A 56,079-nucleotide genomic window follows, 5' to 3' on the forward strand; every position below is an offset into this window, starting at 1 on the left:
GGGAAGGGGGTGACACTGGTGACCGGAATTCCGTTGGATGATGCGCCGCTGAAGGCCTTCGCCAAGGTGCTCAAGGCGCGCTGTGGCACCGGAGGTACCGTCAAAGAGGGTGTGGTGGAGATCCAGGGGGACCAGCGCGACATTCTGGTCCCGCTATTGCAGGCAGAAGGCTGGGTGGTCAAAAAGGCTGGAGGCTAGGCTCGGGCTGGCCGAAGGTCGTCGATCATTCAGTACCATGGACCGCTATGATGGTGGTTTCGACAGGTAGAAGTTGCAGCGGAGGATAGTGAATGCACGTTCTGGTAATGGGAGCCGGAGTGGTCGGTATTACATCGGCCTGGTATCTGCGCAAGGCGGGTTATGACGTCACCGTTGTGGACCGTCAGAGCAAGGCCGGACTGGAGACAAGCTTCGCCAATGGCGGCCAGATTTCCGTATCCCATGCTGAACCCTGGGCGAACCCTTCCGCGCCGCTGAAGGTGTTGAAATGGCTGAGCCAGCCAGAGGCCCCGCTGTTGTTCAAACCTCGTCTGGACCCGGCCCAATGGCGCTGGGCGATCAGTTTTCTGAGTCAATGTACGGCGTCGAAAGCCGCTTACAACATTCGCCAGATGGTTAATCTGGGCACCTACAGTCGTTCCTGTCTGCAGGCGCTGCGGGATGAAACCGGTATTCAGTACGATCAGCTTAGCAAAGGCATTCTGCACTTCTATACCAGCCATTCGGAATTCGAGGCTGCACTGGAGCCGTCGCGGCTGATGAGGGAGCTGGGCTGCGATCGCCAGGTGGTGGATGCAAACCAGGCCGTAGAACTGGAACCTGCGCTGGCTCCGTTCAAACACCGTATTGCCGGAGCCACTTACACGTCTGAGGATGAATCCGGCGATGCCCGTAAATTCACTCAGGCCCTGGCGGCTCAGGCTGAGGCCGCCGGTGTCGAGTTCCGCTACAGCACCGACATCCTCGGTTTTGACCACACCCGGGACCGAATTCTGGGGGTTCATACCCTGAAAGACGGGCTCCACGAGACCCTGCGGGCGGACAGCTATGTCCTCAGCCTGGGAAGCTTCAGTGCCATTCTGGCACGGCAGTTGGGTCTGACCCTCAATATTTACCCGGCCAAAGGGTATTCGATTACGGTGCCCGTGAAGAATGAAGACGCCGCCTACGAGGTCAGCCTCACTGACGATGAGTACAAACTGGTGTATTCGAGGCTGGGGGACCGGTTACGGATAGCCGGTACGGCGGAGCTGAATGGATACAGCCGGGACCTGAATCCGGCCCGTTGTCGCGCCATTGTCCGCCGCTGCGCCGAACTGATGCCGGATGCCGGCTATTGGGACGACGCCAGCTATTGGACCGGTTTACGCCCGGCTACGCCATCCAATGTGCCGTACATCGGGCGCAGCCATTACGGTAATCTGTTCCTCAATACCGGTCACGGCACTCTGGGGTGGACCCATTCCTGCGGCTCCGGTTCGGCCCTGGCCGAGATTGTTCAGGGGCGTCGCCCGGAGGTCGATTTCGCGTTCACTGGGCTGGCTTGAGAAACCGTGTTACCGTAACCGGATGCCCGTGACGTCCGGTTACTGCTTCTTCTTCCGCACGTACAGTACCTTGCGTACTTTAGCGACCAGTTCACCCTGTTCGTCAGTGATGTTTACGTCCCACTCCGGCAAGTGCTTACTGCCATCGGCTGTGGCCTGAATGATGTCCTCCAGGCGTTCGTCGGTGACTTCAAAGTAGGCCGAAACAGTTCCACGTCCCGGGCGTACGAATTCGATGCTGGCGGATTTGTCCCAGACTACGTAGTCCTTGCCCAGCCGGTTCATCAGCAACAGCATGTACATCGGATCGACCATGCTGTAGAGCGACCCACCGAAGTGGGTGCCCACATAGTTGGTGTTGTACCAGTTCAGCTTCATCTCGACCGCAGCGGAGCGGTAGTCGTCGTCGATGTGGGTGACGCGCACGCCCGCGCCCAGGTATGGGCCGTAAACGTTGATGATCTTGCGAATGCCGCTGGGGCTGCTGATCCAGTGCCGAAGCTTTGACATCATGGCGAAGGTCCCTCGACGTCAGGTTGGAGGATGTCTGAAGCCGGACGCTTCAGGCGAAGGCATCGGATTATAGCGGGACTGGAAGGCAGATGCCCGCAGGTCAGCGCCTGCGGGCATAGATTGATTACTGTCCGAGCTGATCGCGGATCAGCTTCTTGTTGATCTTGCCGACACTGGTTTTGGGAATGTCCTCAACAAAGTCGATCTGTTCCGGTATGGCCCATTTGTTGATGTCACCGGAGGCAACGTATTGCTTCAGGTGCTCCTGAATATCTTCTGCAGACGCCGTCGCACCCGCGGCCTTCACCACAAGGGCATGGGGGCGCTCGCCCCATTTCTCGTCAGGCACACCAACAACCGCCGTCGCGGCGACCGCCGGGTGCTGACTGATCAGGTTCTCGAGGTCGAGGGATGAGAGCCACTCACCCCCGGTCTTGATGACATCCTTGATACGGTCACGGATCACCAGGGTGTGGTCCGGGTCCATGCTGGCGACGTCACCGGTATGCAGCCAGCCGCCTTGCCACAGCTCGTTTCCTTTCTCCGGTTCCTTGAAGTAGCTCTGGGTCAGCCATGGCGCTCGTGCCACCACTTCGCCTTTTGTTTCGCCATCGTGGGGCAGCGGATTGCCATCCGGGTCGATAATACGGATGTCCACCAGGGGAACCGCTACCCCGGTCTTTACCCGTTTGGCGGTCTGTTGCTCCAGCGGCAGTTCCAGGTCTTGTGGGGACAGGTGAGTCAGGCTCAGCAGCGGGCAGGTTTCCGACATTCCGTAGCCGGTAAAGAGCTTAATGCCCAGCCTGGCGGCGGCATTGCACAGCCCCTGGGTCAGCGCACTGCCTCCAATCAACACATGCCAGTTGCTCAGATCCGCGGTTTTGATCGACTCCGTGGCCATCATCATCTGCATGATGGTTGGTACACAATGGGAAAAGGTCACCTCGTGTTCCTTGATCAGGTCGACCAGCAGCTCCGGCTCATAACGTCCGGGGTAGACCTGCTTGAGTCCGAGCAGAGTCGCCGCGTAGGGCACACCCCAGGCGTGGACGTGGAACATCGGCGTGATGGGCATGTACACGGATGATGACCGTAGCATGGGCATTTCATCGTAGGCGGCCAGGCTACCGCTCGTATTCAGGGTATGCAGTACCAGCTGGCGGTGGCTGAAGAATACGCCCTTGGGGTTGCCGGTGGTGCCTGTGGTGTAAAACGTAGTCGCTACGCTGTTCTCGTCGAAGTCGGGGAAATCGAACTCGTCGTCCGCCTGGGCCAGCAGTTGCTCGTATTCACCGTGGGTGTTGAGGCCAGTGGTCTGAGCACTGTCATTATCGGTGAGCTGGATGTAGCCGGTGACGGTCTCGAGTTCAGCGCTGACGCCTTCGAGCACTGGCAGGAAATCGTCGTGCACCAGTACCAGCTTATCTTCGGCATGGTTCATGGTGTAGACGATCTGCTCAGGAGACAACCGTACGTTGACGGTGTGCAGTATCGCCCCGATCATCGGGATGGCGAAGAAGCACTCCAGATAGCGGGGGGTATCCCAGTCCAGGACCGCGACGGTGTCGCCAGCCTGGACGCCCGCATTGGTGAGGGCGTGAGCCAGGCGGTGAATGCGCTTGACCAGATCGCGATAGGTGTAGCGGCTGCGGCTGCCGTAAATTATTTCCTGGTCCGGCGCGTAACGTGGGCCGGAGAGCAGTAGCTGTTTGATCAGCAGCGGGTATTGGTGGGCGTTGTCCGCAGATGGAAGGATCTTGGTCTGCACCATGGTGGAGGAGTCTCCTTGTTGTTCATTATTGGATTTGTCCCGGAATAGTGGCACAAATCCAGTGTAGAACACTGTAAGGTCGACGACGTTGTGGTGCTGAGTTTTTCTTGCCGTTGGCGGGCACATGGGGAAATGGACAGCAAAAAAAAGGAGCCCGCGAGCGGACTCCTTTTACACCGGCCTGAGTGAAGGGCCGGTCCGTTGACTGGCTTACTCGTAGGTGCACAGGTAAGCCGTGTCGATGTCTGCCTTGGCCTTGAAGCTTGCCTGGGCGGCGACCTCAAAGGCTTCGCCGGCACCGTAGGTCATCCATTCGCTCATGCCAGGCAGCAGCACCGTGAGGGCACCGCTGATCACGGTCATGGTTTCTTTCTGGCTGGTGCCAAACTCGTACTCACCCGGTGCGATCACGCCAACGGTGGCAGGCAGGGTGGCAGACTGGAAAGCAATGGATTTGACCTGACCGTCAAAATACTCGTTAACCTTCAGCATAATTGCGCTCCTTGAGAGATTTGGGCGCCTACTATACGGCAAAATCAGACACTGGGAATGACAAAATTTATGGAATCGATGGAAACTTCAGCAACCCCCTCCGCAGCAGCGGAACGAGAACGCTATGAGCAGTCACTGCGGCGACTGGACACCTTTGCCCGGCGGCTGGACAGCCAGTTCCGGATTCCCGGTACCAACATCCGCTTTGGGCTGGATCCGATCCTGGGGCTGGTGCCCGGGCTAGGGGATCTGATCGGACTGGTGCTGTCTCTGTACGTGGTGATTGAGGCGATTCGTCTGGGGGCGGGTGCCGGTCTGGTGACGCGAATGCTGGGCAACCTGTTGCTGGAATTCGTGATCGGACTGGTGCCGGTACTGGGGGACGCCTTCGATCTGATGTGGAAAGCGAATGATCGTAATGCCCGATTGTTACGGAACCACATTTCCCGCAAGCTGGAACCGGGCAAGCGCCGACGCTCCTGGTTATCCTATCTGCTGGTCGGCGGGTTCTGCCTGCTGGCGCTGTGGCTGTTGGTATTGCTCGGACAGCAATGGGTGCCGCAGGGCACGCTGTGATGCCCGGACGGGTGCTCACTGATCCCAGGGCTTGCCTCGGGTTTCCGGCATGCGCTTCACGTCCAGGTGCATGGCGGACTTCGCCATGATGTTGGCGCTCACCGGGGCTGTCATAAACAGGAACACGGTGATCAGCACTTCCGCGGTATCAATACCGGCACCCTGGCTGGAAGCGTAGGCCACTGATGCAATGATAATGGCGCCGACGCCCACCGTGGTCGCCTTGGTGGGAGCGTGTAGCCGGGTATAGAAATCCGGCATTCGTGCCAGGCCGATGGCGCCAATCAGGGTAAAGGCGCCGCCGGTGAGCAGCAGGCCGGCAATAAGGTATTCGACGACGGGATTCATAGATTTTGCTCCTGGTCCGACTCAGATCTGTCGGTGCGCTTATTCAATGACGCTGCCACGTTTCAGGTACTTGGCCATGGCCACCGTACCGACAAACCCCATCACGGCAATCAACAGCGCTGACTCCATATAGAGCCGGGTGCCCAGGGTAATGCCGAGCAGGATGATCAGTGCGATGGCGTTCACATACAAGGTATCCAGGGCCAGCACCCGGTCAGGCGCGTCCGGTCCCTTGATCAGCCGGAATACATTGAGTACGGCGGCCAGGGTCACCATGGCAATGGTGATGTGCAGAGCGGTGGTGATCATTGGAAGATCTCCTGCAACGGTTTTTCATAACGCCGGCGAATGGTGTCGATGATGTCCTGCTCGTCGTCCACGTCGAGGGCGTGGATCAGCAAGATGCGCTGATCGTCACTGACATCGGTGCTGACGGTACCCGGTGTCAGCGATATCGTGCTGGCGAGCATGGTAATGGCCAGCGGGTGTTCAAGGCTGATCGGGTAGGAAATAAACGCCGGGCGGGGTTTACGGGTGCTCAGCACCAGGCGCGCGACCGACAGACTGGCCACCACGATGTCCAGCAAGACCCGCAGTATGTAGAGTGGAACCAGCCAACCCTTGACGATGGCCGGGCGTTCCGGCCAGAAGCCCCGGGTGACTTGGGGCAGCACCCAGGCAAGGATCAACCCCATCACTATACTGCCGCCGCTGATGCCGTCACTGAGCAGTTGCCAGACGATGAACAGAACCAGGCTCAGGAAGGGTTGGGGCAGACCGATTCGTGCCAGCATCACAGGCCCTCCGCTATGACAGGTAAATTAAGCACATTAAGGTATTCGCTGGTATTGAACAGCTGGGCCGCAGTGGCGTCCACATAGGCGCTGATCGGACCGGCCAGTAACACGATGACGATGGCCATGCTGACCAGGCCACCAGCCGCTACGGTGACCGGCAGTGAGAGCCGGTCGGTGCTGCTGACATGACCATCCACGGTTCGCCAGAACACGATGGAACCGGCTCGGCTGTACGCGATCAGGGTAAAGAAACTTCCGCCAATCAATACGCTCCACAACCAGGCCATTTCAGCTCCCGGGGTAGTCGACTGGAGAATCAGCAGCTTGGCAAAAAATCCGCTCAGCGGTGGCAGGCCGATGGCCGCGACGGCACCGATCAGGAACAGTACGCTGAGCAGGGTGCGATTATGCATTCGGGGTGCGGTCACAATACGGTCGACTGCAGAGCCCCGCTGAGCCGCGATCAGGTCAACCACCAGGAACAGTCCGCCGACAATCCAGGTGGTATTGAGCATGTAGAACAACGCCGCGGACGTCCCTTCTTCTGTCCCCAGGCCAACGGCGGCGAGCAGGGTGCCTACCGAAATGATGACCTGCCAGGCAATCAGCGTCCGCAGGTTGCGAGCTCCCAGGGCGCCGATGACGCCCATGGTCAGGGTCGCCAGGGCGAACGCGAACAGCCAGTCGAGTCCCAGATTCGCCAGCGCGCCTGCACCAGAGCCGAATATGAGTGTGAAGACTCGGACAATGGCGTAAAAACCGACTTTGGTCATGACTGCGAACAGGGCTGCCACCGGCGCAGTGGCATTGCCATAAGCCCGTGGCAGCCAGAAACACAGCGGCAGGATGGCGGCTTTGAGGCCGAACACCACCAGTAGCATCAGCCCGCCGGCTTGCAACAGCGGCAGGTTCTCTGCGCTGACCTGGGGCACCTTGGCAGCCAGGTCGGCCATGTTCAGGGTGCCGGTCACACTGTAGATCATGCCAACACTGATCAGGAACAGGGCGGAGCCGGTCAGGTTGAGCACCACATAGTGCAGGCTAGGCACCGTGCGCTTGGTGCCGGGGCCCTGCATGAGCAGGCCATAGGACGCGATCAGCAGTACTTCAAAGGCGACGAACAGGTTAAACAGGTCGCCAGTCAGGAACGCGATGTTAAGGCCCATCAGCTGGAACAGGAACAGGGCGTGGAACTGCCGGCTGCTCTCGTCAGTCCGATGGATGGCGTACAGGTGACTGAAGAAGGCGAGGATGGCCGTCATCACCAGCATCAGTGCCGCTAGCCGGTCAAGAACCAGCACGATACCGAAGGGGGGCGCCCAGTTGCCGAAGGCATAGACTCGGTAGCTGCCGTCATTGGCCAGCACCAATAGCGCAAAGGTGGATGCCAACAGCAACACGGTCGTTGCCAGCGCCAGGGTCCGGCGCAGTGAAATCGGCGCGTAGCCGATAAAGACCTGGATGATTCCGCCGAGCAGGGGGATCAGGATAGGCGCGATCAGCAAGTGGTTCATCGGCTGGCTCCCTCCTCTTCCTCAGCGCGGGGCTCAGGGGCTGGCCGGTGGCCATCCACGTGGTCATCTTCATTGTCGGCCTGATTGCGCAGGGCCAGTACCACAGCGAACGCCGTCATCGCGAAGCCAATAACAATGGCGGTCAGTACCAGGGCCTGAGGCAGTGGGTCGGCATACTCGCCAGTGCTGCCAATGATGGGCTGACCGCCGGTGACCAGGCGGCCGGTAGCAAACAGGAACAGGTTGACGCCGTAGGATAGCAGGGTCAGGCCAACCACCACCGGAAAGGTCCGGGCCCGCAGGATCAGGTAAACGCCGGAGGCTGTCAGGGTGCCGATGATCAGGGCATAGGCGAGTTCCATCACATACCTCCCTTGGAGCTCTTGATGGCTGAGTGGGGTGAAAGCTTGCCAAGGCTCACCAGGGCCAGCAGGGTAGCGCCGACCACCGTAAAGTAAACGCCAAGGTCGAACACCATGGCCGATGCAATTTCAAACTTGCCCACCACCGGCCAGGTGATGTAACCGAAGGCCGACGTCAGGAACGGGTATCCGAATGCCAGACTGCCGGCGCCAGCAATAACGGCAAACAGCAGACCAAGGCCAATCACGTTGTGGTAGCGGAAGGGGATTCGGTCCTCGGTCCAGCCCACGCCGCTGGCAATGTATTGCAATACCAGAGCAACAGCGGTGATCAGGCCGGCAATAAATCCGCCTCCGGGCATGTTGTGCCCCCGCAGGAAAATGTACAGGGAAATCATGAGCGCCAGAGGCAGCATGGGCCGGGCGATCTGTTTCAGCATCATCGGATGGGCATCGCGGGTCCACGGGTGTCCCAGGCCGTCGCCGGGTGGGGGGGTGAGCGCGGTATTCTTGAGCATGGCGTAGATGCCCAGAGCGGCAATTGCCAGTACCGTGATTTCGCCAAGGGTATCGAATCCACGGAAGTCCACCAGAATCACGTTGACCACATTGGTGCCGCCGCCACCGGGCTTGCTGTTGGCGATAAAGAAGCTGGAAATGGACTCGAATGGCTGGGTCAGCATGGCCAGGGTAATCAGCGTCATACCCGCGCCGGCAACAAGGGCGATGGTCAGATCCCGCAGGCGGCGTGGCCAGGACGTTTCAATCGGTGTCCAGGACGGCATGTAATACAGCGCCAGCATCAGCAGCACGATGGTTACGACTTCCACCGAAAGCTGGGTCATGGCCAGGTCAGGGGCGGAGAAGCGGGCGAAGGTCAGGGCGACCACCAGACCTACGACACTGAGCAGTACCAGAGCGAAGAAGCGGTCCCGGTGGTAAGCGGCTGTGCCGAGGGCGCTGATGATCAGAAGGACCGCCGCCGTGAGCGATGGCCAGTCGATGGGACTGAGTCCATGGCTGCCGATAAACAGGCCCATGTCCCCAATCGGAGCCAGAGCCACCACAACTGCGCTCGCAATCAGCAGCATGGCGTAACGCTGCAGGGAGCCATTCTCGATACGGTTGGTGAAGGCCGCAGCCCGGTCCTCAAGCCACATCGCCACTTTCTCAAAGACGGCTTTTTCATCAATCTCCCGGAAACGTGCGTGGAAATCGAAGAATCGCTGGCGTTGGCTGTACATCAGCAGGCCGCCAAAGAAGGCGAGAAAACTCATGAGCAGGGGCAGGTTGAAGCCGTGCAGGATCGCCAGGTGGTATTCCGGAACCTGGCCATCGAGGGTGGCGAATGCTGCGGCATGAAGCAGTGGGCCAATGGAGACCGCCGGGAACATGCCCACCATGACACAGGCAAAGACCAGAATCTCCACCGGGATCTTCATGTAACGGGGTGGTTCGTGGGGTGGGTAGATCGGCAGATCCACCGGCTTGCCGTTGAAGAACACGTCATGGATGAAGCGGGCCGAGTAGGCCACTGCGAATATGCCGGCCAGGGTGGCAACCAATGGTGGGAGGTAGGCCCAGATGCCGGGCAGATTCAGCGACAGTGATTCGGCAAAGAACATTTCCTTGCTGAGGAAGCCGTTGAGCAGAGGTACCCCCGCCATGGATGAGGCGGCCACCATGGCCAGGGTGGCGGTATGGGGCATGAAGCGCCAGAGACCGTTGATCTGCCGCATGTCACGGGTACCGGTTTCATGATCGATGATGCCGGCCGCCATAAACAGCGACGCCTTGAACGTGGCGTGGTTGATGACGTGAAACAGGGCGGCCACGGCAGCCAACTGGGTGTTCATACCAAACAGCAGGGTGATCAGGCCCAGGTGGCTGACGGTTGAGTGGGCCAGCAGTCCCTTAAGGTCATGTTTAAACAGGGCGACATAGGCGCCGATCAGCAGGGTCACCATGCCGGTAAAGCTGACCATATAGAACCACTGATCGGTGCCTGCCAGTACCGGGTACAGGCGCGCCATCAGGAATATGCCGGCTTTGACCATGGTGGCTGAGTGCAGGTAGGCGGACACGGGTGTCGGTGCCTGCATGGCATGGGGCAGCCAGAAATGGAACGGGAACTGGGCCGACTTGGTAAAGGCGCCCAGCAACACCAGCGTCAGTGCAAACGGATACAGGGCATGGGACTTGATCAGGTCAGCGGCAGCGAGCACGTCGTCAAGCTCATAGCTGCCTACAATGCGGCCAATGATCAGAATGCCGGCCAACAGGGCCAGTCCACCACCACCGGTGACCGCCAGCGCCATTCGTGCGCCGCGGCGGGCGTCCTGTTTGTGATTCCAGAAGCTGATCAGCAGGAAGGACACCACGCTGGTGAGCTCCCAGAACACCAGCATCAGCAGGAGATTGCTGGAGAGAACAATGCCCAGCATAGCGCCCTTGAAGCACAGCAGCAGGGCGTAGAACTTGCCGACATTCTCATAGGGTTTCAGGTAATAGCGGGCATAGAGAATGATCAGCAGGCCGATGATAAGAATCAGCAGGGCAAACAGCAGCGACAGGCCGTCAAGCCGGAAGCTGAGGGACAGTCCCACGGCCGGGAGCCAGCTGTGAGTCTCCAGCAGAACCCCGCCTTCGGCCAGGGTTGCCCAGTGGGGGAACAGCATCGCCAGCGCAATCAGCGCCGGCACTGACGACGCGATGGCGATGGCGGTACGGCCCGCCTGGGCGAACAAGGGAGCGGCAATGGCTCCCAGAAAAGGCAGTAAAACGACCAGCGACAGGGTCATCGCAACCTCATTGTTGAATCAGTGTCATGCTATGGATGAGTAAGGCTTTTTGCTGACAGAGTTTAGCCGCCGCCCGTTATAGCTGCATCTTTGCAGTAGCGATGGCCAGATTACTCAACGCAGGGAGGGTGGATCAGGAAAATACGGGAGGCGTCCCCAAAGTACGGCTGTGTACACCGGGAATCGGAGAAAAACCGGGCCTAGGGTCAGCTTGGGCCTGTCAGCCATGTGTGCTCCGCAAACATTATACGCGAACGCAGATAATACGTGGCCGGACTCTCAGGTCAAGTGAATCTGACCCCGTGCGGCTGGCTGGCAACAGCCGTTCAGCACTGAAATTGAGCAAGAATTAAACAATATTCACTGGATAAACCGGCGATCAGGGTCCTTAATGGGATAACCGGGTAGGGCTTCGCAGGCTGTGGCCAGCGAAGTGCAACCGTGAGTGCCTGGCCGTCGTTTCTCCAAAGACGCGCTCAGATCCGTTGCTGGAGAACTGACGTTATGACCGGCGATTCCGGAACGGGTCCGGACGCCATGGTGTGGTCGATCATTGATGAAAGCATGGCTTTGTAAAGGAGATTGCTATGAAGATCAGGACCATAACCTGTGCCACTGTCATATCGGTTTCATTGATGGCACCGTTTGCCTTTGCCGGCAGCGATTCGGCAGACAGCAGTGCCGATTCCATGGCTGGGGATATGGAAAGTTCCAGACCCAAGGCTCCAGTGTTTGAAGTTCTGGATGCAAACGCCGATGGCGTAATCAGTGCCGAAGAACTGAATGTCTATGGTGCAACCGCAGCAGGGCAGCCCGAGGCGGGAGATCCTGCAGAACTGGAAATGCGTGACATGAACGGTGATGGCAACATCACTCGCGAAGAGTTCGACGAAGGCGCTATGTCCTGGGATTGAACGCGTAGCTTTCTGGATCGCATTATTTGGATGAAAAGCCCCAGACACCCTGTGTCCGGGGCTTTTTGGTTAGCGCGAAGCTCAGAAGTCCCGTCTTTCCTGGTATTCCTGCTCCGGCTTGCCGGTGTTGCGGGCAATGGCTGTGCGCTGATTGGCGCGTCCGATCACCTTCTTCTGCAAGCGGGTCTCCCAGTCCAGGGCGGTCTTGTCCGGGGCGCTCCAGGTGCGGTTAAACAGCAGTTTGCTGGCGGCGACAGCGTCGGGTGACCGCTGGGCGAGTTCTTCTGCAAACGCCTGAGCCTGGGCCAGGGGATCGTCACAGACGCGGCTGACCAGCCCCATGGCTTTGGCCTCTTCGCCATTAAAGCGGCGTGCGGTCATGGTCAGTTCCTTGGCCAGATCAATACTGATCAGTTCGCGGAGGGTCACGGCCAGGCTCATGTCCGGAATCAGGCCCCACTTGCTCTCCATGATGGAAAACTCACAATCGCGGGTTGAGAAGCGGAAATCCGCACCCAGAGCAATCTGGAATCCGCCGCCGAAACAGTAGCCATGGGTAACCGCGATGACCGGGGCCGGTACCTGCCGCCATAGGTAACCCATATCCTGTGCGAGGTTACTGATCTTGCGGCCGGGCTTGATGAGCAGCTTGACGAAGTTGACCGGGTTTTTCATCACCTTGCCGACATCCAGGCCGGAACAGAACGCTTCGCCTGCGCCTTTGAGAATGACAACGCGAACGCTACGGTCTTTTTTCAGTTTTTTTGCCACCTGGGCGATGGCGTCAAACATCGCCATGTCCAGTCCGTTGTATTTGTCCGGGCGGTTCAGGGTAACCGTGGCAATTCCCTGCTGGATGTCCAACAGAACCCGCTGATTATCAGTGCTCATTCAACGCCTCATATCGTGCCTGTCAAAGGCCGATATGCTAACACGCGGGGGAAAGAAAGGTAGGGTGATAACAATTCTATGCCCGAGTGCGACGGGAGACCGCAGCACCCGGGTGTTTGCTCCTCCGTGGAAACCCCGCGGAAGCTACTGGCGGTTTTTGGTAATGGCGTCGCAGATGGCCTGAGCCTCGGCTGCCAGCACCTGGCACAACAGCCTGTCGCCACGCTGGCTGGCTGCAAGGAGCTGCTTCTGCTTGTGATCGTATAAACGACCCAGGAGTTCTGTCTGGTCCATCTTGTCCGGTGCGTTCATGGCTACTACCTCCCACGTCTGACACCCTGAAGTAACATCCGTTTAACTGCGTTCCCGACAGCATTGTCGGAGATCTTTACATTCCTATCGGCATTGCCCGATATACCTTTAACGCAGCATATCGCGTGCCACTCAACCAAACAGGCCGGGAATTCGCAGCCCTGCAGCGTGACCCGGAAAGTTCGCCAGACCGACCTGTCAGTTTCCTGTCGCTCTGCGACGCCGGCGGTCAATCGGTGTCCATCCCGGACCTTACTACTTTGGTAGTGGCGAAACCCGCGATCCTGAACCAGACTGGGTGACAACAATAAAAACATTGCCGGTGCTGCCATGACTAACCATTACCAGCCCGTGGGCTGTGCGGTACAGCGTACGTTGAGAAACTACCAGCAGTCAGGTCAGCTTGTTGAGCTGGTTTACAGGGATGAAGCCGGGCAGGTGCAAACGATTCACGAAGTTGTACGGGATCTGTTTTCCCGTGCCGGTGAGGATTTCATGCTGACCGGCCGCGGCAAGCTGGTCAGGCTTGATCACCTGATTCTGGTCAATGGCGAGACGCTGGCAGGGACCTGAGCCGTCGTGTCAGGCGGCTGGGGGTGTCATGGATTGCTGGTCTGAAAGCCGGGAAGGTTAAAGGTCTGAACACGAGAGTGTTTCAGTGTGTGTCATTGATGGTTCATGGTGCTGACGCGTAAGTGTCACGGCACGGTCAATTTCGGGGTTGAGACTGAACACTCCTCGTGTTCATCCCTGAGAGAGAAGACCTGAAATGGCCAAAAAAGATCTCGACCCCAATTACAACGATCCCAACTACGAGCCGGTAGTCAATGAGTCCGGCAACCTGCCGTTTGCTTCAGTTCTTGCCAACCGGATGGAACGCCGTGCCCTGATGAAGGGCAGCGTCGGTGCTGTACTGCTGGGTGTGATGGGCGGCGCCGGACTGAGCGTTGCCGGTGAAGGTCATCGTGGTAACGGGCATCCGAGCAACCACTCCCGCGCCCATCTCAACTCCAGACTTGGCTTTGCTGCTGTGGGAGTATCCACGCTGAATCAGGTGGTGGTGCCTGAGGGTTACAGTGCCAGGGCTTTTGTGCCCTGGGGTACGCCCCTCACCGGAACGCTTCCTGAGTTCTTTGACGATGGCAGCAACAGCGGTGCGGACCAGGAGCAGCAGGTGGGCATGCACCATGACGGGGTGCACTTTTTCCCCATTGACCTTAAGAATGGCGGTAACAGCTCGTCTGAAGGTTTGCTGGTGATGAACCACGAATACATCAACCAGAACGCCCTGCACCCGGCAGGTGCCACCACTTTTGCGGATGGATCCCGTCCCGATGACGAAGTACGCAAGGAAGTGGCCGCCCACGGCGTGTCTGTGATCCATATTCGTCAGGATGCGGTGGGCAACTGGTCTGTGGTTCATGGCAGTGCCTACAATCGCCGGGTCACCGGTGGCACCGAGATGGATATCCGCGGCCCGGCCCGTGGTTTCGGGAAACTGGTCACGCGCTTCAGCCCGGATGCGACCACCACCCGTGGCACCCTGAACAACTGTGCGATGGGACCAACCCCATGGGGGACCTATCTGGCGGCCGAGGAAAACTGGCATGGCTACTTCGCCAATGGTGATCCTGTCCGTCCCAAAGAGCACGTACGTCATGGTGTTGGCAGTGCGTCCCGCTACGATTGGGAGAAAGCCGCAGGTGGCGCCGATGAGTACGTGCGTTTCAACGCCTCGGCCTCTGGCGCCAGCGCCAGTGACGACTACCGCAACGAGCCGAACACGTTTGGATTTATGGTCGAGATCGACCCGTTCAATCCGGCCGCCAGACCGCAGAAGCGGACCGCCCTGGGTCGTTTCGGTCACGAGGGGGTTATCTTTGCGCCGGTTGAAGAAGGCAAGCCGGTGGTTTGCTACTCAGGTGACGACTCCCGCTTCGAGTACATCTACAAGTTTGTCTCCGCGAAGCCGTACCACGCCGCAACGGCAGACGGCAGCCTGCTCGATGAAGGTACCCTCTACGTGGCGCGCTTCAACGACGATGGCACGGGAGTTTGGCTGCCGCTGTCTCTGGACGACGATGGTTTTGTAGCGAAAATGAACGCAGCGGTTGCTGCCGGCCGGGTCGGGGATATTGCATTTGACGCACCGTTCAGCAGTCAGGCTGATGTGCTGGTGAACACGCGTCTGGCAGCAGATATTGCCGGCGCTACCCCCATGGACCGTCCCGAGTGGGGCGCGGTGGATCCTGCGAGCGGCAAGGTGTATTTCACCCTGACCAACAATTCCCGCCGGTCACCGGACGATACCAACGCGGCCAATCCCCAGGGCCCCAACCCGAACGGTCACATCATTTACTGGCGCGAGCAGGGCAACAAGCATGCTTCCAGCAGGTTTGTGTGGGACATTTTTGTCTTTGCCGGTGAGTCTGGCACTGAAACTGTGGTGGATGGCAAGTCGGTGGTGACTCTGGACGACAGCAACCTCTTCAACAGCCCGGACGGCTTGTGGTTCGACTACAACGGCCGGCTGTGGATTCAGACCGATGGCTCTGACGCGCCGCCTTACCAGAACAACATGATGCTGGCAGCAGATCCGCGCACCCGTGACATCCGTCGTTTCTTTGTCGGCCCGGTGGGCTGCGAAGTGACGGGTGTCGTGACCACCCCGGACTGCAGAACCATGTTCGTTAACATTCAGCATCCCCGTGGTAACTGGCCTGACGTTAATGTGGATCGTCCCCGCGATGCCACCGTCATTGTGACTCGGGATGACGGTGGTGTAATCGGCGGCTGATCCCGCTGAAATACCGTGTGCTTTTCACGCCGCCCAATCGGATCGCACCGGTTGGGCGGTTTCTTTCTGTGGTCTTTTTGTAAAAAAGATCGTGATCCCGGCCAAAAGCAAACTAAAGTATCAGTTATAACAACGCGGCAATTTCATAGGCTTTGGCGATGGCTGCCCTCATACGTTGTGAGCGGGGCCGGGACATACAGAGGATGATATGAAGTTGGTAGCGGGGCGAATAACAATAATGGGCGCCCTCAGCGCTCTGATCTTGCTGATTTTGGGGTTTGTGTTGGCACCATTTATGGGGTTGGAACCGGTTTCCATGGCCTTGGGGCTGCTGGTTGGTATTGCGGCAGCGACGTTCTATTTTGTTCTGCGTGTGCTGGAACCGCTGGACCGCGGTATTGACCAGCTCGCTGCGGGCGGCGATCAGAACGATAACCCCCTGCGACAGCGTTGCCAGCAACTGATCAGCGATGCTGATGCGGGCCGAGTGCTGGTGAGCTCACTCTCTTCCAATGCGGACGCCAACGCCATTTCAGCTGCTGAGGTTTCCTACGCGTCGGACCAGCTTAAGAGACGGCTGGATAGTCAGGTGCTCGAAATCGGGCAAGTCGCCGACTATGCCGGCCAGATGACGGAAACGGTGAAACAGTCTGCCCAGCAGGCCGAAGACGCCGCGGTGATGGCGCGCCAGGCGAGTGAGCAGAGTGCGGAAGGCAAGGTGGCGCTGGAAAATGCCATTGAGCGGGTGCGTCTGGTGCACCAGCAGTCCGGGGAAAATCTGCGGCTGATCCAGGAGTTGAACGAAAAATCCAATCGTATTCAGGGTGTGACCAGTGTCATTCAGGGTATCGCCGAGCAGACTAACCTGCTTGCGCTGAATGCGGCCATCGAAGCGGCCCGCGCCGGTGAGCAGGGACGGGGATTTGCGGTGGTCGCCGATGAGGTGCGCCAACTGGCCGGGCGGACGGCCCAGGCTACCGGTGAAGTGGCAGAAACCCTTGAGGAAATCCGGGGGGATACCAGCCAGATTGTGTCTCGTATCGAGAGCCTGGCTGAAAGCGTGGAAAATGGGTTGACCTCGGTTGAACAGGTCGGCGAACGGCTGACTGAAATCCGCAGTCAGTCGGATCAGCTGGAGCAGAGAGTATCACTGATCGCCGACAATGATCAGCGCAATGATGAGAGCCTTCAGCATATCTTTCAGGCTATTGGCTCGCTGAAAGACCAGATCTCAGAGAGCGACGTCAGCGTGGAGTCTCTGGCGACCCAGGCCAGTACCCTGATGGAGCTTGCGGAAGATGCCAATGCGGCATACGCACGCAGCAGTGAAACCAGCTACCACCAGTTTTTCTATCATCGTGCCCGTGAAGGCGCTGCGCGGATTGGGGAGTTGTTTGAGCAGGCCCTGCGTGATGGCCGCCTGACCGACAAGGCGTTGTTCGATGCCTCGCGTACTCCGGTGCCGGGCACTGAACCGGCCAAGTACACCTCTGGGTTTGACCGTTTTACCGACGACAAGCTGCCGTCGGTGCAGGAGTCAGTCAAAGACGCTCATCCGGCGCTGGTCTTTGCCATTGCCTGTGCTCCCGATGGGTACGTGCCGACCCACAACCGTGAATTTGCCCATCCACACACCGGAAACCCCGAGGTCGATCTGGTGCGCAGTCGCAGCAAGCGGCTGTTCAACGACCGCACCGGTGCCCGTTGTGGCAGTCATACCGAGGACATGTTGCTGCAGACCTATCGCCGTGACACCGGGGAAATCATGCATGACCTGTCGGTGCCGATCTATGTGAATGGTCGCCATTGGGGTGGCTTCCGTCTGGGCTATCGCCCCAACGAAACTCAGCCCGGGACCTGAAGGCAACGTTGGGCTTTGCGAATCAGGGTACTGGTCAATCGCTCCATAAAATCGCCGCCATGGCGCCAGTAGTGCCAATAGAGATTGACCGCGATCCCTTCACCAGGGGCCAGATCCGCCAGATCGCCTGAGGCCACCAGTGGGTGTCCCTGGTGGTCCGGGATCATGCCGTAGCCCATGCCGGCCTGTGCCAGCCTGACAAACCCCTCAGACGACGGACACAAGTGGTAGGGGAAGCGGCCATGATAGCCTCGCTGAGCCAGGAACCGGTGTTGTAGCTGGTCATCAGGCCCGAAGACAATCGCCGGTGCATCGCGGAAGGCGGCCTGCTGTGGTCCTTCCGGAAAGTGGTGGGCCAGGTAGTCGGGGCGGGCAAGCGCACGGTACGTCATGTGCCCGAGGAGAGTGCTGCGTGCACCAGCAACGGGTTGGTCGCCGCTGCACAGGCAGGCGGCGACATCGCCTTCGCGCATGCGCCTCAGGCCGATGTCCTGGTCTTCAATCACCAGATCCAGCAGCAGTCCCTCTTCGCGGCAGAATTCCCCAATAGCGTCTGCCCACCAGGTAGCCAGACTGTCAGCATTCAGGGCAATGCGCAGGCGGGTCCGGTCGGCATTGAGCCCGGGCAGCGTGCGACCGAGATCCCGCTCCAACAATTGCACCTGTTGGGCATGGTTGAGTAAGCGCTGCCCGGTAGGCGTCGCCTGAAGTGTTGGGCTGCGGATCAGTACCGGTTGTCCGAGGCGGGCTTCCAGCAGTTTTATCCGTTGGGACACCGCTGATTGTGACAGGCCCAGTGCAACGCCGGCTCTTTCAAAACCTCCGGCTTCAATCACCGTCACGAGGGCTTCGAGCAGTTTGTAATCAAGCATAAGAAAAATTAATGCAGTATTAGAAGTATGAGTTTCTAGTATAGTTGATCGCGCCGTATCCTCGTCGCACAGGTTTCATGGACTATCGGCAGGAGAGGTGTCCGGTGCTGGAAAGCTATCTGACAGGGCTTGTTGTTTGCGGCGGCATTATTGTGGCGATCGGCGCCCAGAATGCCTATCTACTGGGGCAGGCGATACGCCGGGAGCACCACTGGTGGGTGGCTGGTGTCTGCATGAGCTCCGATGCCATCCTTTTTACAGCCGGTACGTTTGGGCTTAGTGCGGCCTTGCTGGCGTTTCCTCAGGCACTGGATGTCTTCCGCTGGCTCGGGGTGGTCTTTCTTGTCTGGCTTGCACTTCAGGCAAGCTGGCGCGCGATCAACGGCCGCGAGGCACTTCGTGCGGAAGAGAAGCCGGTGGCGGTGAGTCTTCGCAACGTGTTGCTCACGACACTGGCGGTTACTCTGCTGAATCCCCAGGTCTATCTCGACACCTTGCTGCTGATTCCCGCCGTCGGGGCCCAGCAAGCGAATCCTTTGACATTTGTGATTGGTGCCGCCAGTGCTTCGGTCTTGTGGTTTGGTATGCTGGCCTGGGCCGGTGCGGCGCTGGCTCCGTGGTTGGCCCGCCCGCTGGCATGGCGGCTGATCGACGGGGTGATTGCGGTGATGATGACCGTCATTGCTCTCCATCTTGCCAGTAACGGTATCCGCTTGCCGTCTGCCTGAGTTTGCAAAGGCGGGTAGATGGCTGGCGAAGTGGAGATATTGTGGTAACGTGAATGAAGTCCTATGCCCGAGGAGAACCCACTTGGCTGATCAGGAATTCATTCCCGCAGACTCCACCCGTAACATTCGGGAGGCCGAACCGGCCCGCAATCTGGCGGTGGCGGTGTACATCCTTCAGGCGCTGGTGTTTTTCACCGGGGGAATAACCGCACTGGCGGGGGTGATCGTCAATTACATCAAACTGGACGAAGTCACCGGCACCTGGATCGAACCCCATTTCCGCTGGCAGATCCGAACCTTCTGGCTTGGTCTTTTCTGGACCGTGCTTGGCACCATAACCACCATTCTGCTGATTGGCTGGCTGATCCTTCTGCTGACATCGATCTGGCTCATCTATCGAGTGGTCAAAGGGGCGCTGGCATTGAATGACAGGACGGCACCCTGACGCGGTTTGCTGGTCCACCAGGAGCTGCTGGCCAGTCTGGGGTATGCCATTCTGATCGAGATTTGGCTGCCAACCCTCTATTTTACAAGATTTTTCTTTCCAATATTTCCGGCGCGTCAGGAAGAAAACCTAATGACAGCCGGTGCTTGCGGCCTCATCAGACTGATTGTCGGCCTGAACTGACAAATGTGACGAGTGTCTCACTCCGGAATGGTCAACTAGCGTCGGTGAATATCTGATATATTCTTAGTACAAACGTTCCAAAATAACTGAAGGTTATAAAAAATAGGCGCTAAAACATCGTGTTACATGATTGTTGTATGAACTTTCAATGCGTTGCTAATTGAAGTTCAACCGCACATGAATTCGGTGATACAACAGTAAGTGAAAATACTGCTTGTTAATTGATGCCGGTTCTCTGGAGCCGGGTAATGGAATGTATATCAATAATCCACGTGAGGGTTGGAATGACTCAATTTAGAAAGCAAGCGCTGGTTGCAGCGCTGGCAATGGCCTCGACCGCTCCGGTGTTTGCCACAGACAGTGTGCAGCACACCAGTGAGCTTTCCGTCATGGGTGTCTACATCGAGCCGGACAGTGACCGTACCGATGAGTATGGCTCCGCGGCTCGTATTATCTATGGTCTTCGTCTGGACCAGAACTGGTGGGTAGAACCTCAGTTCACCACGGGTGTTATGGAAACCGGCATTGCGGGAGCAACTGACTTCTATCATCAGGAGCTCGGAGCAGATATCAGCTATCGCCTGTTTGGTGACGCCGAGTTTACACCGTACGTTCTTGTGGGTGGGGGGCTCTCCCGCAACGACGTGGCAAATGACCGTTCCAAGGAGTTCGCCGGTTACGCCAACGCAGGCCTGGGTCTGCTGACGTCTCCGTTGACGGAATCCGGACTGCGCCTGCGTGCCGATGCCCGTTACCTCTTTGATACCTTCTCCGACAACTATTCCGACATTCAGATTGGTTTGGGTATCACTGTGCCCATCGGTGTCACCCGCCGTCAGATCGTTGAGAAAGTGACTGTGATTGAGCGTCCGGTGGTTGTGGAATCCGAGCGTGTCGTCCAGTTGGCTGATTCTGACAACGATGGTGTTGTGGACGGTGTGGACCAGTGCCCGAACACCCTCGAAGGTCTGCAGGTCAACGCAGTGGGTTGTGTGGATACGGCTGAGGCACAGAGTGTGGTACTGCGCGGTGTTACCTTCGAGTTCAACTCGAACCGCCTGACCGCAAACGCACGGGATATCCTGAACCGGGCAGCCGATGCGCTGAACGGGCAAACGGACCTGAAGGTTGAACTGGCTGGCCATACCGACAACGTCGGTTCCGAGTCCTACAACCAGCAGCTGTCCCAGAAGCGTGCAGACGCGGTACGTGAGTACCTGATCGAGATGGGAGTCAATGCGGGTCAGATGTCCGCCGTTGGCTACGGGGAGTCACAACCGATTCGGAGTAACGATACAGAGGAAGGTCGTGAACGGAATCGTCGTGTGGAGTTCAACGTCGTTTCCGAATGACGTTGATAACTATTTGAGGTGTATAGGATGAAGATGAAACTGAACTTTCCCCTGATTCTGCTGGTCGCGATCTTTGTGTCGCTGGCGGGCTGTAAAACCGGTGGCGGTGAGTCCGCCGGCAACGGCTCCGTTGCTGGCGATTCCACGGTATTTGACCAGGACGGCGATGGCGTTCCGGATAACGAGGATTCCTGCCCTAACACCGTTAACTCTGGTGTAGACCAAGATGCCGATGGCATTGATGATGCGTGCGATACTGATATCGCAGCCAGTGATGACCTCGATGGCGATGGTGTGCTGAACGGTGAGGACAACTGCCCGACCGTTGCGAATGCAGATCAGCTGAATACCGATAATGACCTGTCCGGTGACGCTTGTGATACCGATGACGACGGTGATGGGGTAGAAGACGCCTCAGATAACTGCCCGCTCATCGCAAACAAGGCCCAGACTGATACCGACGGGGATGGCATTGGCGACGCTTGTGACAGCGATATCGACAATGACGGTACCGATAACGGTACTGACGAGTGCCCGTACGAAGCGGATAAGACTACTGGTCCGTGTGCAGCCGACAGTGATGGCGACGGTGTCCCTGATACCTATCCTAACGCAGCGCCCTATACCGGTAATGGCACGGCTGGTACCCAGTGGGATAACTGTACCAATATCGCAAACCCGGATCAGGCCGATACCGATGGAGATGGCGCGGGTGATGTGTGCGATACCGATACTGACGGTGATGGTGTCAACGATAAAACCCCTCTGACCTTTACTGCAATCCCGGTAGCCCTGGGCGGTGATAATTGCCCGTTTGTCGCTAACGCGGATCAAGCGGACGCAGATGGTGACAACCTTGGTGACGCCTGTGACGCCGTGAACAACGCACTGTTCCAGTGTGGTGTCAGCGGTGAGCAGTACACTCCGATGCTGGCCAGCGACACCGATATTCTGGCGACCGCTCAGGCGGATACCAGTGATTGCTTGGGCTCTGAGCTGTTGGGTACCCTGACCTGTGGTGTGGAAAATCCGGAGAATGTGGTCAATCTGCCGCTGACGGACTTCGCGACCATGAGCAACACCAGTCTGCTGAACTTCCTGCTCAACCCGCTGGGACTGCCGTCGGAAGTTCGCCTGAACGTGGCTGCGACGTCCGGTTTTGCATACCCGGCTGCTAACGTGATCGGCGTGGCATTCGAGGAAAGTGCATCCCTGCTGGAGCTGGATCTGCAAGGTGGTGATATTGCGGTACGTACGTTGCTCAACGGCGAAGTGGTTCAGGACAGTGCTGACATTTCAGGCGTTGGCCTTGATCTGCTGGGCCTGTCTGGTCTGTTCGATACGGAAGAGACTAGCTTCCTGATCTTCCAGACGGCTGCTCGCTTTGACACGGTTCAGATCTACAGCAGCTCAAACATTGCTTCCCTGCTCGAAAGCGTGCAGATCAAAGCAGTCTGTGCGAGCAAGACCGACGTGTTTACCCCCTGATATAGGGTAGACGTGCGGTAATACCAACAAACCCCGGTTTTCCGGGGTTTGTTGCGTTTGGAGGGCGAGAAAGTGGCGGACGTTCAAGTGAGCACCGAGGTGTCGTCAGCTATTAAGTATCGCTGGTCGGTGTGAGAGTTTACCGTAGGGGAGGCTGGTCAGGTGTCAGTAAGCCAGTGTGGGCTTGAGTGAACAGCCCCTTGGGAAGTCGAAGCGGATTTTCGTATCAGCCTATCGACCACTTCTGAACAATTGACTGCGCCTCGGCACACAGGCCGCAGTTGGTCTTTTTGCAGATTTGCGGGTCATGCATATGGAAGCCATTGAAGGAGTCGTAGGCAGGCCGGCCCGGCTTATCCAGGTATTGCTCCAGGTGAAGGGACAGCGCCCGTTTGGCTTCTGACAGCGAGGGGTATGGGCCGAGGTCGGTTTCTTCCCTGGTCAGTACATACCAGCCCACGTCGGTTTCAACGAAGCGTGCTGGCAAGTCCTTTTTGATCTCGTTTTTTTTCGACATGGGGCATCCTACGGGTATCAGTCGCCAATAGGGTTATCGGTGCTCAAGAAACCACTGAACAGAATGCTGGCTTGCTAGCGAAGCAGGCTTGGCCTGCTGCAGTCCCTTGATGTTGGGGCAATCCATGACTGATATCCGATTGCCCGCGCAGATAACCTGGCTGGTTTAGCTGTTTAGAGCGTGTCACCACGTGCCCTGGATTGCCCGTACCTTTCCTGTATGGTCGCGCTGTCCAGAGTAGTCAGTGTATCACTTCATAGTGTGATGTTGATCACAAAACGGGCGGTAGTATGGGGACGTTGCAGCGAGTTCGCAAGCCCATTTCAATCCTGTTTCAGAGACGGTTGAATTGCTTGGGGTTATGTCCGGTGTTTTGTGTGTCCGGGAAGATGAAATTTTTGTAGTCTGCCCGGATTCCTCCAAACCCTCTGTGCAGGCGAGCGGTCTAAAGGCTGGTGACTGCGGTCAGGTGATTGTCCCAATGCAGATCCATGGCCTGCAGTTGCATCAGTTGGCTCAGGTCTGCCGGTAGCCGCTGCACCGTTCCGCTCCCCGTGGTCACCAGAAACCCGTCTTCCCCGGCGACCATGACCCCTGCGCAATCCGTCAGGTCGACACTTCTGGCGAGTTTGCCGTTGTGGTGGTTAATCACCAGAAGTTTGTTGCCACGGGGCGCGGTGATCGCAGTCAGTGGCAATTGCGGGTGTACTGCGATGCTGGCGATGTAATTGTTGAGGCAGGGCTGGAGTTCATGGCCAAGATCCAGCTCCCCGAACTCGCCATTGGTGGTATCGAGGCGTGCGATTAGTGGTGGTGTCTGCCATTGCGGGCCCTGGAACTGGTAGCCGGCGATGACAATCCCGCCCGGGCTGATGTCCAGGTGGCGGCAGCTGAGCTGGTGGTGGGATGGTCGGTGTCGCTGCAGAATTTCGCCGGTGTGACGATTGATCAGCAGCAGGGCCGGCGCCATGGTGTCCAGGTTGAGTTTGATCCGACGGTAGTCGGGGTGGGTCTGTATTCCACCGAGTGCGACCACCAGAGTATTGCCATCCGGATGCATTCGCAGCTCGTGAGGGCCGATACCACCGGCCGCCAGTTGTCCGGTACGGCGATAACCCTTCAGGGCATCGTATATGCCAATAAACCCTTCGCCAGAGGGGGCGTGGTTCTCCGTGGCGTACAGATAGCGACCATCCGGACTGAAGGTACCATGGCCGTAGAAGTGATGGTCGCTGATTGCCTCAACGGTTGCCGCCAGTTGGCCCCGGGCAAGGTCGATGACGTAGAAATGGCGACCAGGACGCCGGGCGAACAGCAGCACCTCTTGAGCGTTAGGGCGCTGACAGCCCCCATGACAGCGGTCGGCTACCGTTATTCTGGCCTTCAGATGGCCCTCACGATTCAGACCGATCAGGGTGTGCTCTCCGTGGACGGTGTCGGCGGCGCTGAACAAAAGTTCTTCGGATTTTCGCGGTCGTGACAGCCGTGCGCAACCCATGGGGATGCCTGCCAGTACAAGACCCGTCATGCCAAGCCGGAGAAACTGTCGCCGATCCGTCATGCTCAGTCTCCATCGCTGGCATTAAAGCCACGAACAATGCCGAGGGTCGTGGCTATGTCATCGGTCAGCAGTTGTTCCAGCAGCTCCACATCAATGTAGAGCGCCTGCAGCTTGCCGTAACCCTCGCCGGCCAGCAGCGCGGTCATGCCGTCAGGAAGCTGGTCAAAATTGGCGAGGGTTTCACTGAACCTGGCCGTTAGTTTTGCCTGGAGCTCGGGGGTGCCAGCCATGCTCAGTTCGAGGTTCATGCCCGGCAGAAACAGAGTCTGAAGACCCTCAAGGCTGGCGCGGACGGCGGCGAGGGATGTTTCGCTGCGCCAGGCGTCGGCCTGATAGGGATTGCGCCGATCGTTGCCTCGCAGGCCCATGGGCGCGCCAAGACGACGGTCACGGATCACCTCAATCGCGGTCATGGCTGCCTGTACGGTGGCGGTGGTATAGCGCTCGTTGGACTCATAAAAGGGCGCCATAGCCTGCCACTGGGACGCGAGTGCGTCCGTGTTATCGACGATATGTTGGCTGATCGCGGTTAACAGGACGCAGCTGCGCTCTGCGGGCAGGGCCTGACCGGTTTGCTGGAACCGAGGGTCCCATAACAGGTATTCCAGTGCAGGAAAACCCTGAATTGCAACGCTGGCAGCGGCAATGCTATGGCTGTTTAAGTCACCCTCCTGGCTGAGCCAGTGGTTGACCTTGCTGGCCACCAGGTTTTTGGCATCGGGCCAGAACTGGAATTGCCAGGCGAGACTGTTGTGCTCAATGGGCCCAAAGTCCACGAAGCGCACCCGTTGCCACGACCAGAACGCAGCCTGCCAGGCATGCTGAACCTGACTGAGCCGGTTGTTATCTGGTGCAGCGCAGTAGCTGGTCGCTGCCTCGGCCAGGCTGCTGCTGGCATCCACCAGTTGGCGATAACCGCCGGCTATGTCCTGGTGCCAGCGCAGTCTGGATTCGTCGGCCCGGCTGGCCAAAGAGCCGGAAGCCAAACTCACGGCCAGAAAGTGGATAGCCAGTGGACGAACGCTTACGGCCATGAGGGAAGGTCTCCGTTTAGAGGGATTCAAGGAACCGGATCAGGGCAGCGCGATCATCCGCCGCCAGGGCTTGATAATGGTCGTTGGCCGGTTGGGCTTCTCCGCTGTGCCAGAGTATGGCTTCTTCCAGGGTTCGGGCGCGGCCATCGTGCAGGAATCCGGCGCGGGGCAGCACGGTCTGGGCGAGCCCCAGGCCCCAGAGTGGCGGCGTCCGCCATTCTCTACCGTCGGCGAGGAACTCTGAACGCCCGTCGGCGAGACCATCGCCAAGGTCGTGGAGCAGCAGGTCAGTGTAAGGCCAGATCGTCTGGTTGCTCAGTTCTGCACGGCCCGGGACAGTTCCTGTCTGGTGGCGCGGCGTGTGGCAGCCAGCACAGCCGCTGTCATTGAACAGTTCTGCGCCCCGCCTGACCTGGGGGTCATTAAGATCACGGCGGGCAGGTACGGCCAGACTGCTGGCATAGAACGTCACGAAGTCAGCAATCTTGTCGCTGACTTCCGGGTTGCCGCCATCGGGAAAGCGCTGACAGGCCTGGCTTGCGGTGCAGTCGGTAGACGGACTGAGACTGGAGGTCAGTCCCATATCCCCGGCAAAAGCGCCCAGGCTTTGCTGGCGTATGTTGGGCTCGGCGGCTTTCCAGCCAAAACGACCAAGGGTCGTGCTCTGCGCCGCCTTGTCCCAGACCCGGTTGGCTTTGCCGGAGATGCCATCGCCGTTGCGGTCGCCGATGTCCTCCCGAGCCAGTAAGGTGGCTTCCGGAATCGCCTCCAGCAGGCCGAGGCCAATCATCGGGGGGGCCATACGGGGTGACGTCAGCAGGTCGTCAGGAAGAGGGCCGTAGTTGGGATTGCGGATATGGTAGCTCGGGGTGCGAAGGCTGACCTCGCTGCCATCATCCAGGACCTCGGTGCGAGCCTGCCATTCGACCACCAGTTCTGCTTCTGGCAACGTGCCGGGAATGGCCGCGGTCTGGAGCTGGCTGCCATAGACGGGAGCGGGCACAAATCCGTGCTTCTGTAACAGTTCGCCATCCCGTTCTGGGTCGGCGGGAACCGCCAGGCGCAGGAAGAGTGATACCGACGGGCCCTGTTCATCCTGCGGATGACCGCGGCCATCTTTTATATGGCAGCCCTGGCAGGAGTTGGTGTTGAACAGCGGGCCGAGGCCGTCGCGGGCGTCGGTACTGGCCGGCGCCACCACCCAGGGATTGCGGAAAAAGCTGTTGCCAACGCTGAAGTCCAGTCGCCGGGTCATGGACTGGTTCGCCATGGGCAGGGAATAGGCGTTGTGGTCAAACTGACGGACGCTGCCTTCGCCGCCACTGAGTTCGCTGTCCTGAACCGGAAAGCCTTCTGCTGTAGCTGGGTGACTCAGGGCCAGGACCAGGGAGGCGAAAATCAGGGGGTACAGGGTGGGCATGGTCGTTATCCTTAAAACGTCATGGCGAGCAGGCCGGGGTTAGCCGGCTACTCGCCATGACCTGTATTAACGTCGGCCTCTCTTTCCGGGCCGGATCAACTCGCTGGACTGACGGTCAGAACGTGTGGCCGGCGTCGTCCGGTTGCAGTGCCGCAACACCAACCCGCTGTGCCACCTGCTCAATGCTGCCGGTCTGGGTAACCAGGGCGCTGATGGCTGAATTGATGGCTGCGGCGCCTTGTTCGTTGGCGGGTGCGATCATCATGTCGAACCGGATGGGAGCTTCGGAGGACTCGGCCGCTGCCTGGATCTTGCCGAGGGCGGCCATGGACGCTTCGAGTTGCCGGGTCAGTGTGGCATTCAGTTCAGGGTCGGACTCTGCAACCAGAGCGGACAGCGAAGGTCCGCTCAGAACGGTACCGTCCACTCGGGTGTAGCGACCGGTATACACGTTCTGAACGCCCTGGCCGTTGTAGAAGTGGGAGTTGTGGGTGTTGTCGCTGAAGCAGTCGTGTTCGTCTTCATAAGAATTTGCTTCCAGTGCCACTTTCATCCGTTCACCGGCCAGTTCACCCAAGGACAGCGAGCCCATACCGAACAGCATTTTCTGGAACACGTCCGTGGGGGCCATGGCGGTCAGCTCGCTGCGGTAGTTGGGCGCGCTGGCCGGGCTCCACTGGGACACCATCCATTCCAGATCGTTAACCAGCAGTTCACTGGCTGCTTTCAGGTAGCTTCCGCGGCGTTCGCAGTTGCCGTTGGAACAGGCGTCGCCGGTTGCAAAGTCTGTGGCAGGACGGTCACCGGCACCGGCTTCAAACCCGTTCAGATCCTGGCCCCAGAGCAGGAATTCGATGGCATGGTAGCCGGTGGCAACGTTGGCTTCGGAGCCGCCGATTTCATTGAGGTCTGCCAGCAATTGGGGGGTCAGGTTGGTAACATCGATGGTTTCACCACCGACATTGATTTCGGAACTGGCCACAATGTTAACGGTGGCGCCGCCGTTACCAAGTTCGTACTGGTAGCCGTCGCCCGCCACGTAGTCGATCAGTCCTTCGTCCAGCGGCCAGGCGTTCAGCTGGCCTTCCCAGTCATCGACCACGGCATTGCCGAAACGGAATACCTCACTCTGCTGGTAAGGCACGCGAGCTGCGAGCCAGGCCTCTCTGGCGGCGTCCAGGGTGGTGTCGTCGGGATTGGCTATCAGTGCATCAATCGCGTTATCAAGCCGCCGGGCTGTGATCAGGGCGTCTTCGTAGGTGGCCTGGGCAAGGTCGGCGTAATGGGAGACGACTGCGGACCTGTCGATGGATGGTACCGGAGCCTGTTGCTCGGAGGCCGGTTGCGCTGATACCTGCTCGATGTTGGGGCTGTCGTCTTGATTGCTGCAGGCGGTGATCAGGGTCAGGGTGGTGGTGGCGAGCACCAGTGGTTTCAGGTGTTGGCGGGCAGCCATGAGTGTTGCTCCCTAATAGTGCAAATAAAAATACGAGTGATTATTAATTGTGATTATAAGTCTGGGGTATTCAAATGCAACGGGATTGTTATCTTGAACTTGCCGGCATCCAGGTGATCGGGCCTAATGCAGGTGCTGTTGGGAACAGGACTATTTCATGCTCAGTTATTTGCACGCTTTCCATGCCGGCAATTACGCCGACGTTCAGAAACACGCGGCTTTGACCCTGGCACTCGCCATGATGGAAGCCAAATCCAGCGCCATTGCCTGTTTTGATACCCATGCCGGGAGCGGGCTGTACGAACTCGACAGCGATCGCGCCCGAAAGACTGCGGAAGCCGACCGTGGTATCCGCCGGGTATGGGATCACCGTGACGCCCTGGTGTCTGCCGACTGGCAGCCCTTACTCGAGATTCTGACAACCATTAATGGTCATGCTGGCCCGCTCAGTCGCTATGCCGGGTCGCCGGAATGGTTTCTTCGTTTCCTGCGAGCACAGGATTCGCTGACGCTCTATGAGCTGCATTCGTCGGAGGGGGAGCAGTTAAGCTCGGTGGTCGGGGGGCGGAACGCCCGGGTCCGCCGCGAAGATGGTCTTAAGGGTTTACTCCGGGCCCTGCCGCCGAAGGCACCCCGTCTGCTGGCGCTGGTGGACCCGTCCTATGAAATCAAGGAGGATTACGCAGCGGTGGCCAAGACCCTGGAAAAAGCCTGGCGGCTTTGCCGACACGGTGTTTTTCTGATCTGGTATCCGATACTCACGGAAGGCCATGAGCGGACCTTGCTGGAGGCGGTCAGGGCCAGTACGGTACGTAAGGTGTTGCGTAATGAGTTGCGTCTGGTGAATCCCCCGGTACGCGGGATGATCGGAACCGGCCTGCTGGTGGTCAATCCGCCCTGGCAATTTCCTGAACGGCTGGAGACCATGCTGGGTGAGGTCTGTAAGTCCGATCTTCTGGACACGACAATGACACAAGACTGGCTGGTACCTGAGTAATCTGATGAACCAAGGTAAGGTTTAGAGGGTTCTGGGGTGCACTGGCTCGAAGGCGAGCCCCTTCGACATTCGGTATGACTTGATAGGGAGAGAGGCGTTGGCGGATAAGTCCAATGGCGAGGAGCTGACCCCGGCTCCGGTGGAGGAGTTGGTTTCTCTCAGCAGCTGGCAGGTGCCGGCGGCCTCTGTACGGCGTACGCTGAGGGAAGCGTTAACAACCTTTGCCGGACATTTCCGGGAGCCGTTCCAGGATGGTGCTTCGACGTTTGAAGTGGAGTCTGACATCGAGTCGCTGTCGCCCTACCAGTTACGTCGTTTTGCGCCAGACCCGGATCGTCAGTGTCGGGCCGAGGCGTTGGCCGAAGCCCTTGACCGGCGTAGGGGAGAGGGCCGCAAGGCAGCGGAAGGCATGAGTTTTATCGTAACCCCACCCTACTCCGGGGTCGCCGAGAGTCTGACCCTGATAGCCGAGCAGCGTCAGTGGCGGGTGATCTCCCCGCCCGACAATCTTCTGCTCAGCGAGGCTGAGGCCGAGGCCTGGTGGGATGAGCAGGCGCTGTCTGACGGTTGCTGGGTTATCCCTGAGCTGGCCCGGTTCTGGTTGCGTCACCGCTCCGGTCTGGCGTTGCTGACAGCGCTGTTCGGGCGATTGGCGGCGATGGCTCAGGTACCCGCGCTGATTGGTTGCAGCAGCTGGTGCTGGAGTTTCTGGGTGCGCTATCTGCCTTGCCAGAGCCTGTATCCGCTCACCCTGCCAGCCACAACCTCCGCGAAACTTGAAGTCTGGTTGGCGTCCTTGCCTGGTCGGCGGCAGGCCTCATCGCTGAGGGTTCGGCAGACCAATAACGGACATTGGGTGCTGGCGGGCGATGTCGATACCGAGGCCAATGGTTTCAAGCGCAGCGGCCTGTTACGGGACCTTGCGGCAATGGCCCGGGGCAACCCGGGAGTGGCGTTGGCGCTTTGGCGCAAATCTCTGCGTGCCCGGCCTGACGAATGCCTGTCTGAAGACGAGCAAAGTGATGAGTTGACCGCCGTGCAGCCGGGGGAGCGCAAGTGCTGGGTTATTCCTCTGGATCAGCTGACACTGCCGCTGGTACCTGCGGGCGCCAGCCGTGAGGTGACCGGTGTCCTGCACACGCTGTTGCTCCATGGCGATCTGGATGAGCCTGGCCTGAAGTTGGCCTTGTCGTTGCGCGAAACCAATCTGCGCCTGGCCCTGCAACACCTCGCCCGTCATGAATTGATCGAGTGCAGCGATGAGCGCTGGCAAGTGACGGCCCTGGCTTACCCCTCGGTGCGCCGGACCTTGCAGGGGTCGGGTTATCCGGTGGATGGCTTCTAGAAGCTTGCCTTCATGGTGTGGATTGAATGAACCGATATTGAGGCGGAACAATGGATGATATTGGCCTGAAACTGAAAGATACGTTGGCGTCGCTGACCTCGGAATCCTTGTTGTCCGCGCTTGCGCTGGTGGTGGTCGCCTCCCTGTTGATCATGGCCATCCAGACCGTAATTCCCCGCCTGGCCCAGAGGATTGAAGGCAAGGCGCGATACTATGTGCTGGCGTCGGTGCCATTGCTGCGCCTGCTGATCATTGTGGGCACCATTGTGTTGGTGGTACCAACGCTGGTGGAGCCTACGGTCAGCAACATGCTGGCCATTTTTGGAACTCTGGGGCTGGCGCTCGGCTTTGCCTTCAAGGATTACATCAACAGCCTGATTGCCGGCATCGTGACGTTGTATGAAATGCCGTATCGCCCCGGAGACTGGATTGAAATTGAGGGTCAGTACGGCGAGGTCAAGCGGATTGGAGCGCGTACCGCTGAAATCCTGACGCCGGATGATACCACCGTGGTGATTCCCCACGGTCAGTTGTGGAGCGCGCTGATTGCAAACGGCAATGACGGCACGGATAACCTGATGTGTGCCGCTTCTTTTTATCTTGAGCCGAACCATAATATCCGGCAGGTACGTGAAGTGCTGAGAGATGTGGCTTATACCAGCCCGCTGATCAAGAGCTGGTTGCCGGTTAAGGTGGTGGTCAGCAACTCGCCCCATGGCATGAACTACCGGGTCAAGGCCTATCCGCTGGCGCCCCGGGACCAGTTCGAGTTCACCAGTGATTTGACCGCCAGGGGCGCAGAGGCCCTGGCGGAGATCGGGGTGCCCTTTGTCACGGCTCCGGCCCTGGCGCAATAACTCAGCGGCTGGTGGGAAGGTCTGTGTGAAGGATTGGTATCTCTACCTGGTTCGAACCGCAAAGGGGGCGCTCTATACCGGCATTACCACGGATGTGGATCGCCGTTTCGCCGAGCATCAGGCAGGGAATGGTGCAAGGGCGTTGCGGGGCAAGGGGCCGCTGACTCTGGCCTACTCGACCGTGGTGGGGGAGCGTGGCCTTGCCGCACGGCTGGAATGGCAGGTCAAACAGTGGCCCAAAAACCGGAAGGAAGCGCTGGTCAGGGGGGGCTTTCCCCTGCCGGGCCTGGACACGGCAGGGAATGACCCAAAGGACGACTGAACGAATCGGCTCAGTGGCTGAGCACACTCATCATGTTACGAGTGAAGATGGCGGGCAGCCATTTGTTGGCCATCGCCAGGGTTTTGAACTGGAGGCCGACCAGGTGGTGTACCTCACTGGAGGTGCTGGCTTTCCAGACTTCGTCCGCGAGATCCTCGGCGGTCAGGTTGACGCCAAGGCGTTCGATCACCGGAGCGCGGAAGGTCTGTTTTTCCACCATCGGCGTTTTGACGAATGGCGTCATGACATCCTGAACCAGAATGTCATGGGCTTTCCACTCGATATTAAGCGCTTCGGTCAGCCCCCGCACAGCGAACTTTGAGGCCGAGTAGCTGGCGAAGTGCGGGGTGCCGTACATTGCCGACGCCGAGCTCATATTGATCATTCGGGCTCCGGGGGTTTGCTTGAGCAGCGGGAAGGCCGCCATGCTCATGCGGATCAGTCCGGTCACGTTGATGTCGATGATGCGGGCATGATCGGCCATGGCAATGTCTTCAAACTGGCCAATATGCAAAATGCCCGCGCAGTTGAACAAAATATCCAGGGTGCCATTACTGAACTCGCTGAAGGCCTTGATTGCTGCGCTGACGGCGGCGTCATCGGTGACGTCAAGCTGATGGGTCCAGTGTTGGCCACCAAGAGACTTGTTCAGGTTCTCCAGGGCGTCGCTGTTGATGTCCAGAAGACCCAGACGCCAGCCCTCACGGGCGAAACGGCGAGCGGTTGCAGCACCGATGCCGGAAGCGGCGCCGGTAATCAGTATGGTTTTCATAGCGTCATGTTACTCCGGATGTGTTCCCCTGCGGTGTGCAAGGCCTCGCTGGCACGGGCAAGCTGCCCGGCATGAATCTGGAAAACGTGCCACAGGCTGTTATAGATCTCCAGCCGGACAGGCGTTGCCTGCTGGCGGGCCTTATTGGCCAGCCGCTTGGAATCATTAAGCAGGATTTCTTCACTGCCGACCTGGATCAGGATAGGGGGCAGGCCCGACAGGTCGCCATAGATGGGCGAGATGTAAGGCGCTGTGACCGATTCGTTACCACGGTACAGCTGCGCAGCGTTGTCGATCCAGGGCTGTGGGATGACCGCCTCGGTGACTGGGCGGGACAGTTCGCTCTGACTGAGGTCGGTCCAGGGTGAAAAGACCGTCAGCGAGCTGGGCAGGGGCAATTGCTCGTCCCGCAGTCGCATGGCCAGTGCGAGCGATAGCCCGCCGCCGGCGGAATCCCCGGCGATGGCAATGTGTTTGGGCTCGTAGCCCTCGCTGAGTAAGGCCTGGTAGGCCGACATGGCGTCATCCAGCGCGGCGGGATAAGGGTGCTCAGGTGCCAGCCGGTAATCCAGGGTGAATATTGTCGCGCCGCTGGATTTGGCCAGATGCCCGGTAATCCCTCGGTGGGTCTGGGCGGAGCCGATAATGTAGGCTCCGCCGTGAAGGTACAGAACGGCGTGTTTGCTACCCGTGCCGTAATGGGTCTTGAGGGTTGGAACCCCACCCAGTTCGGTGTTCTCGAACTGACAGCCCCGTGGTGGAATAGAGCTGCGGTAGGCTTGCCGGGTAAGCATGCGCTGCAGGGAAACGGGAACCAGCGGGTTCAGAACCGGCTTGACCAGGTGCAGCATGGTTTGCCGCAGTCCTGTTGCAAGGGCTGACTGGAGCATCCGGTATCTCCTTGAAAATTTAGGCGGTAAACGGATAAGCATAGTTAACTTTGGTTATATGGCCATTGGTTGTAATGACGTTACGGAACGTCAGGATGCTGAACGTCACCGGCCGGAAATTCCCCACCCCTGAAAATTCGGAAGTTATTCGGCAGCCGTGGTGTGCTAACCTTTCGATACTCCGAACGAACCTCTGTAAGACAGGCAGCAAGACCCTCGTGTACTGGAAGACCGACAACATCGAAATCCCGGACTGGAGCCGCGATTCCCTGCTGGGAAAGCTGAACCCCTTTGCGGCGGATATGCCTAACGAGCTGTGTGACGAAGCGATCGCTTACTGTCGCTACTATGGCCTTGATCTGTGGCTTGAGCACCCGAAGGTGGAATACCGGCAGGGCTACCTGATGGCTGGCGGGCATCAGGTTGTGCTCCATTATTACCGCTCACCCGATGCCAAGACGACAAAAGGTACGGTGTTCATTTTGCACGGTTACTTTGATCATGTCGGGCTCTACAGCCAGCTGATCGACCGTTGTCTGGGGGCCGGTTTTGATGTGCTGGCCTATGACCAGCCGGGGCACGGGCTTTCCAGCGGCACTCCAGCGGCCATTGGCAGTTTCATGGAATACCAGTCAGTGTTGTGTGATGTCATCGCCAAGGTTCGGGGACACGTGGCCGGGCCATGGTTTGCCGTTGGTCAGAGCACCGGGGGGGCTATCCTGATCGACTACCTGCTTTCCAATCAGCATGATCAGGACTCATCGGAATTCGAGAAAGTCGTGCTGCTGGCCCCGCTGGTAAGGCCGATGGGGTGGCTGGGAGCCAAGGTTCTGCACAGTCTGGTGCGTCCGTTTATCAAACGCTGGCGCAGGCTGTTTTCTGAGAACAGTGGCAACAGCCGGTTCCTCAAGTTCCTGCGTGAGCACGATCCGCTGCAGGCCCGGGCCGTGCATGTTGACTGGGTAAGTGCGCTGCGTTTGTGGGTTCCCCACATTGAGTCCTGTCGTCCGGTGGAGTTCCCGGTGACGGTGGTTCAGGGTGAAAAGGATCTGACGGTGGACTGGCAGCACAACCTGCGGATTATCAGGAACAAGTTTGCCACAGTGAATGAAATACGGATTCCCGATGGACGCCACCATCTGGTCAATGAAGCACAGGATCTTCAGGCAACGGTTTTTAACAGTATTATTGATACGTTTTCCGGTAACCTGTCGGCACAATCGTTTTCCCGGGCCTCGTAAAGGAACCGGGGGTCGGTCAGTGCCATGCATTACAAACATGTAAGAGAGTGCCCATAGTCAGGCAACTCAATTACCTTCATAAATAGACAATAAGCAACTTATTGTGCAGATGTATGCTGAGAGGTGAGTAGTGAAGAAAACAATTCTGGCAGTCACAGTAGCGGCAACACTGAGTGGTTGTATGACCTACGATCCGTATACTGGCGAAGAGCAGGTGTCTAGCGCCACGACCGGTTCCATTATTGGTGCGATTGGTGGTGCGGCCATTGGTGCGGCGACCTCCAGCAAAAGCGACCGCGGCAAGGGTGCCCTGATTGGCGCGGCAGCCGGTGGAGCCCTGGGTGGCGGTATCGGTTATTACATGGATCGTCAGGAAGCGGAGCTTCGTCAGAAGCTGGAAGGCACTGGTGTTCGTGTCGTACGTAACGGTGATCAGATTGACCTGGTCATGCCCGGTAACATCACGTTTGATGTCAACCAGTCCACCATCAAGCCGTCATTCAGTGGGGTGCTTGAATCTGTCGCTCTGGTGCTGAAAGAGTTCGATCAGAACGCCATCAATATTGCCGGCTATACCGATAGCACGGGCTCCCTGAACTACAACCAGCTGCTGAGTGAGCGTCGGGCCGGGTCCGTTCGTGACTTCCTGCTGGCCCAGGGGGTTGAGCCTGCGCGTACCCGCGCTGTGGGTTACGGTCCACGTAATCCGATTGCAACGAATGAAACCGCTGCAGGTCGTGAGCAGAACCGCCGCGTCGAGTTGAGCCTGATTCCTTACCAGCAGTAATCGGGTATCACTGTCCTTTCCTGCCTCCTTGCCCATTTGGGCAAAGGGGCAGGGAAGGTTGGTCAGTTTGTGTTGCTGGGAAGCCAGTCCTCAATGGTTTTTCTGAGTTCCTCCAGCTGATTCCCGCCAGCTTCCTGAATCTCATACAATGTCTTTCGGCCCAGCTCGATATTTTCCTCCAAAGCCAGTACCTGCTCAGCAAACTCCCTTTCAATTTTTTCCCTGATCTGATCATCCGACGCCTCGCTAAGACGTTTCTCCAGATCCTCTTGAAGCTCGGTTAAGCGTTTAGTCCAGTTCCTGCTCTGGCTTTCCAGATCGTCGATCATAGAGCGTTTCAGGGGCATACATGATTCCTCTTTTCCCGTTACTTCATGGGGTATTCGGGCCAATTTCACGTCCGGGCACGGATTTTGGCGATTAGATGGAACCCCGGCATGGAGTGGCTCGTGTAAAGAGTTTAGACCGTTCACTGCCGCTGTCAGTGAATTTCAGTTAACAATAAGAAGGAATAAAATCTTGCTAACCAAACGTGCCTTGTCTTCGGCTCTCATTGCCGCCTGTCTGTCCATGCCCGCTGCCCACGCCGGTTTGTTGGGCTCAACAAATACGAACAGTAACGACACCTCATCGGTGCCAGGAGCCGAAGTGCCCGGTCGTTACATTCTCACCCTGAGTCCGGAACTGCCCCGTTTGATCGGCGTTGACAGTCTGCTCAGCGGAGTTGAAGCCCTGCTGGTCGCGGTAGGCGGTGGAGAACTCGACCATCTGTATGAGCACGCGATGAGCGGTGCGGCGATTCGGGTGGATGCAAGCCAGGCTGCAATGCTCGCGGCCATGCCCGGCGTCGAGGCTGTGGAACCCGATAGTGTTGTTGGCGTTAATGACATTCAGTCCAATGCGACGTGGGGCCTGGATCGGGTCGACCAGAGATACCTTCCGCTGAACGAGAGCTATCAGTATCCGGCCAACGCCGGAGAGGGCGTCAGCGTCTATGTCATTGATACCGGTATTCGTGCCAGCCACACAGAGTTTGCGGGCCGGGTGATTGAAGGACGGAACTTTGTGGCGGTCGGCGGCGGCTTGCTTGGGGGTGGTTTGCTGGGTGGCGGCGGTCTGCTTGGCGGCGGCCTGTTCGGTGGTGGTGACAGTGGTGACGATGACAACGCTGCCGATACGGCCGACTGTAACGGGCACGGTACCCATGTGGCGAGTACCGCAACGGGCAGTGTCTATGGCGTTGCCAAGGCCGCTTCGGTGGCTGCGGTAAGGGTGCTGGACTGTGCCGGTTCCGGTTTTAATTCCGATGTCATTGCCGGTGTCGATTGGGTTGCCGCGAATCACGTGGCTCCGGCTGTCGCCAATATGTCCCTGGGCGGTGGTAACTCAGATGCTCTGGACAACGCGGTGCGGGGGGCTGTGGAGGCTGGTGTGACCTTTGTGGTTGCTGCGGGCAATGACAATACGGATGCCTGCACCGGTTCTCCCAACCGGGTCGCGGAAGCAATAACGGTTGGTAGTACCACCCAGGCGGATGCCCGGTCGTCGTTCTCAAACTATGGCACCTGTGTGGATATTTTTGCACCGGGCTCATCGATTACCGCAGCCTGGTATAACGGTGATAATCAGACCAACACCATCAGCGGAACGTCCATGGCGTCACCCCACGTTGCCGGTGCGGCGGCTTTGGTCCTCGGCCAGCAGTCGCAGTTGAGCCCTGCGGAGGTTGCCAGCGAGCTGCAGTCGCTGGGTTCCGGGAATGTGCTGACCGGTATTGGCGGCGGCTCTCCCAACCTGCTGCTGAATATTCCACGCTAATCCGCAGGTCCTGAAACACAAAGGCCGGAGCATGTGCTCCGGCCTTTGTGTTTATGTGGTTTGTCTCTGAATCAATGGACTCAGAACAGTACCCGGCAACGCACAGTGCCCTTGACGGACTTGAGCTTCTCAAGAGCCAGCTCGCTGTATTCCTTGTCTACATCAATCACCACATAACCAATTTCTTCCTTGGTTTGCAGGTACTGACCGCAGATGTTGATGCCGTTCTCTGAGAACACCTGGTTGATCTCGGACATCACGCCCGGCACGTTCTCGTGGATGTGCAGCAGGCGGTGCTGGTTGGGATGAGAAGGCAGGGCCACTTCCGGGAAGTTCACCGAGGAGACAGAGGTGCCGTTGTCGCTGTACATGGACATTTTTTCGCCCACTTCGCGACCGATGTTCTCCTGGGCTTCCATGGTGGAGCCACCAATGTGCGGTGTCAGGATGATGTTGTCGAATTCACGCAGCGGTGATACGAACTCTTCATCGTTGCCTTTCGGCTCGACCGGGAATACATCAACCGCTGCGCCCAGCAGTTTGCCACTGCGAACGGCTTCAGCCAGCGCGTCGATATCGACAACCGTGCCGCGGGAGGCGTTCATCAGAATGCTGCCGGGCTTCATCTGGGCGAACTGCTCGGCACCAAACATGTACTTGGTGGCGGGCGTTTCCGGCACGTGCAGGCTGACGACATCGGAGATGTTCAGCAGCTCGTGCAGAGTGCCAACCTGGGTGGCGTTACCGAGAGGCAGCTTTGAAACCACATCGTAGAAGTAGACATCCATGCCGAGGGCTTCAGCCAGTACGCTGAACTGGGTGCCGATGCTGCCGTAGCCGATGATGCCCAGCTTCTTGCCGCGGATTTCGTAGCTGTTCTTGGCAGACTTGATCCACTCGCCACGGTGAGCCTTGGCGCTCTTTTCCGGTACGCCGCGGAGCAGCAGGATCGCCTGAGCCAGAACCAGCTCGGCAACACTGCGGGTGTTGGAGTAGGGGGCGTTGAAGACCGCGATACCGCGACGGGTGGCGGCTTTCAGGTCCACCTGGTTGGTACCGATACAGAAACAGCCTACTGCCACCAGCTTCTTGGCGGCATCAAACACCCGCTCAGTCAGCTGGGTTCTCGAACGGATACCGACGAAGTGAGCGTCGGCGATCTTTTCAACGAGATCGTCCTCAGCCAGCGAGTGAGTCAGGTACTCGATGTTCGTGTAACCTGCGGCATTGAGGGTATCAATTGCGGATTGATGCACGCCTTCCAGCAGCAGGATCCGGATTTTGCTCTTTTCGAGAGACGTATTTGACATGGGCTTGCTTCCAGACCTTTCGTCGCGTCGTATGACCGTAATGTCACCTGTAAACCCTGCCACGAAGCGGCAGGCTCACAGAACAGGGGCGGTATGATACCATAAACGCAAATTTTCACAGCGCGTCAGATGACATGGAGCAATTCTCGGATTTGACAGCTGCCCAAACCTTTACAGAGACCGAAAACCGCATGAACGCCGAACAGATCATTGCCACGCTAAAGACCCTGGTAGACGATGGCAAAGTCCTGACCGATCCCTCTGACCTGGACACCTATGGAAAGGACTGGACCAAAATCTATCCGCCGAAGCCCATGGCCATTGTGTTCCCGAAAACGACCGAACAGGTGCAGGCTCTGGTGAAGTTTGCCAACGAACATCAGGTTGCTCTGGTGCCTTCTGGTGGTCGTACGGGGCTGAGCGCGGGTGCGGTGGCTGCCAACGGCGAAGTCGTGGTGGCGTTCGACTACATGAATCAGATCATTGATTTCAGTGCCAGTGACCGCACTGTTCGCTGCCAGGCGGGGGTAATCACGGAACAGCTGCAAAACTTTGCAGAGGAAAATGGCCTGTATTACCCGGTAGATTTTGCCTCTGCGGGCTCCAGCCAGCTTGGCGGCAACCTGTCGACCAACGCGGGCGGCATCAAGGTGATCCGTTATGGCATGAGCCGTGATTGGGTGGCGGGCCTGAAAGTCGTGACTGGCAAGGGCGATATCCTTGAGCTCAACAAGGATCTGGAGAAGAACAATACCGGTTACGACTTGCGTCACCTGTTTATAGGTGCCGAAGGGACGCTGGGCTTTATCACCGAAGCGACCATGAAGCTGTCGCGCAAGCCGGATAATCTGACCGTACTGGTCCTTGGGTTGAACGATCTGACCAATACCATGGATGTGCTGCAGTCGTTCCAGAAGCAGATCGACCTGACGGCCTATGAATTCTTCTCCCACCAGGCCATGCAGCATGTGCTGGCTCACGGTCAGGTTCAGGCGCCGTTTGAGACTGAGGCACCTTACTACGCGCTGTTGGAATTCGAGGCCACCTCCGATCAGGTGATGGACGATGCCATGGCGCTGTTCGAACAGTGCGTCGAGAACGGCTGGGTGCTGGATGGCGTGATCAGCCAGAGCGAAACCCAGGCCCAGAACCTTTGGCAGCTGCGGGAGCGGATTTCCGAATCCATTGCTCCGCGAACGCCGTACAAAAATGATATTTCTGTTGTGGTTTCCAAGGTGCCGCCGTTCCTTACCGAGATTGATGCAGTGGTAACCGAGCATTACCCGGATTTTGAGATCATCTGGTTCGGCCATATTGGCGACGGCAACCTGCACCTGAACATCCTCAAGCCGGAAGGTATGGCCAACGAAGATTTCTTCGAAAAATGCCAGCAGGTCAACAAGTGGGTGTTCGAGATTGTCGAGCGCCACCAGGGCAGTGTTTCTGCCGAGCACGGCGTGGGCATGACCAAGAAGCCCTATCTGCAATATACCCGCAGTGAAACCGAGATTGCCTATCTGAAGGGCATCAAGCAAGTCTTTGACCCTAAAGGTATTATGAATCCTGGCAAACTGTTCGACTGATGAAGGACCACATCGTAGTCCTGACCGGCGCTGGTATCAGCGCCGAAAGTGGTCTCTCTACTTTCCGTGATAATGGCGGTTTGTGGGAGCAGCACAGTGTCTACGATGTGGCGACCCCGGAGGCGTTTGAGCGTAATCCGGAACTGGTGTTGAGGTTCTACAACGAGCGCCGGCGCCAGTTGGCAGAGGTGGAGCCCAATCAGGCCCATCGGCTGCTGGCGGAACTGGAGCGTCGCTTTCGGGTGACGGTGATTACTCAGAATGTCGATAACCTGCATGAGCGTGGCGGTTCCAGCCACGTGATCCACCTCCATGGTGAACTTACCAAGGCCCGCAGCACCCGGTTCCCTGAGCAGGTATTTGAGATCGGATACGCCCCGATCAATCTGGGGGACTGTTGCAAGGCGGGCAGCCAGCTTCGCCCCCATATCGTCTGGTTTGGTGAGGAAGTGCCGATGATCGAGGTAGCGGCGGACGTAGCGCGTACCGCGGACCATCTGCTGATTGTGGGCACGTCGTTACAGGTCTATCCCGCGGCTGGACTGGTCCATGAAGTTGACTTCGATGTGCCCGTCACGGTCATCGACCCTGGTGAGCCTGCCGCAATCTCCCGAGCACGAGTGATTCGAAAGGGGGCCTGTGAAGGGGTGACGGAGTGGGTAAGCAGCCTGAATAAAGGGTAGGTTTGGGTGGATGCCCCAGCGGATAGCAATCCCCCATTTACTCAGCGCCTTCCAGGTATTTCTCCAACTCCGACCGAAACGCAGCTTGTACTCCTAATCGCTTCAGCATCCAGTAATGTCCGGCAATCATCCGGTCGATGAAAATGCTTTCCACCGGCGGCTTGAAATAGTCCAGATACTTGAACACTGTGCTGGTCTTGGCGGCGACTGCCTTGTGGATTTCGGATTCGGCGAAATCGTAGGGGGCCAGGCTGTCGAAGGGCCGAATCAGGATATCCCGCCACATGGCGTAATAGGCTTCATCAATGGCCGGCTTGGATTCCACCCGCGCACCCAGGTCAATCAGGTGCCGGTCCAGTGCTTCGTAGTCCTCATGCAGCGCGGCGATCAGCGCCTTGCGATAGGCCTCGACAATCTCCGGCTTGAGTTTCTTTACGCAGCCAAAGTCGTAGAGAATGACGGAGCCGTCAGGTCGATAGGCAAAGTTACCCGCATGAGGGTCGCCGTGAATGCACTGGAAGCGAAACAGCTGATCCGCCATGGTGGTAAAAATACGGTGGCCAATCTGGTTGAGGGTGTCCTGGCTGTATCGCTCTGCGGTCACCTCGCTGACATGATCCCCTTCGACCAGTTCCAGCGTCAGAACCCTGCGGGTCGAATGGCTGGGGATGGAATCGGGGATGATGACCCACGGGTCGTTTTGGTGGAACGCCCGGAACTGTTGGATATTGTGAGCCTCGTTTTCGTAGTCCAGCTCCTCCTTGAGCCGTTCCCTGATTTCGCCGAACAGCTGGTCTACGCTTTCCTTGGGCATTTTGAGCAGCCCGCCCAGCTTTAGCGCCAGCCGAAGCTGCTTCAGATCGGAATCGCAGGAATCATCCACGCCGGGGTACTGGATCTTGACGATCACATCACGGCCATCGTGTAACCGGGCCCGGTGAACCTGGCCAATGGATGCGGCGGCGTAGGGCTGTTCCTGCAGGTACTCGAACAACTCACTCAGCGGCTTGCCGAGCTCAGACTCGATCTGGCCGACAATGACCTCAAAGGGCATGGGCGGAGCTTCGCGCTGCAGCTTCTGTAGGGCATCCGAAAACTCACGGGGCAAAAAATCCTGGGTTTGCGAGGCGATCTGGCCGACTTTCATGACCGCCCCCTTGAGCTCACCCAGCGTGTCGGTGATCTGTTCTGCCATGCGGCTGTAGCTGTCGCTGCGAGACTGCTCGTCGTCGTTGCCAGTGAACAGTTTTTTTGCTTTCTGGCCAGCGTACTGGCTCGCTACCGACGCGGTCATGCCCGCCAGTTTGAAGAATCGCCCGCGTCTGGAGGTAATCGGTTTTTTTGCCATAGTGGTGTCTTGGAGTTCGCTTTAAGCCGGGGTGGGGTCAGATGACCCGGGTTTCGACAAACAGAGCGTCGTCCAGTTCCAGGGCAAGGGTCTGCCCTGAGGCCAGGGGGCCGACTCCGGCAGGGGTTCCGGTCAGCACAACGTCGCCGGGTAACAGGCTGAAGTGGTGACTGATATGGGCAATCAGTGGCAGGACGGGCAGCAGCATGTCACGGGTGTCGCCGCTCTGCTGACGATGACCGTCGATATCCAGTGTGAACGTCAGGTGGTCGTTATGGAGGTCCCTGACGAGGGTTGCCGCATCCACAAACGGTGACAGCGGGCAGGCGCCGTCAAATGCTTTTGCACGTTCCCAGGGGTGCCCCTGTGCCTTGAGCTGGCTCTGAACATCCCGCAGGGTCAGGTCCAGTGCCAGGCCGAAGCCAAGAATCGCGTCCGCAGCTTCGGTTTCGCTGGCGTTGGTCAGCTCACGGCCGATCAATACGGCCAGCTCGGTTTCAAAGTGTACTTCGCCCTGATCTTTCGGTGGATCGATAGGGCGGGTGATATGAACTGCGGAAGTGGCGGGCTTGATGAACAGCAGCGGCTCGTCCGGGACAGGGTTGTTCAGCTCCCGGGCGTGTTCGGCGTAATTGCGGCCAATACAGACGATCTTTCCCAGTGGTAGGTGGATCGTGTTTCCGTCCTTCCAATGGTGCTGGTAATCGGGCATGGCCGCACTCCTGTCATTCGCCTTCAAAGGAACAGACAGTATAAACTGCCAGGCCCTCATCGCGCAGTTTTTGCGATCCGCCAAGGTCGGGCAGGTCAATCATGGCGGCTACCTCGACAATCTCTGCACCGATACGGCGAATCAGCCGGCTTGCGGCCATCATGGTGCCTCCGGTTGCAATCAGGTCATCCACCAGAATTACTTTGTCTCCGGGGTGGAACGCGTCCTTGTGCAGCTCCACCGAGGCCGTGCCGTATTCCAGTTCGTAATCCTCCACCAACGTGTCGAACGGCAGTTTGCCTTTCTTGCGCACCAGCACCAAGCCTGCGTTCAGCTCGTAGGCAAGGGCGGAGCCAATGATAAAACCGCGGGCATCCACGGCAGCAATAGCGTCAATCTCCATGCCGTGGTAGCGGTGGACGAAAGCGTCGATCAGCTTGCGGAACGCCGTTCGGTCCTGCAGTACAGTGGTGATGTCACGGAACTGTACGCCGGGTTTGGGCCAGTCCGGTACGGTTCGAATGGCCTGTTTGATGCTCTCTGAGAAGTAGTCCATAGCAATCCTGGTTCTGTCCGGGCCGGGTTCAGGCGCCATCGAGGAAAATGAATTTCAGTACGAAGACCACGGCGATGATCGCAACGCTGGCACTCAGCTGGCACCAGCGGCCGCTCAGGGCCTTGAGTATGGCATAGGTGATAAAGCCCAGGGCGATACCGTTCGCGATAGAAAAAGTCAGCGGCATCATCAGAGCGGTGACGACCGCCGGTGCGGCTTCGGTCAGGTCGTCCCAATCGATCAGCTTCAGCCCGGAGGTCATCAGCACAGCAACGTAAAGCAGTGCCGGGGCGGTGGCGTAGGCGGGGATGATGCTGGCAATGGGGGACAACAGCAGGCAGGCCAGGAACAGTACCGCGACAACCACGGCGGTCAATCCGGTCCGCCCCCCGGCCGCGATGCCCGCGGTGGATTCGATGTAACTGGTGGTGGTGGACGTGCCCAGGGCGGCGCCAGACATGGTCGCCACGGAGTCGCTCATCAGGGCCCGGCCCAGACGGGGAAGTTTGCCGTCCTTATCCAGCAGATTGCCCCGCTGGGCGGCGCCAATCAGAGTGCCGGAGGTATCGAACAGGTCCACAAACAGGAACGCGAAAATCACGCTGATCATTGCCACATCAAGGGCGCCAGCAATGTCCAATTGCAGGAAGGTCGGTGCCAGACTCGGAGGAGCCGATACAAAACCGTCGAACTCGACCATGCCCAGCAGCATGGCGACGATGGTGACGGCAATAATGCCAATCATCACAGACCCGGTCACATTGCGGAAGGCCAGCGCGCAGATCAGCAGAAAACCGCCAAAGAACAGCAGCGCCTCTGGGGCATGAATATCGCCAAGGCCCACCAAAGTGGCGGGATGATCAACCACCACGCCGGCGTTTTTCAGGGCAATCAGGGCCAGGAAGAAACCAATACCCGCTGAAATGCCGAAGCGCAAAGACATCGGAATACTGTTAATGATCCATTCCCGCACCCGGAAAATGCTCAGCAGGAAGAAAATGAGCCCGGACATAAACACCGCACCCAGGGCAACCTGCCAGCTGTACCCCATACTGCCGACCACCGTGAACGCGAAAAATGCATTCAGGCCCATGCCGGGCGCCAGGGCAATCGGGTAGTTGGCCAGCAGGCCCATGATCAGGGTGCCGATGGCCGCCGCCAGGCAGGTGGCCACAAACACGGCGCCAAAATCCATGCCGGCGCCCTGAAGGATGCTGGGGTTGACTACGATGATGTAGGCCATGGTCAGAAAGGTTGTGATTCCTGCGATCACTTCCTTGCGGACGTCAGTGCCATGAGCCTTGAGTTGGAACAGTCTTTCGAGCATTGGGAATGTCTGCCTTAACGGGGGCTGTTGGGGAATATGAATGGAAATCTAGCTGATAAAACCCACATCGGCGGCGAACCTGGCGGTCACCGTTGCACTTTGGGTGTATGAAAAAAAGGCAATGTTACCGGTTGGCGCAGTCAGGGCCAAGTAAGGGGTGTTACCGGTAGGCGCGGAGGATTAGTGGCTGGCATCCCGCTGTAGCCGGATATCAAAGCGCACCGCCAGCAGCCGCGCTATGACAATAAACAGCAGGCCGATACTCAGTGACAGGGCTTCGCTGGCCAGCTGCCACTGGCACAGGAAATAGATCCAGCAGCCGGCAAAGGAGATGGACGCGTAAATCTGGTCCTTGCGGAAAATGAACGGTACCTCGTTACACAGAGTGTCTCGCAGCGCGCCTCCGAAGGTGCCGGTCATAACCCCGAGCAGAGAGGCAATGAACCAGGAGTGTCCCAGGTCCAGGGCCAGTTGTGCCCCGAGGATGGAGAATATGCCCAGGCCAATGGCGTCGGGCACCACAATCCGCGATTCACGAATCCGTCCCAGCCGCTGCCAATAACTGAATATGATCGCCAGGCAGAGGATAAAAATCGGTTGTTCCTGATGCTTGATCCAGTACAGGGGGTGGTTGTCCATCATCAGGTCACGGAGGGTTCCGCCGCCCAGGGCGGTAATGAAACCAATGGTGAATACTCCGACCGGGTCCATGTTCTTGGAGCGTGCCGCGATCATGCCGGAAATGGCAAACGCGACAATACCAATCATTTCAAGACCATAAATGATGTCGAACATGGTGGGCAGATCCTGGGCAGTGCTAAGTGCGAACGGGGTACTATTTTGGAGCGCGCAGGATAGCGGAAAACGCCTGTCACTTCATCATTGAGTGCTGAATTGTTGGTCAGCCGGATTAGAATTGTTTATGGCGTTTAATCAGTAAGGTTTATTTGATTCATGCTGGCGCGGGCGATAGCGTGGTCTGCTATCACTAGTATCGAAACATCGACAAAAAACGTCTGGCCGGCATCCGCACCGGATAGTGGCCACAGTGGGAATCGAAAACATGCGAGCAATTCTGTGCAAGGAATATGGCCCGGCTGAGAGCCTGGTGATTGAGGACATTGCCAGCCCGGAGGCGAAGGGACATGGGGTCAAGGTTCGGGTCAAGGCGGCAGGGCTGAACTTTCCTGACACGCTGATCATCCAGGGCAAATACCAATTCAAGCCGACCATGCCGTTTTCACCCGGTGGTGAGATGGCTGGCGAGGTGATTGCGGTGGGCGACAAGGTCACCCGGTTCAAGGTTGGTGACCGGGTTGCCGGCCTGACCGGATTTGGTGCTTTCGCGGAAGAGATTGTCGTTTCGGAGAACAATCTGTTGCCGGTTCCCGACAGTATGTCGGATGAAAAGGCCGCGGCATTCACCATGGTGTACGGAACCTCGTATTACGCCCTCAAACAGCGGGCCAACCTTCAGCCCGGGGAGACCCTGCTGGTATTGGGTGCCAGTGGTGGTGTTGGCCTGGCTGCGGTAGAGCTGGGAAAGGCCATGGGTGCGAGAGTGATTGCCGCCGCCAGTACAGCCGACAAACTTGAGGTGGCAAAGGCCGCCGGCGCTGACGAGTTGGTCAATTACACCGAAGAACCGCTCAAGGATGCCGTCAAGAAACTCACCCATGGTAAGGGGGTGGATGTTATTTACGATCCGGTGGGAGGCGACTTTACTGAACAGGCCCTGCGCACCATGGGCTGGAATGGCCGTCACCTGATCGTGGGGTTTGCCGCCGGAGACATTCCACAGATTCCAGCCAACCTGACGTTGCTGAAAGGCTGCTCCGTTGTCGGGGTATTCTGGGGCAGCTTCACCCAGCATGAACCGCAGGCAAACGCCAGTAACATGATGGAGTTGATGGCGATGTACCAGGAGGGCAAGATTGATCCGAAAATCAGCGAGGTCTTCGGCTTTGAAGACTACGCCAGTGCCCTGAATGCGCTGACCGAGCGCCGTGCCAAAGGCAAGCTCGTGCTGCGGGTAGCCTCGTAATCCACGGCCTGCAACGCCCGGCGATCACTGCCGGGCGTTGCAGGCTAAGCCCTTGTTTTCAGTGCAGGGGCCGGTGTGCTGCTACACTTGGGTATCAGGAAGGCTTCCAGCTATCAGGGAGTGGATCGCCCGGAGAGGTCACCCAGATGGATACGAATCAACAGGTCAGTGACGCCTACCCACCAACGGAAATCGCCCGTAAAGTCGAAAAAATTGGTGTAACGAAAGCGAGGCTCGACACGTTAAGCGTTCTGGTGCTCTCCGTACTGGCGGGGGCATTCATTTCACTTGGCGCTCTTTTTTACGCAGTGGTTGTGACCGACACCAGCTTGGGGTTTGGTGTGACCCGATTACTGGGGGGAGTGAGTTTCAGCCTCGGGTTGATTCTGGTGGTCGTTGCTGGTGCTGAGTTGTTCACCGGCAATAACCTGATTGCAATGGCTTGGGCCAGCGGCCTGATTCGAACCAGGGACGTTTTGAGGAGCTGGCTGCTCACTTACATTGGCAATGCCGTCGGCTGTGTTGGCACAGTCGTTCTCGTCGCGTGGAGCGGCATCGACACCTTGGCTAATGATGCCGTCGGTCGAACGGTGGTTGATATCGCCCGGTCCAAGAGCGGGCTATCGATGAGTGAGGCGTTTGCGCGGGGAATTCTCTGTAACGTGCTTGTCTGTCTCGCGGTGTGGCTTGCCATTGGAGCGCGCAGTGTCACGGACAAAATTATGGCGATTCTGTTTCCTGTGACGGCCTTTGTCGTCATGGGGTTTGAGCATTCAGTTGCAAACTGGTTTTTTCTGCCCTATGGGTTCTTTCTGGATAGTCAGGGCTTGGTGTCACTGAGTGGAGCCCTACAGAATCTGCTGCTGGTGAGTGCCGGGAATATTGTTGGCGGTACGCTGCTGGTTTCCGGCGTTTACTGGATTGCTTACCTGCGAAGAGAGCGAATCTAGCTGGCACTGGTTATTGGACGCCTGTTCCGCAGCGCTCTTGGCACAGGTGCCCGTGCCCCTGGTGTTGGTTGAGTTTATGTTATGAGTGAAAAATATCTGTGCGCATCCTGCGGTCAGTTATTCCCGACCGGCGACGCTGTCGATGGATTCACGCAAGGCTATCGTAAGGGCTTCCTTTGCCCGTTTTGTCATGCCAATCTCGAAGAAGCGGGGGAGTCGGACGATATTGTGCATCTGCGGTTCGGACTGGCCTACATGATCGCCCTGGCAGTGGTGGTTTGGCTGGGCCAAATTGACAGCTTTCAGCTGCAGATCGGTAAGCAGGGCCTCATCAATGAGATCCTGACGGTCGGTGTGTTGGCCGCAGTACCTACGGTGCCGTTCCTGATTCTGAACCGGAAGGCGGTTTGGGGCAGCCGAACCGTCTTTACCCGCAACATTCCTCATCCGTAGCCCGGGTTGTTTGCGCTGGGGCACAGAACCTTTATGTCAGGGAACAGACATGTATTTCGCCGATGATTTATCCCGAAAACGCCGTGCCCGCTGCGGTGCCTTCAGCGTGGGGGGGGATTTGGTTGTATCGACCGGGTTTGGTGTTCGGGCTGTCTTTCCGGATGACTCATGTTTATCGCTGAAACCGATCGCCTGATTCTCCGTCCCCTGGGTTATGACGACCTGGCCGATCTGGCAGACATCCTCGCTGATCCTGAGGTGATGCGGTATTCGCTACGGGGTGTATGCGACCGGGCGGCGACTTTGCGCTTCATTGACTGGTGTGTGGCCTGTTACCGGAGCCACGGACTCGGGCCCTGGGCGTTGCTGGGCCGCTCGGGCGGGGAGCTCCTTGGCTTTTGCGGTCTCGGGCCCGAGCCGGTGGGCGAGCGGGAGGAGATCAATCTAGGCTATCGTCTGGCGCGGCGCTACTGGCATCAGGGGTTCGCCACTGAGGCGGTGGACGCGGTGCTGACCCATGGCTTTCAGGCGCAACGCGTGGAATCCGTGGTCGCGATCATCGAGCCCGGCAATGTGGCGTCGTTAAGGGTCGTGGAAAAGGCAGGGTTTGGTGACTACCGGATGGAGGCGTTTCACGACCAGCCGGCGCGCATGTATCGTATGAGTGTTGAGCAATGGCGGCAGCTGGGCAAGCCCCTTTCCCGCTTGGGCCGGCGCCCGTCCGCAGTGGTGAACCCGGGGCAGGAAGCCGATTGATATCAGAACAAATCAAAAAGGGGGCGAACGCCCCCTTTTTGATTCAGCGACGGTTGATCAGAAACGGACCTTGCCGTCGTTGATCTCTTTCTCCAGTTCTGCCGTCACCAGTGTGTATTCCTGGGTTTTCGGCAACCAGACGTAGACGTCGTCTTCCGCTTTTTCAGTGGAGTAAGCCATCTTCTGGATGTCCACCTTACGGTACTTGAAGGTACCGGTTTTCTCGATGCCGTCGGTCACCCGGATAAACACCGGAATGGCGTAGGCGGGCAGGTTGGCGTTGAGGTAATTGAACAGGCCCTGGACATCGAAACCTGCTTTGCCTTGCTGCGGAACCAGAGTGACCATACCGGCCTTGCCGTTGGTATTGGGGATTTCGACGCCGTAGCCGATGGCCTCTTCCACCAGGCCGGAACCATCAATGATGTTTTCCACCTCAGTGGTCGATACGTTCTCGCCCTTCCAGCGGAAAGTGTCACCCATGCGATCAACGAACTGCAGGTGACGGAAGCCGATCTCCCGCAGTACATCGCCGGTATTGAACCACTGGTCGCCGTTCTTGAAGGCGTTGCGGAGGATGGACTTTTCAGTGGCTTCTTTTTGCGTATAGCCTTCAAATGACCACTTCTTGGTGATCTCGCCAATCAGCAGTCCGGGCTCGCCGGCCTTTACCTCTTCCATGAAGCCTTTCTTGTTACGGATCGGATCGCGGGTACCTTCATGGAACTTCACCAGCTTGTAGGGTGCGGTGGAGAAGCCGACGGTGTTGTCCATGTTGAAGAAGTTGCTGAAGCCGATGTTGCCTTCACTGGAGGCGTACAACTCGGCAACGGTATCGATACCGAAGCGGTCCTTGAACGGCTTCCAGATGGACGGGCGAAGGCCATTGCCGATCATCTTGGTCAGGCTGTGGTTGCGGTCCTGAGGGCTGGCGGGCTGGTTCAGCAGGTAGCGGCACAGCTCACCAACGTAACCGAAGGTGGTGGCCTTATAGCGACGGACGTCGTCCCAGAATGCACTGGCAGAAAACTTGCGCCGCAGGGCAATAGCAGAGCCGCCGGCGATCACCGAGCCCCAGCACACCAGCAGGGCAGTGCCGTGGTACAGCGGCAGGGTGCAGTAGAGCACGTCTTCGGGCTGCATGCTCAGGGACATCAGGCCAAAGCCGCCGTAGGCCTTGACGAACTTGCGATGGCTGCCGGGGGCGGCCTTGGGCAACCCTGTGGTGCCTGAGGTGAACAGATAGACCGCGGTATCACCCAGTTTCGGTGGATTGGCGACCGCAGGGTTCACGCCCTGATAGGCGCTGACCTGTTCTGCCAGGTTTACGTACCCTTTGGGGGCATCACCAAAACCGCTGCGGGTATTTTCATCGGCCAGGAACAGGAAGGGCTGGTCCTGGTTGATGTCGATCTGGTCGCGAACCTGGTCAAACACCTCCGTCAGTTCTCCGCCAACCACGACCAGCTTGGGCTTGATCAGGTTGATGCTGTGTTCCAGCACCCGCCCCTTCTGAGAGGTGTTGAGCATGGCGCAGGCAACACCGAGTTTGGCTGCACCCGCCACAACGGCGAGCAGCTCCGGCCGGTTCTCCAGGAAAATGGCGATCGAGTCGCCTTTGGCCAGTCCACGGGCACGGAAGTAGTGGGCAAAACGGTTGGCCCAGGCGTTGAAGTCCTGCCAGTTGATGCTGATATCTTCGTACAGCACCGCTGGACGCTGGGGGAACTTCTCGGCGTTATGCTCAATCAGGGTGCCCAGGGTCAGGTCTTTGTTATCATCCTTGACGGAGTAGTAGTAAAAGCCCTTGGCGATGGAAGGGAAGCGCCGCAGTATGCCAGGCAGACTGCGGACCAGGTCACGTGCGGAAACATTGTTGTCGGTCATGCGGTTATCCGTTCGGGTTTGGCGAGTTTATACGTTGTAATTCAAGCCCGGGGATTCGCAGGACCCCGGCAATCAGTCGAGAAACAGATCCGGCAACAGCGGCTTGTCTCCCTGGGCAAAACGGTAGTGATCGAACTCGGTCACTCCTGCTGCCCGCAGTACGTCTTCATCAATCAGCGCCTGACCGGACAGGGACTGATCGGCTGTCGCCAGAATGCCGACGGCAGCGTCCGCCATGATGTCGGGCTTGCGACCCTGGGCCATCAGCGTGGGACCGCCTGCCTCGAATTCGATGGCAGCAGTGGAAATCAGCGTCTTCGGCCACAGTGAACAGACACTGATGCCGTGGCGACGGAATTCCTCTGCCATGCCCATGGTCAGCATGGTCATGGCGTATTTCGTGGTGGTATATGGCCCATACTGGGCGAACCACTTTGGCTTCAGGTTCAGCGGCGGTGACAGGCTCAGAATGTGGGCCTGGGATGACTGCTTTAGCCAGGGCAATGCCGCCTGGCTGCATACAAAGACCGCCCGCGCGTTCACCTGATGCATCAGGTCGTACCGGCTGGCCTTGAGTTTTTCCACGCCCTGAAGGCGTATCGCGCCAGCGTTGTTGACCAGCATATCGAGTCCGCCAAAGTGACGGGCGGCCTCATCGATGCGGGCTTTCACCATGTCTTCATCGCGCACATCCAGCACCAGTGGCAGAGCTTCGCCACCGAGTTCGCGCACCTCGTCGGCGACGGTATGAATCGTGCCGGGCAGTTTGGGGTGGGGGCTGTCGGACTTTGCGGCAATCACCACCCGAGCGCCCTCCCGAGCGCACGCCAGCGCTATTGCGCGGCCTATGCCCCTGCTTGCTCCTGTAATAAATACGGTCTTGTCGGTCAGTCTGTTCATGATCGGGGTTCTCAGGTTGTGGAAGTGTGTTCGGCGTGGTCGGACTGCACTTCGACCAGCAACTGCTGGCGACGTACCTGATCACCTGCTGACGTATGGAGCCGAATGACCTGGCCATCGCGGTCCGCTTTGACCGGGTGCTCCATCTTCATCGCTTCCAGAACCACCAGAACATCACCCTGGTGAACCTGCTGACCTTCCTCCACCATGACTGCCACGATGGCCCCATCCATGGTTGCCCGTACCTGGCCGGAACCACAGAGGGAACCGGATTCGGGCGGCTGGTGGGTGACATCGCGCAAGTGCACGGTGTGGCCGGACTGCTGCAAATATAGGTGATCGCCGCAGCGCTGATATTGGCACCTGTGACGAGTGCCATTGTCGATATAGCATAGCTGGTCGCTTTCCAGGCCAATCAGTTCCAGCTCGCAGTCTTGCTGGTCATGGCTGACAAAGAGACGGCTGCCCTGGTGGCGAACCAGTAATTCAAAGCGGGTCTCGTTGCTGGCGAGAATCACCGGCACCTGGGTCGCCAGGGCATTGCTCCAGGCCACCTGCTGGTCCTTTCGGACGCATAGAACGGCCGCCGCCAGGGCCAGCTCTCGCAGTGTGGGAGGGTGCATGGACAGGGACGGATCTGTGGCAAAGTCCTGGCCCAGAAACGCCGTGGTGGCTTCGCCTGCAGCAAAGGTGTCGTGGCCGATAATCCGGCTCAGAAAGTGACGGTTGGTGGTGACACCAAAAATCTGACTGTCCTCCAGTGTCCGCAGCAGTCGCCGCCGGGCGTCGTCACGGGTTTGGCCCCAGGCGATCACTTTGGCCAGCATCGGATCGTAGTGAGGGCTGACGATGTCGCCGCTGCGTACACCGCTGTCGATGCGGATGCCCTCCCCAGTGACAGGCTCAAACCTGTCCAGACGACCGGTTTGCGGGGTAAATCCGCTGGCGGGGTCCTCGGCATACAGTCGTACTTCAATGGCGTGGCCGTTAAGGGCAATCTGCTCCTGTGCCAGCGGCAGCTGCTGCCCTTCGGCTACGGCGAGCTGCCAGGCTACCAGATCCTGACCCGTGATCAGTTCAGTAACCGGGTGTTCCACCTGCAGGCGGGTATTCATTTCCAGGAAGTAGAAGTTACGGTCACTATCCACCAGGAATTCCACCGTGCCGGCGCCCCGGTAACCGCAGGCCTGGGCGGCCTTGACGGCGGCCTCGCCCATGGCTTGTCGCAGCTCTGGAGTGACGAACGGTGAGGGGGCCTCTTCGACCACTTTCTGATGACGACGCTGGATGGAACAGTCCCGTTCGCCCAGGTAAACGGCGTTGCCGTGATTGTCTGCGAACACCTGGATTTCAATGTGCCGCGGTTGCAGTACAGCCTTTTCCAGAATCAGTTCGTCGTCGCCGAAGGCCTGTTTTGCTTCGGAGCGGGCGCGGGCGATGTTATCGGCCAGTTGCGATGGATCTTCCACCAACCGCATGCCGCGGCCGCCACCACCGGCGGAGGCCTTGATCATCAGTGGAAAGCCGATGTCTCGGGCGGCAGCCAGCAATTGCTCATCGCTGGCGTTATCGCCTTCGTAGCCGGGCACGACCGGAACGCCGGCTGCCTGCATGGCAATCTTGGAGCGGCGTTTGCTGCCCATCAGGTCAATGGCGTCTGCGGGGGGGCCGACGAAGACCAGGCCGGCCTCTTCGCAGGCGCGGGCAAATCCGGCGTTTTCGGACAGGAAACCGTAACCCGGGTGAATGCAGTCGGCGCCGGTCCTGCGGGCTGCCTCCAGGATGGCCTCGGCATTCAGGTAGGAGGCCGAAACCTGGGCAGGGCCAATCAGGGCCGCCTCATCAGCCTCCTCGACATGGACGGCACGGGCGTCGGCCTCGGAGTACACCGCTACGGTGCGGTAACCCAGAGCGCGGGCGGTGCGGATAACCCGAACGGCAATTTCCCCACGGTTGGCAATCAACAGTTTCTTTAGCATGCCCGATCCTCAATTATGCTCAGTGGCGTTAACTTCCGCCCAGGCCGGTGGTCGTTTCTGCACAAAGGCCATGGTGCCTTCTGAGCCCTCCGTTCCACGGACGGCCGCGGCGAACTGTGCGGCGGCATCATCCAGAAGCGTCGCCATGGGTTCCTTACCGACCCTGTGCAGTAATTGTTTTGTGGTTGCGGTGGCGTCGGGTGCGCAGTGGCGGACGCGATCCAGCGCGGAGGTGACAGCCGTTTCCAGCTTATTGGCCACGTCGCAGTACTGATGGATAAGCCCCAGTTGCCGGGCTTCCTCGCCTTTAACTTTTAGCCCCAGCAGGGCCAATCGCCGGGCCTGGGTCAGACCGATGCGTTCCACAACAAAGGGGGCAATCTGTGCCGGAATCACCCCCAGCCCGGTTTCTGGCAGGGCAAACGTAACGGTGGGCCCGCCAATTGCGACGTCGGTGACGCAGGCCAGACCGAAACCGCCTCCCATCACGGCACCTTCGAGCACGGCAATAATCACTTTGGAGGACTCGTTGACCTGCTGGATCATCTGGCCGAACGCCCGGTTGAGGCGGTAGAACGGATCCTGTTCGCCTTCTCCGGCCGGCTGGCTGCGGGCCCCAGCCATGTCCTTGATATCACCACCAGCACAGAAATGGCCTTCGGCACCGCGCAACACCACGGCCCGGATCGAGTTGTCGCTCTCAATCTGGCTGAATACGTTGGCCAGCTCCGCCACCATCGCCAGGCTCATGGCGTTGCGTGCCTGGGGCCGGTTCAGGGTCACGTGCAGGGCATGGCCCTGACGGACCAGGATCAGGGTCTTGCAATGGGGTAGTTCGGTCATCGGTATGTCCTCGGCCGCCGGTTTATTTGCGCTTGCCGGGCAGGATGCCCATGGTTTTACAGATAATACCGAGCATGATCTCGTCGGCACCGCCGCCAATGGACACCAGGCGCACGTCACGGTGGGCACGGGAAACCGGGTTGTCCCACATATAGCCCATACCGCCCCAGTACTGCAGGCAGCTGTCAGTGACTTCCCGGCCCAGGCGGCCGGCCTTGAGCTTGGCCATGGACGCGAGCTGGGTGACGTCTTTGCCTTTGATGTGCAGTTCGCAGGCTTTGTAGGTAAGCGCGCGCAGGGCCTCGATCTCGGTCTGTAGTTCAGCCATCCGGAAGTGGATAACCTGGTTGTCGATCAGCGGTTGGCCGAAGGTCTTGCGCTCACGGCAATACTCGATGGTTTTGCTGACGCAGCTTTCCAGTGCCTTGATGACGTTGGCCGACCCCCACATCCGCTCTTCCTGGAATTGCAGCATCTGCATCATGAACCCCATGCCTTCGGCACCGATCCGGTTGCGCTGGGGTACGCGGACGTCATCGAAGAACACCTGAGCGGTTTCCGACGAGCGCATGCCCAGCTTGTCGAGGTGGTTGCTGAAACTGATGCCGGGCGAGTTCATTGGCACCACGATCAGTGACTTGTTCTTGTGCACGGAGTCGTCGGAAGTATTGGCCAGCAGACAGATGAAGTCGGCTTTGGGAGAGTTGGTGATCCACATCTTGGAGCCGTTGATGATGTAGTCGTCGCCATCCTTTTTTGCGGTTGTCTTCAGACCAGCCACATCGGAGCCCGCACCTACCTCACTGACCCCGATACAGCCGACCATGTCGCCGGCGATGGCGGGCGTGAGAAAGTCGCGCTTCAGCTCATCGGAGCCAAAACGGGCGAGGGCGGGGGTACACATGTCGGTCTGAACGCCAATGGACAGGGGCACACCACCACACAGGGCGAGACCGAATTCCTCCGCAGCCACCAGGTTGTAGCTGTAATCCAGACCCATGCCGCCGTACTCTTCCGGCTTCTGGATCCCCAGCAGGCCAAGGTTGCCAAGCTTCTTGAACAGTTCGTGGATGGGGTATTCGCCGGCCTTCTCCCACTCATCACAGTAGGGGTTAATTTCCTTCTCGACGAAGTCGCGGACGGTCTTTCTCAGGGCGTTGTGTTCGG

The 56,079-nt window shown here is 58.5% G+C and carries 55 protein-coding genes (2 of these 55 cut by a window edge); 24 read left to right on the forward strand and 31 right to left on the reverse strand.

What is annotated here, in order from left to right:
* Both BLV11_RS03850 and BLV11_RS03855 read left to right on the forward strand, forming a co-directional pair.
* Window positions 1-198: the 3' portion of a translation initiation factor Sui1 gene (locus BLV11_RS03850; protein WP_091811635.1), read on the forward strand. 168 nt of this gene lie to the left of the window's left edge; 198 of the gene's 366 nt are visible here — the last part of the coding sequence; its start codon lies beyond the left edge, outside the window; it ends in the stop codon at window positions 196-198.
* A gap of 92 nt (window positions 199-290) precedes the next feature.
* Window positions 291-1,547 (forward strand): D-amino acid dehydrogenase, encoded by a 1,257-nt coding sequence (locus tag BLV11_RS03855; protein WP_091811636.1) that lies wholly within the window; start codon window positions 291-293, stop codon window positions 1,545-1,547.
* Between the two features lie 39 nt (window positions 1,548-1,586).
* Here the strand turns inward: BLV11_RS03855 and BLV11_RS03860 are convergent, their stop codons facing one another.
* From BLV11_RS03860 to ppnP, 3 genes are all read right to left on the reverse strand, one after another.
* Entirely contained in the window at window positions 1,587-2,057 is a 471-nt protein-coding gene (locus BLV11_RS03860; RefSeq protein WP_375176469.1) for a DUF4442 domain-containing protein, read from the reverse strand.
* A gap of 127 nt (window positions 2,058-2,184) precedes the next feature.
* On the reverse strand, window positions 2,185-3,831 hold the full coding sequence (locus BLV11_RS03865; protein WP_091811638.1) for a fatty acid--CoA ligase: 1,647 nt from the start codon (window positions 3,829-3,831) through the stop codon (window positions 2,185-2,187).
* Between the two features lie 210 nt (window positions 3,832-4,041).
* A complete protein-coding gene (gene ppnP, locus BLV11_RS03870) occupies window positions 4,042-4,323 on the reverse strand; it encodes a pyrimidine/purine nucleoside phosphorylase (RefSeq protein ID WP_091811639.1) in 282 nt (93 codons plus the stop codon).
* Window positions 4,324-4,380: 57 nt separating this feature from the next.
* On the opposite strand from ppnP, the gene BLV11_RS03875 reads away from it, so the two are divergent.
* Complete coding sequence (locus BLV11_RS03875) at window positions 4,381-4,899, forward strand: DUF4112 domain-containing protein (RefSeq protein WP_217634531.1); 519 nt, start codon at window positions 4,381-4,383, stop codon at window positions 4,897-4,899.
* A 15-nt stretch (window positions 4,900-4,914) separates the two neighbouring features.
* On the opposite strand, the gene BLV11_RS03880 is transcribed toward BLV11_RS03875, so the two are convergent.
* From BLV11_RS03880 to BLV11_RS03905, 6 genes are read right to left on the reverse strand one after another with little or no spacing between them, the layout of a single operon-like run.
* Window positions 4,915-5,247: a Na+/H+ antiporter subunit G gene (locus BLV11_RS03880; protein WP_091811640.1), complete on the reverse strand. Its 333-nt coding sequence runs from the start codon at window positions 5,245-5,247 to the stop codon at window positions 4,915-4,917.
* 39 nt (window positions 5,248-5,286) lie between these two features.
* Window positions 5,287-5,556 (reverse strand): K+/H+ antiporter subunit F, encoded by a 270-nt coding sequence (locus BLV11_RS03885; RefSeq protein WP_091811641.1) that lies wholly within the window; start codon window positions 5,554-5,556, stop codon window positions 5,287-5,289.
* Entirely contained in the window at window positions 5,553-6,041 is a 489-nt protein-coding gene (locus BLV11_RS03890) for a Na+/H+ antiporter subunit E (protein WP_091811642.1), read from the reverse strand. Before BLV11_RS03890 ends, BLV11_RS03885 begins: the two co-directional genes overlap by 4 nt.
* Window positions 6,041-7,558: a monovalent cation/H+ antiporter subunit D gene (locus BLV11_RS03895; RefSeq protein ID WP_091811643.1), complete on the reverse strand. Its 1,518-nt coding sequence runs from the start codon at window positions 7,556-7,558 to the stop codon at window positions 6,041-6,043. The genes BLV11_RS03890 and BLV11_RS03895 overlap by 1 nt, the downstream gene beginning before the upstream one ends.
* Complete coding sequence (locus BLV11_RS03900; RefSeq protein ID WP_091811644.1) at window positions 7,555-7,920, reverse strand: Na+/H+ antiporter subunit C; 366 nt, start codon at window positions 7,918-7,920, stop codon at window positions 7,555-7,557. Before BLV11_RS03900 ends, BLV11_RS03895 begins: the two co-directional genes overlap by 4 nt.
* The gene (locus BLV11_RS03905) at window positions 7,920-10,721 is read right to left on the reverse strand and encodes a monovalent cation/H+ antiporter subunit A (RefSeq protein ID WP_091811645.1); all 2,802 of its coding nucleotides are present in this window, start codon (window positions 10,719-10,721) and stop codon (window positions 7,920-7,922) included. The genes BLV11_RS03900 and BLV11_RS03905 overlap by 1 nt, the downstream gene beginning before the upstream one ends.
* A 587-nt stretch (window positions 10,722-11,308) precedes the next feature.
* Between BLV11_RS03905 and BLV11_RS03910 the strand changes: the two genes are divergently transcribed.
* The gene (locus BLV11_RS03910; RefSeq protein ID WP_091811646.1) at window positions 11,309-11,635 is read left to right on the forward strand and encodes an EF-hand domain-containing protein; all 327 of its coding nucleotides are present in this window, start codon (window positions 11,309-11,311) and stop codon (window positions 11,633-11,635) included.
* Window positions 11,636-11,716: 81 nt separating this feature from the next.
* Here BLV11_RS03910 and BLV11_RS03915 read toward each other — a convergent pair whose 3' ends face one another.
* Together BLV11_RS03915 and BLV11_RS18290 are read right to left on the reverse strand one after the other, a co-directional pair.
* Complete coding sequence (locus tag BLV11_RS03915) at window positions 11,717-12,526, reverse strand: crotonase/enoyl-CoA hydratase family protein (protein WP_091811647.1); 810 nt, start codon at window positions 12,524-12,526, stop codon at window positions 11,717-11,719.
* Window positions 12,527-12,670: 144 nt separating this feature from the next.
* Complete coding sequence (locus BLV11_RS18290) at window positions 12,671-12,838, reverse strand: hypothetical protein (RefSeq protein WP_175528278.1); 168 nt, start codon at window positions 12,836-12,838, stop codon at window positions 12,671-12,673.
* A gap of 330 nt (window positions 12,839-13,168) precedes the next feature.
* Between BLV11_RS18290 and BLV11_RS03920 the strand changes: the two genes are divergently transcribed.
* The 3 genes from BLV11_RS03920 (at window position 13,169) to BLV11_RS03930 (ending at window position 17,496) form a co-directional block, all read left to right on the forward strand.
* Window positions 13,169-13,411: a hypothetical protein gene (locus BLV11_RS03920; protein WP_091811648.1), complete on the forward strand. Its 243-nt coding sequence runs from the start codon at window positions 13,169-13,171 to the stop codon at window positions 13,409-13,411.
* A 196-nt stretch (window positions 13,412-13,607) separates the two neighbouring features.
* Window positions 13,608-15,635 carry a PhoX family protein gene (locus BLV11_RS03925; RefSeq protein ID WP_091811649.1) on the forward strand — a complete coding sequence of 676 codons (2,028 nt, stop codon included), beginning with the start codon at window positions 13,608-13,610 and terminating at the stop codon, window positions 15,633-15,635.
* A 208-nt stretch (window positions 15,636-15,843) separates the two neighbouring features.
* Window positions 15,844-17,496 carry a methyl-accepting chemotaxis protein gene (locus BLV11_RS03930; protein WP_091811650.1) on the forward strand — a complete coding sequence of 551 codons (1,653 nt, stop codon included), beginning with the start codon at window positions 15,844-15,846 and terminating at the stop codon, window positions 17,494-17,496.
* On the opposite strand, the gene BLV11_RS03935 is transcribed toward BLV11_RS03930, so the two are convergent.
* Window positions 17,481-18,368: a LysR family transcriptional regulator ArgP gene (locus BLV11_RS03935; protein WP_091811651.1), complete on the reverse strand. Its 888-nt coding sequence runs from the start codon at window positions 18,366-18,368 to the stop codon at window positions 17,481-17,483. The genes BLV11_RS03930 and BLV11_RS03935 overlap by 16 nt on opposite strands.
* A gap of 104 nt (window positions 18,369-18,472) precedes the next feature.
* Here BLV11_RS03935 and BLV11_RS03940 point away from each other — a divergent pair, with 104 nt between their 5' ends.
* From BLV11_RS03940 to BLV11_RS03955, 4 genes are all read left to right on the forward strand, one after another.
* The gene (locus BLV11_RS03940; RefSeq protein WP_091811652.1) at window positions 18,473-19,096 is read left to right on the forward strand and encodes a LysE/ArgO family amino acid transporter; all 624 of its coding nucleotides are present in this window, start codon (window positions 18,473-18,475) and stop codon (window positions 19,094-19,096) included.
* An 82-nt stretch (window positions 19,097-19,178) separates the two neighbouring features.
* A complete protein-coding gene (locus BLV11_RS03945) occupies window positions 19,179-19,541 on the forward strand; it encodes a DUF4870 family protein (protein WP_091811653.1) in 363 nt (120 codons plus the stop codon).
* Between the two features lie 467 nt (window positions 19,542-20,008).
* Window positions 20,009-21,076: an OmpA family protein gene (locus BLV11_RS03950; RefSeq protein WP_175528279.1), complete on the forward strand. Its 1,068-nt coding sequence runs from the start codon at window positions 20,009-20,011 to the stop codon at window positions 21,074-21,076.
* A gap of 27 nt (window positions 21,077-21,103) precedes the next feature.
* Window positions 21,104-22,564, forward strand: coding sequence for a thrombospondin type 3 repeat-containing protein (locus tag BLV11_RS03955; RefSeq protein WP_091811655.1), 1,461 nt, complete (start codon window positions 21,104-21,106; stop codon window positions 22,562-22,564).
* A 226-nt stretch (window positions 22,565-22,790) separates the two neighbouring features.
* On the opposite strand, the gene BLV11_RS03960 is transcribed toward BLV11_RS03955, so the two are convergent.
* From BLV11_RS03960 to BLV11_RS03980, 5 genes are all read right to left on the reverse strand, one after another.
* The gene (locus BLV11_RS03960; RefSeq protein ID WP_091811656.1) at window positions 22,791-23,081 is read right to left on the reverse strand and encodes a DUF6316 family protein; all 291 of its coding nucleotides are present in this window, start codon (window positions 23,079-23,081) and stop codon (window positions 22,791-22,793) included.
* A 445-nt stretch (window positions 23,082-23,526) separates the two neighbouring features.
* Window positions 23,527-24,642 carry a DUF1513 domain-containing protein gene (locus BLV11_RS03965; RefSeq protein WP_091811657.1) on the reverse strand — a complete coding sequence of 372 codons (1,116 nt, stop codon included), beginning with the start codon at window positions 24,640-24,642 and terminating at the stop codon, window positions 23,527-23,529.
* A 2-nt stretch (window positions 24,643-24,644) separates the two neighbouring features.
* Window positions 24,645-25,676 (reverse strand): imelysin family protein, encoded by a 1,032-nt coding sequence (locus BLV11_RS03970; protein ID WP_091811658.1) that lies wholly within the window; start codon window positions 25,674-25,676, stop codon window positions 24,645-24,647.
* 16 nt (window positions 25,677-25,692) lie between these two features.
* On the reverse strand, window positions 25,693-27,096 hold the full coding sequence (locus BLV11_RS03975) for a di-heme oxidoreductase family protein (RefSeq protein ID WP_091811659.1): 1,404 nt from the start codon (window positions 27,094-27,096) through the stop codon (window positions 25,693-25,695).
* A gap of 115 nt (window positions 27,097-27,211) precedes the next feature.
* Window positions 27,212-28,552 carry an imelysin family protein gene (locus BLV11_RS03980; protein ID WP_091811660.1) on the reverse strand — a complete coding sequence of 447 codons (1,341 nt, stop codon included), beginning with the start codon at window positions 28,550-28,552 and terminating at the stop codon, window positions 27,212-27,214.
* 157 nt (window positions 28,553-28,709) lie between these two features.
* Here BLV11_RS03980 and BLV11_RS03985 point away from each other — a divergent pair, with 157 nt between their 5' ends.
* The 4 genes from BLV11_RS03985 (at window position 28,710) to BLV11_RS04000 (ending at window position 32,073) form a co-directional block, all read left to right on the forward strand.
* Window positions 28,710-29,549, forward strand: a complete 840-nt coding sequence (locus BLV11_RS03985) for a 23S rRNA (adenine(2030)-N(6))-methyltransferase RlmJ (RefSeq protein ID WP_091811661.1) — start codon at window positions 28,710-28,712, stop codon at window positions 29,547-29,549.
* A 97-nt stretch (window positions 29,550-29,646) separates the two neighbouring features.
* Window positions 29,647-30,894, forward strand: a complete 1,248-nt coding sequence (locus BLV11_RS03990) for a hypothetical protein (RefSeq protein WP_091811662.1) — start codon at window positions 29,647-29,649, stop codon at window positions 30,892-30,894.
* Window positions 30,895-30,944: 50 nt separating this feature from the next.
* A complete protein-coding gene (locus BLV11_RS03995; protein WP_091811663.1) occupies window positions 30,945-31,751 on the forward strand; it encodes a mechanosensitive ion channel family protein in 807 nt (268 codons plus the stop codon).
* A 25-nt stretch (window positions 31,752-31,776) separates the two neighbouring features.
* Entirely contained in the window at window positions 31,777-32,073 is a 297-nt protein-coding gene (locus tag BLV11_RS04000) for a GIY-YIG nuclease family protein (protein WP_091811664.1), read from the forward strand.
* 10 nt (window positions 32,074-32,083) lie between these two features.
* Here the strand turns inward: BLV11_RS04000 and BLV11_RS04005 are convergent, their stop codons facing one another.
* Complete coding sequence (locus tag BLV11_RS04005) at window positions 32,084-32,845, reverse strand: SDR family oxidoreductase (protein WP_091811665.1); 762 nt, start codon at window positions 32,843-32,845, stop codon at window positions 32,084-32,086.
* Window positions 32,842-33,735, reverse strand: coding sequence for an alpha/beta hydrolase (locus BLV11_RS04010; RefSeq protein WP_091811666.1), 894 nt, complete (start codon window positions 33,733-33,735; stop codon window positions 32,842-32,844). The genes BLV11_RS04005 and BLV11_RS04010 overlap by 4 nt, the downstream gene beginning before the upstream one ends.
* Before the next feature lie 218 nt (window positions 33,736-33,953).
* Here BLV11_RS04010 and BLV11_RS04015 point away from each other — a divergent pair, with 218 nt between their 5' ends.
* Together BLV11_RS04015 and BLV11_RS04020 are read left to right on the forward strand one after the other, a co-directional pair.
* A complete protein-coding gene (locus BLV11_RS04015) occupies window positions 33,954-34,976 on the forward strand; it encodes an alpha/beta hydrolase (protein WP_091811835.1) in 1,023 nt (340 codons plus the stop codon).
* 130 nt (window positions 34,977-35,106) lie between these two features.
* Window positions 35,107-35,763, forward strand: coding sequence for a YiaD family glycine zipper/OmpA-like lipoprotein (locus BLV11_RS04020; protein WP_091811667.1), 657 nt, complete (start codon window positions 35,107-35,109; stop codon window positions 35,761-35,763).
* Between the two features lie 62 nt (window positions 35,764-35,825).
* On the opposite strand, the gene BLV11_RS04025 is transcribed toward BLV11_RS04020, so the two are convergent.
* The gene (locus BLV11_RS04025) at window positions 35,826-36,110 is read right to left on the reverse strand and encodes a hypothetical protein (protein WP_091811668.1); all 285 of its coding nucleotides are present in this window, start codon (window positions 36,108-36,110) and stop codon (window positions 35,826-35,828) included.
* A gap of 172 nt (window positions 36,111-36,282) precedes the next feature.
* Here BLV11_RS04025 and BLV11_RS04030 point away from each other — a divergent pair, with 172 nt between their 5' ends.
* Window positions 36,283-37,581 carry a S8 family peptidase gene (locus BLV11_RS04030; protein ID WP_245725907.1) on the forward strand — a complete coding sequence of 433 codons (1,299 nt, stop codon included), beginning with the start codon at window positions 36,283-36,285 and terminating at the stop codon, window positions 37,579-37,581.
* An 80-nt stretch (window positions 37,582-37,661) separates the two neighbouring features.
* Here the strand turns inward: BLV11_RS04030 and serA are convergent, their stop codons facing one another.
* Window positions 37,662-38,891, reverse strand: a complete 1,230-nt coding sequence (gene serA / locus BLV11_RS04035; protein WP_091811669.1) for a phosphoglycerate dehydrogenase — start codon at window positions 38,889-38,891, stop codon at window positions 37,662-37,664.
* Between the two features lie 191 nt (window positions 38,892-39,082).
* On the opposite strand from serA, the gene BLV11_RS04040 reads away from it, so the two are divergent.
* Window positions 39,083-40,474 (forward strand): FAD-binding oxidoreductase, encoded by a 1,392-nt coding sequence (locus tag BLV11_RS04040; protein WP_091811837.1) that lies wholly within the window; start codon window positions 39,083-39,085, stop codon window positions 40,472-40,474.
* Window positions 40,474-41,157, forward strand: coding sequence for an SIR2 family NAD-dependent protein deacylase (locus tag BLV11_RS04045; protein WP_091811670.1), 684 nt, complete (start codon window positions 40,474-40,476; stop codon window positions 41,155-41,157). Before BLV11_RS04040 ends, BLV11_RS04045 begins: the two co-directional genes overlap by 1 nt.
* Before the next feature lie 37 nt (window positions 41,158-41,194).
* On the opposite strand, the gene BLV11_RS04050 is transcribed toward BLV11_RS04045, so the two are convergent.
* The 5 genes from BLV11_RS04050 to BLV11_RS04070 form a co-directional block, all read right to left on the reverse strand.
* Window positions 41,195-42,505, reverse strand: a complete 1,311-nt coding sequence (locus BLV11_RS04050; RefSeq protein ID WP_091811671.1) for an ABC1 kinase family protein — start codon at window positions 42,503-42,505, stop codon at window positions 41,195-41,197.
* Between the two features lie 37 nt (window positions 42,506-42,542).
* Window positions 42,543-43,217 carry a fumarylacetoacetate hydrolase family protein gene (locus tag BLV11_RS04055; RefSeq protein WP_091811672.1) on the reverse strand — a complete coding sequence of 225 codons (675 nt, stop codon included), beginning with the start codon at window positions 43,215-43,217 and terminating at the stop codon, window positions 42,543-42,545.
* A 13-nt stretch (window positions 43,218-43,230) separates the two neighbouring features.
* Window positions 43,231-43,773, reverse strand: a complete 543-nt coding sequence (locus BLV11_RS04060) for an adenine phosphoribosyltransferase (protein ID WP_091811673.1) — start codon at window positions 43,771-43,773, stop codon at window positions 43,231-43,233.
* 28 nt (window positions 43,774-43,801) lie between these two features.
* Window positions 43,802-45,100 carry an NCS2 family permease gene (locus BLV11_RS04065; protein WP_091811674.1) on the reverse strand — a complete coding sequence of 433 codons (1,299 nt, stop codon included), beginning with the start codon at window positions 45,098-45,100 and terminating at the stop codon, window positions 43,802-43,804.
* A gap of 180 nt (window positions 45,101-45,280) precedes the next feature.
* Window positions 45,281-45,895: a trimeric intracellular cation channel family protein gene (locus BLV11_RS04070; RefSeq protein WP_091811675.1), complete on the reverse strand. Its 615-nt coding sequence runs from the start codon at window positions 45,893-45,895 to the stop codon at window positions 45,281-45,283.
* A gap of 268 nt (window positions 45,896-46,163) precedes the next feature.
* Between BLV11_RS04070 and BLV11_RS04075 the strand changes: the two genes are divergently transcribed.
* From BLV11_RS04075 to BLV11_RS04090, 4 genes are all read left to right on the forward strand, one after another.
* Complete coding sequence (locus BLV11_RS04075) at window positions 46,164-47,144, forward strand: NADPH:quinone oxidoreductase family protein (protein ID WP_091811676.1); 981 nt, start codon at window positions 46,164-46,166, stop codon at window positions 47,142-47,144.
* Between the two features lie 146 nt (window positions 47,145-47,290).
* Window positions 47,291-48,094 carry a formate/nitrite transporter family protein gene (locus BLV11_RS04080; protein WP_091811677.1) on the forward strand — a complete coding sequence of 268 codons (804 nt, stop codon included), beginning with the start codon at window positions 47,291-47,293 and terminating at the stop codon, window positions 48,092-48,094.
* An 81-nt stretch (window positions 48,095-48,175) separates the two neighbouring features.
* Window positions 48,176-48,547: a hypothetical protein gene (locus BLV11_RS04085; protein ID WP_091811678.1), complete on the forward strand. Its 372-nt coding sequence runs from the start codon at window positions 48,176-48,178 to the stop codon at window positions 48,545-48,547.
* Window positions 48,548-48,715: 168 nt separating this feature from the next.
* Entirely contained in the window at window positions 48,716-49,303 is a 588-nt protein-coding gene (locus tag BLV11_RS04090) for a GNAT family N-acetyltransferase (protein WP_091811679.1), read from the forward strand.
* Between the two features lie 57 nt (window positions 49,304-49,360).
* Here the strand turns inward: BLV11_RS04090 and BLV11_RS04095 are convergent, their stop codons facing one another.
* The 5 genes from BLV11_RS04095 to atuD form a co-directional block, all read right to left on the reverse strand.
* A complete protein-coding gene (locus tag BLV11_RS04095; protein WP_091811680.1) occupies window positions 49,361-51,190 on the reverse strand; it encodes a long-chain-acyl-CoA synthetase in 1,830 nt (609 codons plus the stop codon).
* Between the two features lie 72 nt (window positions 51,191-51,262).
* Complete coding sequence (locus tag BLV11_RS04100; RefSeq protein WP_091811681.1) at window positions 51,263-52,090, reverse strand: SDR family oxidoreductase; 828 nt, start codon at window positions 52,088-52,090, stop codon at window positions 51,263-51,265.
* Window positions 52,091-52,101: 11 nt separating this feature from the next.
* A complete protein-coding gene (locus tag BLV11_RS04105; protein ID WP_091811682.1) occupies window positions 52,102-54,069 on the reverse strand; it encodes an acetyl/propionyl/methylcrotonyl-CoA carboxylase subunit alpha in 1,968 nt (655 codons plus the stop codon).
* Between the two features lie 9 nt (window positions 54,070-54,078).
* A complete protein-coding gene (locus tag BLV11_RS04110) occupies window positions 54,079-54,912 on the reverse strand; it encodes an enoyl-CoA hydratase/isomerase family protein (protein WP_091811683.1) in 834 nt (277 codons plus the stop codon).
* Between the two features lie 22 nt (window positions 54,913-54,934).
* Window positions 54,935-56,079: the 3' portion of a citronellyl-CoA dehydrogenase gene (atuD, locus tag BLV11_RS04115; protein WP_091811684.1), read on the reverse strand. It continues 13 nt past the right edge of the window; only the last 1,145 of its 1,158 coding nucleotides appear in the window; its start codon lies off the right edge, out of view — the gene reads right to left on this strand; its stop codon occupies window positions 54,935-54,937.

It is taken from the genome of Marinobacter mobilis (assembly GCF_900106945.1).
Classification (GTDB): domain Bacteria; phylum Pseudomonadota; class Gammaproteobacteria; order Pseudomonadales; family Oleiphilaceae; genus Marinobacter; species Marinobacter mobilis.

Excerpts from the sequence above, each read along its gene's own strand:
- BLV11_RS03855 (WP_091811636.1), top strand. The coding sequence starts at position 291 with ATGCACGTTCTGGTAATGGGAGCCGGAGTGGTCGGTATTACATCGGCC.
- BLV11_RS03860 (WP_375176469.1), bottom strand. The coding sequence starts at position 2,057 with ATGTCAAAGCTTCGGCACTGGATCAGCAGCCCCAGCGGCATTCGCAAG.
- BLV11_RS03865 (WP_091811638.1), bottom strand. The coding sequence starts at position 3,831 with ATGGTGCAGACCAAGATCCTTCCATCTGCGGACAACGCCCACCAATAC.
- ppnP (WP_091811639.1), bottom strand. The coding sequence starts at position 4,323 with ATGCTGAAGGTTAACGAGTATTTTGACGGTCAGGTCAAATCCATTGCT.
- BLV11_RS03875 (WP_217634531.1), top strand. The coding sequence starts at position 4,381 with ATGACAAAATTTATGGAATCGATGGAAACTTCAGCAACCCCCTCCGCA.
- BLV11_RS03880 (WP_091811640.1), bottom strand. The coding sequence starts at position 5,247 with ATGAATCCCGTCGTCGAATACCTTATTGCCGGCCTGCTGCTCACCGGC.
- BLV11_RS03885 (WP_091811641.1), bottom strand. The coding sequence starts at position 5,556 with ATGATCACCACCGCTCTGCACATCACCATTGCCATGGTGACCCTGGCC.
- BLV11_RS03890 (WP_091811642.1), bottom strand. The coding sequence starts at position 6,041 with ATGCTGGCACGAATCGGTCTGCCCCAACCCTTCCTGAGCCTGGTTCTG.
- BLV11_RS03895 (WP_091811643.1), bottom strand. The coding sequence starts at position 7,558 with ATGAACCACTTGCTGATCGCGCCTATCCTGATCCCCCTGCTCGGCGGA.
- BLV11_RS03900 (WP_091811644.1), bottom strand. The coding sequence starts at position 7,920 with ATGGAACTCGCCTATGCCCTGATCATCGGCACCCTGACAGCCTCCGGC.
- BLV11_RS03905 (WP_091811645.1), bottom strand. The coding sequence starts at position 10,721 with ATGACCCTGTCGCTGGTCGTTTTACTGCCTTTTCTGGGAGCCATTGCC.
- BLV11_RS03910 (WP_091811646.1), top strand. The coding sequence starts at position 11,309 with ATGAAGATCAGGACCATAACCTGTGCCACTGTCATATCGGTTTCATTG.
- BLV11_RS03915 (WP_091811647.1), bottom strand. The coding sequence starts at position 12,526 with ATGAGCACTGATAATCAGCGGGTTCTGTTGGACATCCAGCAGGGAATT.
- BLV11_RS18290 (WP_175528278.1), bottom strand. The coding sequence starts at position 12,838 with ATGAACGCACCGGACAAGATGGACCAGACAGAACTCCTGGGTCGTTTA.
- BLV11_RS03920 (WP_091811648.1), top strand. The coding sequence starts at position 13,169 with ATGACTAACCATTACCAGCCCGTGGGCTGTGCGGTACAGCGTACGTTG.
- BLV11_RS03925 (WP_091811649.1), top strand. The coding sequence starts at position 13,608 with ATGGCCAAAAAAGATCTCGACCCCAATTACAACGATCCCAACTACGAG.
- BLV11_RS03930 (WP_091811650.1), top strand. The coding sequence starts at position 15,844 with ATGAAGTTGGTAGCGGGGCGAATAACAATAATGGGCGCCCTCAGCGCT.
- BLV11_RS03935 (WP_091811651.1), bottom strand. The coding sequence starts at position 18,368 with ATGCTTGATTACAAACTGCTCGAAGCCCTCGTGACGGTGATTGAAGCC.
- BLV11_RS03950 (WP_175528279.1), top strand. The coding sequence starts at position 20,009 with ATGACTCAATTTAGAAAGCAAGCGCTGGTTGCAGCGCTGGCAATGGCC.
- BLV11_RS03955 (WP_091811655.1), top strand. The coding sequence starts at position 21,104 with ATGAAGATGAAACTGAACTTTCCCCTGATTCTGCTGGTCGCGATCTTT.
- BLV11_RS03960 (WP_091811656.1), bottom strand. The coding sequence starts at position 23,081 with ATGTCGAAAAAAAACGAGATCAAAAAGGACTTGCCAGCACGCTTCGTT.
- BLV11_RS03965 (WP_091811657.1), bottom strand. The coding sequence starts at position 24,642 with ATGACGGATCGGCGACAGTTTCTCCGGCTTGGCATGACGGGTCTTGTA.
- BLV11_RS03970 (WP_091811658.1), bottom strand. The coding sequence starts at position 25,676 with ATGGCCGTAAGCGTTCGTCCACTGGCTATCCACTTTCTGGCCGTGAGT.
- BLV11_RS03975 (WP_091811659.1), bottom strand. The coding sequence starts at position 27,096 with ATGCCCACCCTGTACCCCCTGATTTTCGCCTCCCTGGTCCTGGCCCTG.
- BLV11_RS03980 (WP_091811660.1), bottom strand. The coding sequence starts at position 28,552 with ATGGCTGCCCGCCAACACCTGAAACCACTGGTGCTCGCCACCACCACC.
- BLV11_RS03985 (WP_091811661.1), top strand. The coding sequence starts at position 28,710 with ATGCTCAGTTATTTGCACGCTTTCCATGCCGGCAATTACGCCGACGTT.
- BLV11_RS03995 (WP_091811663.1), top strand. The coding sequence starts at position 30,945 with ATGGATGATATTGGCCTGAAACTGAAAGATACGTTGGCGTCGCTGACC.
- BLV11_RS04005 (WP_091811665.1), bottom strand. The coding sequence starts at position 32,845 with ATGAAAACCATACTGATTACCGGCGCCGCTTCCGGCATCGGTGCTGCA.
- BLV11_RS04010 (WP_091811666.1), bottom strand. The coding sequence starts at position 33,735 with ATGCTCCAGTCAGCCCTTGCAACAGGACTGCGGCAAACCATGCTGCAC.
- BLV11_RS04025 (WP_091811668.1), bottom strand. The coding sequence starts at position 36,110 with ATGCCCCTGAAACGCTCTATGATCGACGATCTGGAAAGCCAGAGCAGG.
- serA (WP_091811669.1), bottom strand. The coding sequence starts at position 38,891 with ATGTCAAATACGTCTCTCGAAAAGAGCAAAATCCGGATCCTGCTGCTG.
- BLV11_RS04040 (WP_091811837.1), top strand. The coding sequence starts at position 39,083 with ATGAACGCCGAACAGATCATTGCCACGCTAAAGACCCTGGTAGACGAT.
- BLV11_RS04045 (WP_091811670.1), top strand. The coding sequence starts at position 40,474 with ATGAAGGACCACATCGTAGTCCTGACCGGCGCTGGTATCAGCGCCGAA.
- BLV11_RS04050 (WP_091811671.1), bottom strand. The coding sequence starts at position 42,505 with ATGGCAAAAAAACCGATTACCTCCAGACGCGGGCGATTCTTCAAACTG.
- BLV11_RS04055 (WP_091811672.1), bottom strand. The coding sequence starts at position 43,217 with ATGCCCGATTACCAGCACCATTGGAAGGACGGAAACACGATCCACCTA.
- BLV11_RS04060 (WP_091811673.1), bottom strand. The coding sequence starts at position 43,773 with ATGGACTACTTCTCAGAGAGCATCAAACAGGCCATTCGAACCGTACCG.
- BLV11_RS04065 (WP_091811674.1), bottom strand. The coding sequence starts at position 45,100 with ATGCTCGAAAGACTGTTCCAACTCAAGGCTCATGGCACTGACGTCCGC.
- BLV11_RS04070 (WP_091811675.1), bottom strand. The coding sequence starts at position 45,895 with ATGTTCGACATCATTTATGGTCTTGAAATGATTGGTATTGTCGCGTTT.
- BLV11_RS04075 (WP_091811676.1), top strand. The coding sequence starts at position 46,164 with ATGCGAGCAATTCTGTGCAAGGAATATGGCCCGGCTGAGAGCCTGGTG.
- BLV11_RS04080 (WP_091811677.1), top strand. The coding sequence starts at position 47,291 with ATGGATACGAATCAACAGGTCAGTGACGCCTACCCACCAACGGAAATC.
- BLV11_RS04085 (WP_091811678.1), top strand. The coding sequence starts at position 48,176 with ATGAGTGAAAAATATCTGTGCGCATCCTGCGGTCAGTTATTCCCGACC.
- BLV11_RS04090 (WP_091811679.1), top strand. The coding sequence starts at position 48,716 with ATGTTTATCGCTGAAACCGATCGCCTGATTCTCCGTCCCCTGGGTTAT.
- BLV11_RS04095 (WP_091811680.1), bottom strand. The coding sequence starts at position 51,190 with ATGACCGACAACAATGTTTCCGCACGTGACCTGGTCCGCAGTCTGCCT.
- BLV11_RS04100 (WP_091811681.1), bottom strand. The coding sequence starts at position 52,090 with ATGAACAGACTGACCGACAAGACCGTATTTATTACAGGAGCAAGCAGG.
- BLV11_RS04105 (WP_091811682.1), bottom strand. The coding sequence starts at position 54,069 with ATGCTAAAGAAACTGTTGATTGCCAACCGTGGGGAAATTGCCGTTCGG.
- BLV11_RS04110 (WP_091811683.1), bottom strand. The coding sequence starts at position 54,912 with ATGACCGAACTACCCCATTGCAAGACCCTGATCCTGGTCCGTCAGGGC.